Consider the following 53,337-nt stretch of genomic DNA (forward strand, 5'->3'; position numbering starts at 1 on the left):
TCCTGAAGACCGCCTGCGGCTCCTGCACGGAGTACCTGGCGCCGTCGGCGTTCCTGGACGACCTCGCCCGCGGCGGCTTCCACGTCCCCGGCCCGACGTACACGAACATCGTCAGCAAGTACGACGAAGTCGTGACGCCGTACACGAGCGGCATCATGAACGAGCCGGGCGCGACGGACGTCGTGCTGCAGGACTTCTGCGGCTCGGACGCGTCCGGGCACCTGAGCCAGGCGGTCGACCCGAACGTCACGGGCCTGATCCTGCACGCGCTCGACGCGGGCTACACGCCGGCGTGCACGCCGTTCACCCTGCCACTCTGACGCCGGCGCGCCACACCGATTTCGTCAGCGGCACGCCCGGCCGGTAGGCCAGGTGCGTCACCGACGGCGCGTCGAGGACGTGGACGTCCGCCCGGGCTCCCGGGCGCAGGACGCCCACGTCCTCGCGGCGCAACGCCTTCGCGCCGCCCGCCGTCGCCGACCAGACGGCCTCCTCGATCGTCATGCGCATCTGCAGCACGGCCGTCGCGACGCAGAACGCCATCGACGTCGTGTAGGAGCTGCCCGGGTTGGCGTTGCTGGCCAGCGCGACGGTCGCGGCCGCGTCGAGCAGCCGCCGGGCCGGGGCGAGTTCCTGCCGCGTCGACAGATCGCACGCCGGGAGCAGCGTCGCCACCGTGTCCGACGCGGCGAGGGCCTCGACGTCGGCGTCGCTCAGGTAGGTGCAGTGGTCGACGCTCGCCGCGCCCAGCTCCACCGCGAGCCGGACACCGGGGCCTTCGCCGAGCTGGTTGCCGTGCACGCGCAGGCCGAGCCCACGCTCGGCGGCGGCCTTCAGGACCCGCGAAGACTGCGCCTCGTCGAACGCGCCGGTCTCGCAGAAGACGTCCGCCCAGCGCACGCTTCCGGCCACGGCGTCGAGCATCTCGCCGCAGACCAGGTCCACATAGGACTCCGCGTCGGCGCCCGGCGGCACCAGGTGCGCGCCCAGGAACGTGACCTCGTCGGCCACCTCCCCCGCGATCCGTGCGCTGCGGGCCTCGTCCTCGACGGTCAGGCCGTAGCCCGTCTTGGTCTCCAGGCAGGTCGTCCCCTGCCGGGCCGCCTCGCCGACGTGACGGCGCAGGTTCGCGGCCAGCTGCTCGTCGGACGCCTCCCGCGTCGCGCCGACGGTGATCGCGATTCCCCCCGCGGTGTACGGCTTTCCGGCCATCCGGGCCTCGAACTCGGCCGTGCGGTCGCCCGCGAAGACCAGGTGCGTGTGGCTGTCGACCCAGCCGGGCAGCACCGCGCGGCCCTCGACGTCGACGCGCTCGTCGGCGTCCGGTGCACTCACCGCGGGGCCCACCCAGGCGATCTTGCCGTGCTCCATGACCAGGGCCGCGTCGGTCAGCCGCCCCAGCCCGGGGTCGTTCGTCGTGAGTTCGCCGATACCCGTGATCAGGACTGCCACAGTGCCTCGATCTCCTTCGCCAGTACGGTTTCCGGACGTTCGATGAGCTGGTGTTCGCCGTCGCGCACGATCACGCGGCCCGCGACGACGACGTGCCGGACGTCGGCTCCCGACGCCGCGAACACGACACCGGACGGCTCGATCCCGGCCGTCCGCACCGAGTCCAGGCCGACGGTGACGAGGTCCGCACCCATACCCGTCTCGAGGCGCCCGACCTCGGGCCAGCCGACGGCCGCGTGGTCGGTGCCGGCCTCGAGGAGTTCCTCGGCGGTGAAGCGGCCGCGCTCCTCGCTGGCCAGCCGGTCGTCCAGTTCGAGCGCACGGGTCTCCTCGAACGCGTCGACGACGGCGTTGGAGTCGCTGCCGATGCTCAACCGGCACCCGGCGTCACGCAGGGCCCGGGCCGGGCCGATGCCGTCGCCGAGGTCGCGTTCGGTGGTCGGGCAGAAGCACGCCCGCGCGACGCTCAGCCGGTCGATGTCCGACGCCGTCAGGTGCGTGGCGTGCACGGCGACCAGGCGCTCGGTCAGCACCCCGCGTTCGTGCAGCAGTTCGGTCGGGGTGACGCCGTACGCGTTCAGGCACTGTTCGTTCTCGGCGCGCTGTTCCGAAAGGTGGATGTGCACCACGCGCGCACTGTCCACTTCGGATAATTGCTCGGCCGGAACCGCCCGCACCGAGTGGATCGCCGCGCCGACCCTCGACAGCTCATCCTCTTTCAGCGCGGCCACGCGCGAAGCCCACGCGGCGGCCGAGCCGTCGGAGAACCGCCGCTGGACCTCGTCCGGCTCGACGCCGATGCCGCCCGCGAGGTAGCAGGTGTCGAGGAGCGTCAGCCGGATCCCGGCGTCGGCCGCCGCCTGCCGCAGCGCCTCCCCCATCGCGTTCGGGTCGGCGTACAGCTTCCCGCCCGGCGCGTGGTGCAGGTAGTGGAACTCCCCCACGCTCGTGTACCCGCCGAGGACCATCTCGGCGTAGACCCCGCGCGCCAGCCGGTAGTACGCATCCGGGTCGAGCCGCGACGCAAGCGCGTACATCCGCTCCCGCCACGTCCAGAACGTGCCGCGCTCGTGGTGCGTCCGGCCGCGCAACGCCCGGTGGAAGGCGTGGGAATGCCCGTTCGCGAACCCGGGCAGTGTCAGTCCATTCAGGACAACGCCACTTCGGGGCGCGCCCGGGGTCACCGACGTGATCCGGCCGCCGGACACCTCGATCCGCACCCCGCGCGCGATCCCGCCGGGCAACCACGCCTGCTCGCACCAGAAAACTGTCGGTGCCGGACGATAGGCTGGAAACGGGGGGCGCCCCCGCGGGCCGGAGGTCATCGCGCCAGCCGTTCCAGCACCGTGGTCAGCGCGGCGGCGCCGGCTTCGACGTCGTCGGCCTCGGCGAACTCCTCGGGCGAGTGGCTGATGCCGGTCGGGTTGCGCACGTACAGCATCCCCGACGGGACGAACCCCGCGAGGATGGCCGCGTCGTGCCCGGCGCCGGTCGGCAGCTCCGGCGGCTTGCCAAGCCAGCCCCCGAGGTCACGGCGGAAAGCATCGTCGAACACGACATCGTCCGAATAGGACTCCCGGGTCACCGTGACCCGGCAGCCTTCTTCCTCTGCCGCGGCTTCGGCGGCCCGCACGATGTCCGAGACCAGCTCCGGAGTCGCCGTGCCGGGCACCCGCGCGTCGAGCCAGAGGTCCACAGTGGACGCGATGACGTTCGTGCCGCCGGGCGTCGGCACCAGGCGGCCGACGGTCGCCCGCGCGTCCGGCACCGCCCGGGCCAGCCGCCGGACGGCGGTGACCGTCGCGGCGGCGGGCAGCATCGGGTCGGCGCGGTCGGCGATCAGCGTCGCGCCGGCGTGGTTCCCCTGCCCCTCGAAGGAAAACCGCCACCTCCCGTGCGCGATCACCGTGCTGCCGACGGCCACCGGCGCACCGAGGTCGATCAGCCCGTGCCCCTGCTCGACGTGCAGTTCGAGGAACCGGCCGATCAGCCCGAGCCGTTCGGGGTCGGGCCCGACCAGCTCCGGGTCGAAGCCGGACTTGCCGGCGGCCTCGGCGAACGTCACGCCGTCGGCGTCCCGCAACCCGCGGGCCCGGTCGGCGTCGATCGTGCCGGTGAGCAGCCGCGAACCGAGGCACGGGACGCCGAACCGGCCGCCCTCCTCCTCGGCGAACACGACAACGGCGAACGGCTTGCCAGGTCGGAAACCCTTCTCCCGCAACGCTTCCACCGAGGCGAGGGCACTGACGACGCCGAGCGGGCCGTCGAACGCGCCACCGCCGGGCACCGAGTCGAGGTGGCTGCCGGTGACGACGGCGTCCGGGCCCGGCGCGCCCCACCAGGCCCAGATGTTGCCGTTGTGGTCGGTGTCGACGTCCAGGCCGAGGCCGAGCGCGCGCTCGCCGAACCACGCGCGCAGGTCGTTCTCGGGCGCGTCGAAGGCGTGGCGCGAATAACCACCGCGCTTCGGGTCGCGCCCGACGTCGCCGATCTCGGCCAGCAGCCGGGAAGCCGTCACGCCTGGTCCCGCATCGGGACGCGCACGCCACGCTCGTCGGCGACGTCGTTCGCGCGGTCGTACCCGGCGTCGACGTGCCGGATGACGCCCATGCCCGGGTCGTTGGTGAGCACGCGCTCCAGCTTCTGCGCGGCCAGCTCGGTCCCGTCGGCCACGCTGACCTGGCCCGCGTGGATGGACCGGCCCATGCCGACGCCGCCGCCGTGGTGGATCGACACCCAGCTGGCGCCGGAGGAGGTGTTGACCAGCGCGTTGAGCAGCGGCCAGTCGGCGATCGCGTCGGAGCCGTCGGCCATCGCCTCGGTCTCGCGGTACGGCGAGGCGACGCTGCCGGAGTCGAGGTGGTCGCGGCCGATCACGACCGGGGCCTTCAGCTCGCCACTGGCCACCATCTCGTTGAACCGCAGGCCGGCCAGGTGCCGCTCGCCGTAGCCGAGCCAGCAGATCCGGGCGGGCAGGCCCTGGAACGCGACGCGCTCGCCGGCCAGCTTGATCCAGCGCGCGAGGGATTCGTTCTCGGGGAACAGGTCCAGCATCGCGCGGTCGGTCGCGGCGATGTCCTCGGGGTCGCCGGAGAGCGCGGCCCAGCGGAACGGGCCGTTGCCCTCGCAGAACAGCGGGCGGATGTAGGCGGGGACGAAGCCGGGGAAGTCGAACGCGCGCTCACAACCGCCGAGCTTGGCCTCGCCGCGCAGCGAGTTGCCGTAGTCGAAGACTTCGGCGCCGCGATCCATGAAGCCCAGCATGGCCTCGACGTGCTCGGCCATCGACTCGCGCGAGCGGTCGGTGAACTCGTCGGGCTTCTTGGCCGCGTAGTCGTGCCAGTCCTCGACGCTGATGCCCTTGGGCAGGTACGAAAGCGGGTCGTGCGCCGACGTCTGGTCGGTGACGATGTCGACCTCGACGCCGCGGCGCAGCAGCTCCGGCAGGATCTCGGCGGCGTTGCCGACGACGCCGACCGACAGCGGCCGCTTCTCCTGCTTCGCGCGGGTGACGCGGGCGATCGCGTGGTCGAGGTTGCCGGCGACCTCGTCGAGGTAGCGGGTCTCGACGCGGCGCTGCGCACGCTGGGCGTCGCACTCGATGACCAGCGCGACGCCGTCGTTCATCGTGACGGCCAGCGGCTGCGCGCCGCCCATCCCGCCGAGGCCGGCGGTCACGGTGAGCGTCCCCCGCAGGCTGCCGCCGAACTTCTTCTTGGCGACCGCGGCGAACGTCTCGTACGTGCCCTGCAGGATGCCCTGGGTGCCGATGTAGATCCACGAACCGGCGGTCATCTGGCCGTACATCGTGAGGCCCTGCGCCTCGAGCCGGCGGAACTCGGGCCAGGTCGCCCAGTCGCCGACGAGGTTCGAGTTGGCGATGAGCACCCGCGGCGCCCACTCGTGCGTGCGGAACACGCCGACCGGCTTGCCGGACTGGACGAGCAGCGTCTCGTCGGTGTCCAAAGTGGTCAGTTCGCGGGTGATCGCGTCGAAGCTGGCCCAGTTGCGGGCGGCCTTGCCGGTGCCGCCGTAGACGACCAGGTCCTCGGGCCGCTCGGCGACGTCGGGGTCGAGGTTGTTGTGGAACATGCGCAGCGCGGCTTCGGTCTGCCACGACTTGGCGGTGAGCTGGGTGCCGCGGGCGGCACGGACGACGCGGGACATCAGACCTCCAGACGGGCGGCGTCGAGGACGGCGCCGGAGCGGACGAGTTCTTCGGCGGCCGCGATCTCGGGCGCCAGGTGGCGGTCGGGGCCGGGGCCCGCGACCTTCGTGCGGAGCAGGTCGCGCACCGCGCCGGTGACCGGCGACGGCTCGAGCGGCGCGCGGAAGTCGAGCGCCCGGGCCGCCGTCAGCAGCTCGATGGCGAGGACCGTGGTCAGGCCGTCGACGGCCTTGCGCAGCTTCCGCGCGGCCGACCAGCCCATGGAGACGTGGTCCTCCTGCATCGCGCTGCTCGGGATGGAGTCGACGGACGCGGGCACGGCGAGCCGCTTCAGCTCGCTGACCACGGCGGCCTGCGTGTACTGGGCGATCATGTGGCCGGAGTCGACGCCGGGGTCGTCGGCGAGGAACGGCGGCAGGCCGTGCGAGCGCGCCTTGTCGAGCATCCGGTCGGTGCGGCGCTCGGCGATGCTGGCGACGTCGGCGACCGGGATGGCCAGGAAGTCCAGCACGTACGCGACGGGCGCGCCGTGGAAGTTGCCGTTGGACTCGACGCGGCCGTCGGCCAGCACGACGGGGTTGTCCACAGCGGACCGGAGTTCGCGGTCGCCGACCAGCTCGGCGTGGGCGAGGCTGTCGCGCGCGGCGCCGTGGACCTGCGGGGCGCACCGCAGCGAGTAGGCGTCCTGGACGCGGTTGCAGTCCGGCCCGCGGTGGCTCTCCACGATCTTCGACCCTTGCAACGCCTGCCACATCCGCGCGGCGGACGTCGCCTGGCCGGGGTGCGGCCGCAGCGCCTGCAGGTCGGCGGCGAAGGCACGGTCGGTGCCGAGCAGCGCCTCGACGCTCATCGCCGCGGTGATGTCCGCGATGTCGAACAGCCGGTGCAGGTCCGCGGCGGCGAGCAGGAGCATGCCGAGCATGCCGTCGGTGCCGTTGGTGAGGGCGAGCCCTTCCTTCTCGGCGAGGACGACCGGCTCGATACCGGCGTGCTTCAAGGCTTGCTCGGCTTTGACCACTTCGCCGCGGTACTCGACTTCGCCTTCACCCATGAGCGCGAGCGCGACGGCGGCCAGCGGCGCGAGGTCGCCGGAGCAGCCGAGCGAGCCGTACTCGTGGACGATCGGCGTGATCCCGGCGTTGAGCAGGGCCGCAAGCGCTTGCGCGGTGCCCGGGCGGACGCCGGTGTAGCCGCTGGCGAGGGTCCGCAGCCGCAGCAGCATGAGCCCGCGGACGACCTCGGTCTCGACGGCCGGCCCGGCCCCCGCGGCGTGCGAGCGGATCAGGCTGCGCTGCAGCGCGGTCCGGCTCTCGACGGGGATGTGACGGGTCGCGAGCGCGCCGAAGCCGGTCGAGACGCCGTAGGTGGGCGTGACGGCGTGGGCGAGGTCCTCGATGTGCTGGCGGGTCGCGGCGAGGTTCTTCTCGGCGGCGTCCGCGAGCGCGACCGGCGCGTGGCCGCGGACGACGTCGACGACCTGGGCGGCGGTCAGGGGTTCCGGGCCCAGGAGCACTTTTTCCGGCATGCGCCCATTGGACAACGTCCTTCCCGCTGGTGGGATCGCCCATGGAGTGGTTCTGTCTGGTATCCCAGACGTAGCCTGGTGCCATGGGTGACAGCAGCGAAGTCCCGGCGCTGCGCCGCGGCCTGGCGGTGCTGCGCCTGCTGGCGACGCGCCCGGGCCCGGTCACGGCAGCGGCGATCGCGCGCGAAGCGGGTCTCCCCCGCTCGACGACGTACCACCTGCTCAACGAGCTGGAAGCGGCCGGTTTCGTCGTCCACCTGCCCGCGGAACGCCGCTACGGCCTGGGCATCGCGGCGTTCGAACTGGGCTCGGCGTACCTGCGTCACGACCCCCTGGAACGGCTGGCCGGGCCGCTGCTGCGCAAGCTGGTCGACCGCGTGGGCCACACCGCGCACCTGGGCGTCCTGCACGGCAACGAGTCGCTGTACCTGATCAAGGAACGCCCGGCCCGCCCGGAAACCCTGGTCACGGAGGTGGGCGTCCGCCTCCCGGGCCAGCTGACGGCGTCCGGCCGGGCGATCCTGCGCCACCTGCCCGCGCCGCACGTCCGGGCGCTGTTCCCGTCGGCATCGGCGTTCGTCCTCCGCACCGGCCGCGGCCCACGCACCCTGGCCGAGCTGCGCCGCACGTTGACGGCGGAGCGCCGCCTGGGCTGGTCGGTCGAGGACGGCCACGTCACGGAGGGCTTCGCGTCGGTGGCCGCCCCGGTCTTCGACCACGGCGCCCGCCCCCTGGCGGCGATCAGCGTGACCCTCCGCCACCACTGCGCGGCGGACCCCTGCGAAGAGACGTGGCCCCAGCTGGCCACGGAAGTAGCGACGACGGCGGCCGAGCTGACCAGCCGCATCGGCGGCCACCCGGGCTGACGCACTGGTGCGATCGGGGCAACTGTCACCGAACGGCTCGATTCCACTCCGCTGGGTTATTACCGTTGCTGACAGCGGTATCGAGGGGCACCGGCGAGTGGGGGCGCGAGGGGAAGGCGCCGGCGGATGAGCGACGCACGGGTGACGAGGGTGGGGTTCGGCGCGGTGCTGGCCGTCGCCGAGTTCCGGGCGATGTGGGCGGCCGAACTGCTGTCCATCTGCGGTGACCAGCTGGCCCGCGTCGCGCTCGCCGTGCTCGTCTACCAGCGGACTTCTTCGGCGGCCCTCACCGGCCTGACCTACGCCCTGACGTACGTGCCCTCACTGCTCGGCGGCATCCTCCTGGCCGGCGCGGGCGACCGGTGGCCGCGCCGGGACGTGATGGTCGCGGCCGACGTGGCCCGCGCCGCGCTGGTCGGTGTGATCGCGATCCCCGGCGTCCCGTTGTGGGTGTTGTGCGCGCTGGTCGCGGTCCTGACCGCGCTGGGCGGGCCGTTCAAGGCGGCGCAGCAGGCGCTGCTGCCGACGGTGCTCGAAGGCGAGCGCTACCTGGTCGGGATGGCGTTGCGGAACGTGACGATCCAGGGCGCGCAGCTGGCCGGGTTCGCCGGCGGCGGGCTGCTGATCGCGGCGCTCGCGCCGTCCGCGGCGCTGGCCTTGGACGCCGTGACGTTCGTGCTTTCCGCGGTGTTCCTGCTCGCCGGGGTCCGGCGCCGCGCGGCGGTCGCGCAGGCGGTCCGGCCTGCGTGGCTGTCGACGACCGGGGCCGGGATCCGGCTGATCTGGCGCGACCCGGCACTGCGGACGCTGGTCGCGCTCAACTGGCTCGCCGGGTTCTACGTCGTGCCGGAGGCGCTGGCCGCGCCGTACGCGGCCGGGATCGGCGCGGGCGCGACGCTCGTCGGGCTGTTCATGGCCGCGGACCCGGCCGGCAGCGTGCTGGGTGGGGTCGTCTTCGGCAAGTGGATCCCGGAACGCGCGCAGGTCCGCGTGCTCGGGGTGCTGGGGATCGCGGCGGGGCTGCCGCTGATCGTGTTCGTCTTCCGGCCGGGGCTGGTGCCGTCGGTGCTGCTGCTGGCGACGTCAGGGCTGCTGGCGACGGGCTACAACATCCAGGGCACGGTGTCGTTCATGCGCCGGGTGCCGGACGAGCACCGCGCGCAGTGCGCCGGCGTGAACTCGGCGGGCCTGATCACGGTGCAGGGCGTCGGCGCGGCCGCGGCGGGCGGGCTGGCCGATCTGGTGGGCCCGGCGCACACCATCGCCGTGGCCGGGGCGGCGGGTGCCGCGGTGGCCGTGCCGATCGCGAGGGCGTGGCGCCGGGTCGGGCTGGAGGAACGATGACCTCAGTTGTCGCGTCCGCACATGGCGCGCCTCCCTTCGCCACCTCGGGCCGTACCGGCTCCGTCACCGGCCGGACACCATGAGTATGCGGACCGGCGCCGGAGACCCGCGCGCTGTATCACGCTTTCGTGACGCCGTTGTGGCACCACGGCGCTGGGCCCTGTGGCGCCAGAGTCCGCGGGTGATTGTGTACTGCCTCCTGACGGAGGCGACGGCGGCGGCCCTCACTTGGCGCCCCTACCCGGTCTCGGTGGACCGCCGCACGCTGCTGATCCTCGCGGTGCTGCTGGTCCTGGGCGTGGTCCAGTCGGAGATGGGCCGCCGGGTGGAGCGGATCCGCCGCCGGGTGTCGGGCACCCCGCACATCAACATGACGTCGGTCTGGACGTTCGCGGGCGTGCTGTTGCTGCCGCCGGTGCTGCTGGCGGTGCTGGTCTGCGGCCTCTACACGCACTTGGCGCTGCGCAGCTGGTACCGCCTGCAGCGCGTGCCGGCGTCGAGGACGGTGAGCAACGCGGCGATCATCCTGCTCTCCTGCTACGCGGCCCAGGCGGTCCTGCGGTTTTCGGGCGCCCCGGACGTCCGCGCGGCCCTCACCGGCAGCTGGGCGGGAACGTTCGCGATCGCGGGCGCGGGTGTGACGTTCTTCGTGGTCAACGCCCTGCTGGTGCTCCCGGCCCGCCGCGAGATCGGCCGTACCCCGGAGGCCCTGTTCGGCACCTGGGCGGACAACGGCCTGGAGGTGGCCACGCTCTGCCTGGGCGCGCTGAACGCGCTGGCCCTGGCCACGCTGCCGGGCCTGATGGTGCTGGTGTTCCCGCCGTTGCTGCTGTTGCACCGGACGGTGCTGGTGAAGCAGCTGGAAGTCGCGGCCCACCGAGACGAGAAAACGGGCCTCTACAACACGAGCGGCTGGCACGCACTGGCGGAGCGAACGCTGGCGATGTCGGCCCGCCAGCACTCGACGTTCGGTCTGCTGATGCTGGACCTGGACCACTTCAAGCAGGTGAACGACACGTACGGCCACCTGGCCGGCGACGCGGTGCTGAAGGCAGTGGCCCAGTCGATCATCTCGGCGGTCCGAGGCCGCGGCGACGCGGTGGGCCGCTTCGGCGGCGAAGAGTTCGTAGTGCTGCTGCCGGGAATCGCCCTGCCGGACATAGGCGCGGTGGCAGAGCGGATCCGCGGAACGATCAGCGCCCTGACGGTCCCGGTAGGACAGTTGTCGATCACCGGCCTGTCGACATCGATAGGCATAGCGGTCTACCCGACAGCGGGAACGGCGTTGCAGCGCCTGCTGGACGCGGCGGACACCGCGCTCTACCACGCAAAAGCAACGGGCCGGAACAAGGTGGTCCACGTAGCGGACCTGGTCTGAGGGTTCAGGCGGTCTTGTGCCGCCGCCCGGCATCAAGCCCCAGCATGGCAAGCAACTCAGCGCACTCATTAACATTCGAGGAGTGACAGGCCACGGTGATAACGGCCCGATCATTCTGCTCGGCCAGCCGTTCCGCCTCCTCAGCCCGCATAACCCCCATGCGGCTGTCTTCATCATTGGCGGTGGAGCTGCCACTGTGCCGGGCCCAGGTCATCTGGCCACCTACTTCCGGCCCCACGGGTGCAGAGCCATGGTCGGGCCATCAGCATGACACTCACACAAAATTCACCCACAAGTGGGGCCAATCACAAGCCCAAACCTGTGGTAGCCGGGCTGGCTTGGTTGGGCTGATCGGGCTGGCTGGGCTGGCTGGGCTGGCTGGGCTGGCTGGGCTGGGAGGTGCGGACCTGGCAGCAACGCACGGGGAGTCGGCTGGCCGAGTGCACAGGCGCAGCGCAGAGCAGAGGAAGGGAAGGAACCAGCACGGCTCGGCGGGAGCGCAGCGACCGAGCGCGGCCCCACGAGGGGGGCAAGGGGCGAAGCCCCAAAGGCAGGGTCCGGGGCGAAGCCCCCGGAGAAAGGGGCGAAGCCCCGACCAAGCAGGGGCAGGGGCGAAGCCCCGACCAAGCAGGGCCCAGGGGCGAAGCCCCGGAGCGGGGGTCCAGGGGGCGAAGCCCGCCTGGCGGGGGCTCGGGGGTCCGACCCCCGAACAAACACCCGAGAACGAAGAGAAGGCCCAGCCCCGAAGGGGCGTAGGCCTTCTCGAAGTGGAGGTGCCGGGAATTGAACCCGGGTCCTCTGGCGTATCAACAGGGCTTCTCCGTGCGCAGTCCGCTACGTCTCTGCTTGGCTCCCTCGGTCACGCGAACAAGCCGAGGTGACGAGCCCAGCCACTGTTTGCTTCACGACAGTTCCCCGTGGCCGGGACTGCCGCTGAGCCTCCTAGCTGATGCCGGTACCCGGGCCGGAGGCGAACCCGGGCCGACAGAGACGCACTCGCTTAGGCAGCGAGGGCGTACTCGCGCTGACTGGAGTCGGCGCTTATTTGGTTGCGATGACGCTTAACGGTGGTCTCTCGCCTGCACCGGCACGCTTCTCCTGAATCAACGTCCAAAGTCGAAACCGTTCACCCCCTTGGTGGGAACACAACCTGACCATCATACCTCGCCGCGCGACCGCTTTCCGTGGGGTAGGGCTGGCCCTACCGTGGGGATGCCCGCGCGCACCATGTCCTGAACTGGCGGAATGGTCGAACCTGGACTCCGGCAGAAGGGAGCCCGGTGATGGGTAGCGAGAGGCGTGATCCGCCGTTCGGTGGTTCGGTGGTGTTCCTGCTGATGAACCTGCCGCTGGGGGTGCTGGCGTTCGCGCTGCTGACGACGTTCACGGCGGCGGGGCTGGGGACGGCGGTCGTGTGGGTGGGGGTGGGCCTGCTCGCCGTGCTCGTGCTGGCGGTGCGGGGGGCCGCCAGGCTGGAGCGCGCGCGGGTCTACGCCCTGCTGGACCGGTATGTCGATCTGCCGTACCTGCCGTTGCCCGAGGGGCAGAAGGCGCGGTGGAAGGGCCGGCTGAAGGACCCGGCGACGTGGCGGGACATGGCGTACTTCTTCGTGCTGTTCCCGCTGGGCGTCGTCGAGTTCGTGCTGGTGACGACGTTCTGGTCGACGAGCCTGGCGCTGGCGGGGCTGCCGGTCTACTTCCGGTGGCTGCCGGACGGCGCGTACTACTTCCCGGCCTACGACGTGCGGTGGCTGACCGTGGATTCGACGGTGGAAGCGCTACCGTGGGCAGCGCTGGGGGTGTTGTTCATCGCGTTGTCGGTGGCGCTGACGAAGGCGCTGGCCGGGGTGCACGCCCGCGTGGCGAACGCGCTGCTGGGGACGACCGTGGCCCAGCGTCGTCGGATGGAGCGCTGGTGGGAAGACGCGGACGCGAAGAACCTGGTGGCGGGATGAGCGGCGAGCAGCTGCCGGAGCACCCGCGGCCGCACCCGGCTCGCACGATCGTGTACATGATCGTGAGCTTCGTCTTCCGGCTGGTGCAGTTCGTGCTGATCGTCACCGGGATCGCGGTCGGGGTCGGGACGGCGGTGGTGTGGGTCGGGTTCCCGATCCTGCTGGCGACGACGAGCTTCATCCGCTGGTCGGGTGACCGCGAGCGGGCGTGGCTGGGCGCGATGCTGCGGGTGCCGTTGCCGCCGGTGGAGCGGCGCCCGTACGACGGCCTGCCGTTGCTGCGCCGGTGGATGACGCGGCTGAGCGACCCGACGACGTGGCGTGACCTGGCGTACCTGATGGCGGCGTTCCCGCTGGCGTGCGCGGAGCTGGCGATCGCGATCGCGTCGATCGTGCTGCTGCCGATGGCGATCTGGGTGACGCCGTGGCTGGGCTGGCTGCACGGTGAGCTGGGTGTCGCGCTGCTGGGCCCGAACCGCACGAAACGGCTCGAGCAGAAGGCCGAGCGGCTGCAGGCTTCGCGGGCGCGGGGTGTCGACGCGGCGGAGGCGGAGCGGCGCCGCATCGAGCGTGACCTGCACGACGGCGCGCAGCAGCGGCTGGTCGCGGTCGCGATGAGCCTCGGGCGGGCGAAGTCGAAGTTCGACCAGGACCCGGAGGCGGTGCGGGAGCTGATCGACGAGGCGCACTCGGACGCCAAGCTCGCCGTGTCGGAGCTGCGTGACCTGGCGCGCGGGATCTACCCGGCGGTGCTCGGCGACCGCGGGCTGGACGCGGCGCTGTCGGCGCAGGCGGCGAAGTCGCCGATCCCGGTCGACGTGCGGGTGGACGTCGAGCCGCGCCCGCCGGCCGCGGTGGAGACGACGGCGTACTTCATCGTCGGCGAGACGCTGACGAACATCGCGAAGCACTCCGGAGCGTCCGAAGCAGCCGTCAAGGTGTGGCGGACCGACGACCACGTCGTCGTCGAGATCACCGACAACGGCCACGGCGGCGCCGAGGTGCGCCCCGGCGGCGGGCTGGCCGGCCTGGCCGACCGCGCCGCGACGATCGACGGTGTGATCACCGTGGTCAGCCCGGTGGGCGGGCCGACCGTAATCCGGGCTGACCTCCCCTGCCAATGGTGAATAAGCTGGCTCCCGTTCAACCACGAACCTGGGGGCCGGATGCGGGTAGTCATCGCCGAGGACGCCGTCCTGCTGCGGGCGGGGGTCACGCGCCTGCTCGCCGACGAGGGCATCGAGACGGCGGCGGCCGTCGACAACGGGGACGACCTCCTCGGCGCGGTGAAGGAACACCGCCCGGATCTGGCGATCGTCGACGTGCGGATGCCCCCGACGTTCACCGACGAGGGCCTGCGCGCGGCCTTGGCGGCCCGTAAGGAGATCCCGGGCCTGCCCGTGCTGGTGCTCTCGCAGTACGTCGAGGAGTCGTATGCGGTGGAACTGCTCTCCGGCGGCGCCGGCGGGGTCGGCTACCTGCTGAAGGAGCGCGTCGCGGACGTCGCGGAGTTCCTGGACGCGGTCCGCCGGGTGGCGGGCGGTGGCACGGCGATCGACCCGGACGTCATCGCCCAGCTGATGGCCCGCGGCCGCCGCAACCCGCTCGACGCGCTGACCGCCCGCGAGTCCGAGGTCCTCGGGCTGATGGCCCAAGGCCTTTCGAACACGGCGATCGCGAACTCGCTCGTCGTTTCGCACGGCGCGGTCGAAAAGCACATCGGCAACATCTTCTCGAAGCTCGGCCTCGAAGCGAGCGCTGAGGAACACCGCCGCGTCCGCGCGGTGCTGACCTACTTGGGGCGCTGAGGTTTCCGGGCCAGCAGGTACGCCTGAGGCGTTTTCTCCGGCTCCTGCGGCTCTCTGACCAACCGCGCTTCCAGCGCCAAACCGGCGTCCTCGAACAGGTCCGCGACGAAGTCCGGCGGCAAGCGGTACGCGTCCAGGGAAACCTCGTGGCCGTAGCCCTGGGAGACGTGGCGGCGTTCGTCGCCGACCTGGAACGCCGTCAGCAGGCGGCCCCCCGGGGCCAGGACCCGCGCCAGTTCCGCCACCACCGGACGCAGTTCCTCCGGCGGGGTGTGGATCAGCGAGTACCACGCCAGCGCACCCGCCAGGGTGCCGTCTTCCAGCGCCAGCGCGTGCAGCGAACCGACTTCGAAGCGTAGCGACGGGTGCGCCCGGCGGGCCGCGGCGACCATGCTCGGGGAAAGATCCACGCCGAACACGTCCAGCCCGAGCGACGCCAGGTGACCCGTCAGCCGGCCCGGCCCGCAGCCCAGGTCGCCGACCGGGCCCGCACCGCCCACCAGCTCGGCGAACGTGCCCAGTACGGCCCGGTCCCACGGGTTCGCGGCCAGCGCGTCCCGCTGCGTTTCGGCGTAGGCATCGGCGACGGTGTCGTACGCGGTCCGGGTGCTGGTCAGGTACGCGGGTTCGGTCACGAACCGGAACACTATCCACGGACGGTGACCGCAAGTCCCGTAGGGTGGACGTAGGGTCACCCGTTCCGCGGGCGGCACCTCGCACACCGCTCACCTACCATGGGCGGACCCGTCGGAAAGGAGCGCGCAGATGTCCGACGAAACCCGCTGCGTCCGCTTCTTCGGCGGCCCGCTCGACGGCCGCGTCCAGGAACTCGGCGACGCCGAACCCGTGCCCGGCACGGTGATCCGGCACATCCACCTGCACGGCGGCCCGAAGATCGAGACCCGCTACGAGCTCGGCCTCACCGAGGACGGCTGGGAGTACCGCGTCGCCGCGACGCGGCACGAACCCGAGCCGGACAACCTGAGGTAGGGAGAACCCCCGCATCGCCCGGGGGTGAACAGGACCCCGAAGACGCCGGTCAGCACCGCTGTTCCCGCAGGTCGGACCGACCAGGCTGAACAGCATGCAAACGAGCCGGGACCGCTTCCTCGACGTCGTCCGGGCGGGGGCCATCCTCGCCGTCATCGGCCAGCACTGGGTCATGCCGGTGCTGTCCTACTCCGATGGCCACCTCGCCACCGGGAACGCCCTCGCGACGCCGGGCTGGTGGGTCGTGACCTGGCTGTCCCAGGAGATGCCTCCTTAGTGTCACAAAAGCCGTGACCTGCGGAAAGGGCCCTTTAAGCACACACTAGCGGGCCCGTCGCACTACCGGAAGACGGACCCGCAAGGGCCCTCTCCCGGGAGCATGATCATGACGAAACCGAACACGGCCGAACCCCAGACCGAGCCGTGGCGAACCGAACTGCAGACGGCCGTCGCCGACGCCATCCGGCAGACCCTCGACCTCGGCTACGACCCCGCCCGCATCGCCGCCGAGCTCGACGAGCGCCTCCTCCTCGCCGGCGAACCGTGCCCCATCGAGTGCGCCTGCGGGCCGCGGACCGTGCCGTGGCCGCGCGAGCCGATCACCGTCACGTGCGAGACCTGCGGCGCCAAGCACGCGATCGCACCGCTCATGGACAACTACCGCAGCGCGAGCGCCCACGGCGAAAAGATGTTCCAGGCGATGCGCGGAAAGCAGGACCAGCTCGCCGAGATCCGCGCCGTGCTGGACGACTGGCGGGATCCCGACCAGGTGCTGGAGGACATCCGCGCCATCCTCGACCGCCCCTCCGAGCCGGTCATGTCGCGTGTCCGAAAGGGCCTCGGGCAGATCGCCGACGTGCTGGACACCACCCCGGCCGACGTCGCCGCCCAGCTGCGCGCCGTCACCAGCGCGACGCCGGAGACCGCGCAGTGAACGTCCGGCCGGTCGTCGACGCTGCGTCCGCGGTCCGCCGGACGCAGCGCCCCGACCCGCAGGACGTCGCCGCGCAGGTCGCACGGATCGTCACGCACTGCACCGTCGACGGCTCGCCGGACTGGGCCGAGCAGGCCGCCGCGAGACTGCCGCGTGAAGTTCTCGGGCAGCTCTTGACCGGCGCTCGGGCGCTCGTCGCGACGCTGGAAAAGATCTGCCTGTGCGCGGACTTCGGCGAATGCCGCGGCAACTGCCCGGCGTGCGCCGAGCTGAGCCCGTGGTCGGCGTGCCGCTCGGGCGTGGCTCGACCGGCGGGGTGGTGAGTGATGATCGAGCAGCTGCACACCCTGATCTCGCCGTGCTGGTGTCTCCCGGCCGCGCCGTGGGGCCCGGGCAGCCACGTCGACGAGGACGGCACCCAGCAGGTGTTTCCCGCCGAGCTGACCGACGAGTGGTTCGCGCGGACCGTCGAGGCCTACCACGCGCGCAACTCGGGCCACTGCCGCGAGCAGAACTCGTACTCGATCGCGATCGACCTCGGCTACGCCGGCCACGACCGGCGGAAGGTGTGGGACATCCGCGAGCGCTACGTCCGCAACCTCGGATCCGTCGGAGTGCAGCCGCCGCTGCCGGCTGCGCCGGTGCACACCCGGACGCCGTGCTCCGCGCCGGACTGCGACTGCGACTACGTGTGCGAGATCCGAGGTGTGCTGTGACCGCCATCGCCGAGCGAGCGATGACCAGCGACGTCACCCCGCACACCGCCCGCCGCATCGCCGTCCGCCCCGGCCAGCGCGAGTACTGGCGCTCGTCGTGGTGCCCGCACCTCGCGCTCGACCGCAACCAGGCCATCACCGCGATGACCGTCGCCGAGCTGCTCACGCCGCCGGCCGTCGGGCACCCCGGGTTGCTGAAGGCCTTGACCGACGAGCTCGGCGTGACCGTCGAGGAGGCGGTCGCCGCGGTCGACGCGCCGCCGCACGTCCTCGACACCCGGTTCCACACGCTGTCGCTGTCGTGCTGGTGCGAGCCGGTCTCGGCGATCGACGGGCACCGTAACCCAGACGGCAGCGAGCCGGAGTTCGCCGCGAGCGACACGGACACGGTCGACGGTGCCGGCCGCCTGCTCGAGGTGGTGCCGCGATGATCACGGACAGCCAGCTCGACTCCCACCTGCGTGGCATGTCCGAGCGCATGCAGACCACGCTCGACCAGCACGCCGACACCGAGGCCGGCTTGCGCGCGCTGCTCCGCCAGGCCGAGCACGCTACGACCATCGACGAGCAGGACCTGGTCGAGTCGGTGCCCGCGGTCGCGGCGCGGAAGCCGGTCAGCCGGCTCGCCATGTTCCGGGCCTGGTTCGTGGTGTTCGCCGCGCTCTCGCTCTACCTGGTCTGGGTGATCGGGGTCGAGTACCGGGTGCGGCTGCACGAGCCGGCGTTCGTGCTGCCGAACCTCGGCGTGCTGCTGGCCTGGTGGGGCGTGTTCGTCAAGACCTGCGTCGCCTGGTCCCGCGTGCGGGCGGAGGCGGTCCCGTGATCCCCGCACCAGCCGGCGCCGGAAGTGGGGTACCGAGTAACACGGCTCGTGATCGACACGACCCTGCGGGCATGAAGCCACGCACCGTCATCGCGATCGCCTGCGCCGTGGTCGCCGTCGTCGCGCTGATCTTCCTCAGCGTCACCGTGACCGCGACCGCAGCCGGTGGCCGGACCGTCTCGTGCGGGACCGGCTTCACGACCGACATGAGCCGCGCCGTCAGCGACTCGAACGTCAATTCGCTGGCCGGCAGCGACGCGAGCTATTCCGGGTTCCAGGCGGCGTGCGACAGCGCGCTGTCGGCGCGCCGCGGGTTCGGGTGGGGTGCGCTCGGCTTGGCCGTGCTCGTGGGCGCCGGCGCGTTGGCGGTCCGGCGGTCGGCGCCGGCCGGGCCGCCGCCGGCCGCGGCCGCGTAGCAGTCCGGGCCCGGTCCGAACGGGCCCGGACGGGCGAGGTTCCGCCGCGGGTTCGAGGCGGCGGGACCTCGTCGTATCCTGTGCTCGACGATGTGTGTTTATGTTCGTCGTGGACCGGTGAGGTGGCCGAGATGACCGACGATGATGCCTTGCCCGTCGGCAAGCGGATCAAGAAGTACCGCGAGCGCGCCGGCATGTCCCGCCCCGTACTCGCCGGTCTACTCGGCAAGTCCACCGAATGGCTCAAGGCCGTCGAGTCCCTCCGCCTCCAGACTCCACGACTCCCGATGCTGCTACGCATCGCGCAAGCACTCGAGCTCGACGACCTCGCCGATCTGACGGGCAACGGGCACGCCGTTCCGGTCACCGTCTATGCCGGCCAACGACACGCGGCCCTCTCCGCCGTACAGGCCGCGCTGACCGAGTACAGGATCTCGGCGTCGCCGTCGTCCATCTCCTTGCCGCACCTCGCCGAGCGGCTGCGCACAGCGTGGATGGTCCGGCACTCGTCGCCGGATCACCGGACGCAGCTCGGTGCTTTGCTCCCTGGCCTCATCAGCGACGCGCAAAACGCAGCGCGGGGGCTCACCGGCCCAGAGCGGCGCGAGGCGCGCCGGGTGCTCTCCGGCGTGTACCAGCTGGCCGACTTCTTCGTCGCCTACCAGCCGTCTCCCGAACTGGTCTGGATGGTCGCCGACCGCGCGTTGACCGAGGCACAGGAAGCCGACGACCCGTACGCGATCGCCGGCGGCGCGTGGGCGATGGTCCAGGCCCTGCGCGACGCGGGCCGCTGGGACGAAGCGGTTTCCCTGGCGACCGACGCGCAACACCAGCTGCTGCCCTACCTCGACCGTGCCCCGGTCGACTGGCGAGGCATGGCAGGCGCGCTCGACGCGGAGATCGCCTACGTGCACGCCCGGCGCGGACGCCACGGTGAGGCGTGGGCGCACTGGGAGGCTGCGCAGCGCGTGGCCGACGGGCTCGGCCCCGACTACCGCCATACACAGAGCTCGTTTTCCCAAAGCGTCATGCGCGCGCACGCGGTGACTCTCGGTGTCGAGCTCCGCCGGGTCGGCGAAGCACGACGAGCTGTCGAATCGCTGGATCCGGTCCTGATCCCCTCGTTGGCTCGGCGGAGCCGGCACCTGATCGAAGTCGCCCGGGTACACGCGCTCGAGGACGACCAAGCCGCGGTGCTGGCCACGCTCGACCGCGCGCAGCGCGTGGCCGGAGAGACGATCAGCTACAACGGCTTCGCCCGAGACATGATCGTCGACCTGCGCAACCGCCCACCGGCCGGCGAGCGGGCCGCGGTTCGGGACCTCAGCAACCGGGTGGGGTTGGTCGCCTAACGCTGATCGGGTGAGGGTACAAACCGTACCCGTCGCCCGTTTGCCCAGCTCTAGCGTCTGTGCAATGTCAGCAAGCGGCGAGCAACGGGGCAGGTCATGAGCTTGATGGGATGGCGAGACGAACATATTGCGGACGCGGAGTTGACCACCGGGAAGTTCGTGAAGGTCGTCACCGGGAAGACCCGCGACCCCCGAAACCCGGCCGGCGAAGTCGGCGCGCTCGGCATCCCCGGCGGCCCCACGCTCGTCCTGCGCAACGACGGCCGGATCAGCAACGGGCCGGAGATCATCAGCAACATGCGGCAGACGCTGGCCGAGCTGCTCGGCGACGAACGCCGAGGCGGCGTGTGATGACCGCCGACACCACGATCCGCACCCGCATCACTATCGCCGGCGCCGACTTCTACCCGCGGCGCGATGTCCGCGACGACGAGATCCACTGGTGCTACGGGCCCCGCTTGCGACCGGAGATCCCCAGCGCCCTCTACCTCTGCCAGGAGTTCGGCGGCGGCGGCGTGAACCTGAGGGACCTCACGGTCGAACTCGACGGCGGGACGCCGTGCCCGAACTGCAACCGCCGGGCGCCGCTGCCGACGACCGGGACCGGGGGCGCGCCGTGACCGCGCCGCCGATCGCCCCGTCGCGTGGCGAATGGATGGTCACCGCACCCGGCTCCGGGCAGCAGCTGCAGCACTACGTCCCACCCGGCGCGAAGACCTCGCGCTACATCGACGGCTACGCCTACGTCGCCCCGTGCACCGGGCACCCCCTGTGCATCCCGGCCGACGCCCGCTATCGCAGCGGGATGCCGTTCTGCCCGGCCTGCGTGAACCTCTCCCCCACTGCGTCCCGGCCCAAGCGTTGACCCTCCCGTCCGCTTGAGCCGGGCACGCCGCGCGATCTTTCGGCGGCTCGCGCGGCACGCCTGCCGGACTCGCCGCCCTCACGTCCTCCTTGGCGAGTCCGGCAGGTTCCAAGCTCCGCCCGCCCCACCGTCCCCCGACGGCGAAACCCATCCCTGTCCATTGGTCTGCAGGGTCGCCACGGGGCGGGCGGACCCCACCGTCCCGGCGCGCTCTCTGCCTCGAGCACGCCAGGATCCCGCAACCGCGGGCCGTTCGGTGGGCGGCATCCGCACACACCCTGCCGCCCACCGAACGGGAACACAAGAAAGGAGCCCACCCAGCATGAGGCCCAAACCCACCCTGCTGCGCTGGTGGATCGTCGACAGCGCGGACCCCGAAGACGGCGAGCCCCCCAAGCGCGACCCGGACGAGGACTGATCACCATGGCGTGGCGATACGAAACCGACGACGAGCTCGAGGACCGCGCAGCGCAAGGCCGCGCGGACGACGCCGCGGCGGAAGAGGAACCCGAGGACGACTAACTGCCTCACGCCGGCCGCGCCACACCCCGCCCACGCCAGGAACGGGTGTTATCCCCAGGGCAGCGGCGGCATCCCCCGCGCACCGATAACGGAAGTCGGTGCGCAGCACGGCCCCCGATCCAAGGGATCGGGGGCCGTGCCCATGTCCAGCGAAGCGGCGCCTCAGCCGGCGCTCCGGCGCGTCGCGACCGACGGCAGCAAAGACGCCGTCGCCGAGTCGCCGGACGCCTTGGCGACGAGGCCCTTGAGCGTGGCCAGCGCGGCCGCGAACGCGGCGCCGGTCAGCCAGCCCCGCCAGTCCGCCGGGATGACACCGGTCCAGCTGGCGACGAGCGTCCCGGCGAAGGCCTCGACGAACGTCGAGCCGACGCGCTCGGCCAGGTCCCGCACGAACACCCCGGCGCGGGTCAGGAACGTGGCCTCAGGCATCGGTCGCCTCCGTGATGTCCACGTAGTAGTCCTTGCCGAGCGCCAGCTGGTCGGCGATCCCGCCCTTGAGGCTCAGCGTCAGGTTCCCGGACGGGGTGTACCGGGCCCATTCCTCGTTCTCGGGTCCACCGACGGCGAGGAACTGCACCTGCACCTGCCGGTTCTCGCCGACGCCCGTCTCGATCTTCTGAGTCGGGCACATCTTCGCGCGCAGCGCCATGATCGTTCTCCTTTCCGTTGGGCTCGGCCGCCTCGGTCAGGCGGCCGGCTTCGTGCCGAGCCGGGACGCGATCCGGTCGACGATCGCGTCCGCCTGGGCCGTGTTGTCCTGCCCGACGACGTCGAGCACCGCCTCCTTGACGTCGACGAGGAACGCGTCGTTCGCCTTGGCGACGGCCTCCTCGACGTGCTTCGCGAGCTGTTCCTCGTCGACGTCCACACCGGTCGCGGCCTTCGCGACCATCGACAGGATCGGAGGCATCCGGTCGCCGTCCGGGCCGGTGATGTAGTTGCTGTAGAAGAACGTCGCGCCGTAGAGGTTCCCGGCCATCTCGTTCAGCGTCTTCATCTGCGTGGGCGCCTTGCCGGTGGTCGGGTCTTTCGGGCCGACCTCGATCGGCACGGGCTTCACCGCGTCGAGGATCGAGCGCAGCATCGTGTCCTGCTCGGGGGTCATGTCGTCGGTTCCTTCCGTGAGCAAGTGGTTGTTCGTGTAGGACTCGTCGAGGTCGACCAGCCCGGACGAGCCGGGCAGGAACCCGCCGCTCGTGTACTGGTGCACGTCGTAGCGGCCGACGTACCGGGCCGACCCGGCCGCCTCCGGGCGGGCGCCGTACCGGGCGATCACGATCACCAGGCCCGGCACGTCCCACTGGTCCGGCCGCAGCGCGGCCGCCCACGACGAGCTCATGTAGACGGCCGGCCGGAACCCGGCCGCCGCGACCCGGCGGCAGAACGCGATCGCGAAGGCCTTCGCCGCGGCGTCGGGCTTGAACGGCGCCTCGAGGTCCAGCATCGGGACGACCGTGGTGGCTCCGAGCCGCCGGACCTCGCCGAGCAGCACGTCGGCCTGCTGCTCCGGAGCGGGCGACGGCTGCGCGTAGTGGTAGCCGCCGACCGGAATGCCGCGCGACTTCGCGCCGGCCACGTGGGTGTCCGGCCGGTAGACCACCTTCCCGTCGGTCTTGGTGTACGGGGCGCCGCCGTCGGAGACCTTGACCCACGCGAAGGCGATGTCGCTCACCTGGTCCCAGCGGAGACCGCGCTGGTAGAACGGGTGGACGTCGGTACCTCGTGCCATCAGTTACCTCCGAGGGGTAGGGGCGGGTCGGTGCTCGGCGGTGGCTCCGAGCTGTTCCGGTCGATGCAGGCCTTGCCCGAGTAGGTCTTGCCGTCCTTGCCGGTGATGACCGCGTCGACGAGTTCGTAGCCGTCCGGGCACGTCGGGCCCGGCTGACCGCGTTCACCAGTCGCGCCGCGGCATTGGCTGGGCTCGGCGAGGCACGGCGGCGAGTCGCCCTTTTCGCCCTTCGGCCCGCGGCATGGCTCGTCCGGCTGCCCGCAGTACGAGGCGACAAGCGCCTTGTAGTCCGGGGTCGGCGCGTCGCGGCCATCGTGCGGCGTCGGGATCTTCGCGACGACCGCGTCGACGATTAGGTCGAAATTCGGGCTCGCGCCTTCGGGCCCACGGCACGGATGCTCCGGCGCCGCGCAGAACTCGACGACGGCCGTCTTGGCCGCCTGGCGCAGCTGCGCCGGCGTCACCGACGCCTGGGCGATCGGTGTCTGCCCCTGCACCTCAGCGGCCTTGACGCACGCGCCGTTCGGGCCGAGCTCGGCGGCCGCGGCTCCGCCCTTCGCGCACACGTCGGTCACCAACTCGCCGAGCGACTTCGCCTGCGTCTGCACGGCGGCCGCGTCCTGCTTGATGACGATCGGGCTGATCGTCGACCAGGCCGCCGCGGCGAGCGCGACCACGGACAGGATGAACGCGACGATCGCGGTCCGGCTACGCATCTACGTCACCGCCCTTACGCCGCTTGAGCTTCGCGAGGTCCTCCTCGGCCTTGCGTCTCTTGGCGGTCTCCTCGTCGAGCAGCTTGCGTTCGGAGTGCAGCTGTTTCGCGAGCGCGTCCGCGCGGCGCTCGGCCCGGATCCACAAGCGCTGCAGGACGATGAGGACGATGAGGAACAACGTCGACGGACCAGCGGACGGAAGCAGGGAAGCGAAGTCACCCACCGTCACCCCTTTCGTGCTTTGTGGACGGTCATCAGATGTTCGTTCCGACGCTGCCGGTGTCGGTCCCGCAGTCCTCGATCAGGAGCTCCGTCGGCCAGCCCGCGTCCGCGTACGTCCCGGATGTGCCGGCGCCGGTGACGATGTAGACCGACAGCAGCACCGAGAACGCGAGGTCCGACCCGGGGGTGAAGAACCCGATGTTCTCGTACGGCACCACCACACTGGTCGCCAATGTGCCGATCGCGATGTCCTTCAGGATCGCGTTCGACCCCGTCGGTGTTGAGCCGTCGGTGGTGTAGGTGATCAGGGAGCGGACCCGGCCGGTGTTCGTGCTGAAGATGCCGCCCTTCACCGTCACCCGGTACAGCCGCCCGGACTTCACCGCGATGTCGTCGAGGCGGCACACGCCCTGCGATGTTCCGACGGTCGTCGCGGTCGTGGTCGTCGACGACGTAGTGCGGCGGTGCCGGGCGACGAGCGCGGTTTCGAGCGTATTGAGCTTGTCCGCTGTGAGCTTCTCACCGGCCAAAATGGACACGAGATCTCCTCCCTTCTACCAGCCTGCTCGGGGAGCGCGTGCGAGCTCGACGGTGGTACCGAACGTTTGGGCCTTGACGATGCTGTTGACCGAGCGCGTGATCGTGAACTTCTGGACGCCGCCGAAGACGAGGTCGTCGACGTACCAGATCTGCGCCGCGGCCGGAGTCCCGGTCAGCAGCGGCGCCGCCCGCATCTGCGCCGCACCCGCGGGCGCGGTGTAGGTGCTGCTGTATTGGGTCCACGTTGCGGCGCTGCCGGACTGGAAGGCCGATTGCGTCGAAATGTAGACCCCTGCGGCGGTATAGAAGTTGATCGACAGCGAGAACTTGCTGGTGTGCGACGAGGTGAACCACGCCCACCCCGACAGCGTGATCGGCGCGCCCTCGACACACGGGATCGCCTCCGACAGCCACGCGCTCGTGACCGATACCCCGTCCGGCACGAACCGGCCGGAGAACGTGCCGGAGTGCTTCTGCGTCGAGGACTGCGTTCCGGTGCCGCCGCCGAACGTCCACGGCGACACCCCGGTCTCGAATCCCGGGTTGGCGAGCAGCGCGTTGGAGATCGCGGTCACCGACATTTCTTCGCCGCCGACCATGAGCGGGATCGGCATCTGCGCCGGGTCCGTCGTCCACACAGGACCGTCGGTGGTGGCGACGTACATGATCGTGGCGTTGTTGGTGATGTCCGCGGCGATCGCCGAGATGCCGTCCGCGCGGGCGTCCGTGCTGTCGGCCACGCCGATCGTCCATGCCGACCCTGGCGTGCAGTTGAACACGATGTCCCACTCGAAGTTCCCGAGGGTTTCGGTGTAGCCCTGCACGAGCAGGTCGATGTTCTCCGGCGGCAGCCAGGCCGGCGGGTTCGAGATCTGGATCCGGTCCCCGATGTCCACCGGCTTGAGCGTGCTGATGAGCGAGCCGTTCTTCCGCGCGAGATTGACGTGCACCTTCGGGAAGCGGGCCTCGTCGATCGTGCCGAGGTGCCGGCGCCACCCGGCCTGGTCGCCGAGCTGAGTGTCGGCGGCCATGTTGATCGTGAGGCCTTCGTCGTAGCGGCCGACGCCGTCGGGTGGGGCGAGGACTGACAGCGGCCCGGTTTCTTCGATGGCGCGGAAAGAGCTGCCGTCCTTGCGGGTGACGGTGACGTCGTTGCGGAGCGCTTCGTCGTCCTCGGTGGGTTCGGGCGGGGATCCGAGGTCGGTGTGGTAGTTGAGGACGACGGGAGTCTGGTTGTAGAAGGATTCCCGTGCGCGGTAGTGGATCGCGGGAAAGTCGCGGCGTTCGCCGAGCGCGCCGAGGTCGGCGTCGGCGGCTTCCTTGACAAGGTCAAAATAGCCGGAGAGGCCTTGCACGCCGAGCTCTTCGGAGAGGGCGCCGCCGCCCTTGGCGGTCGCGGCCTGTCCGTTTTCGGCGGACAGCCGCAGTACTCGGTCGGTGGTCGCTTCGCCTTTCCACCCGGCGAGTGTCGAGCCGATGATGTCGTAGATCGCGTTGGTGTTCCGGTCGATCACCGCTGCGTGGCCCATCGCGGTGTCGCCGAGCTGGCCGCCGATGCCGACCGCCATCGACGTGGCGTGCCCGAACGTGTATCCGGCCAGGGTCAAGCTGGCGACGTTGAGAACCCCCGACGCGACGTCGTAGCGCATCGTCTGCCACTCGATGTCCGGGCCGCGCTGCTGCAGCCAGATGCCGACCAGGGCAGGTTTTCCGTTGACGGCGTACGCCGCGTTTGCCGACAGGTAGACGTCGTTATGTGCGCTGTCGCGCATCCGGATCCGCATCGAGCCATCGGGGTTGAGCTCGAGGATCGCTTCCCCGAGCGTCCCGGAGGTTCGGATGTTCAGCACCTGAACGGAGGTCGCCACGCCGGCGACCGGGACGGACAGCAGCGACCAGATCCGGAGTTCGCCGGTGTCCTCTCCGCCGGGGACGCCTCCTTCGAACCAGCCGTTGTTCATCTTCGGCAGCGCGGCGGAGCAGGCGAAGTCGGTGTTGGCGGCGAATTCGGCCTTGCTGACGTTCGTGTACGCGCCGAGCGGTGCGCCGCCGATGCCGGAGGCGACTTGCTGGGAGTCGCGGGCGTCCTCGCAGGGGTAGTAGGCGATGACGCGTGCCTGGGAATCGGCGGTCATCGAGCGGAACATCGGCGACCGGAGTGGCGCCTGGCCCTGGCCGAGGCGGCGCAGCGGGCCCGATACCTCGATGGGAACCCACACATCTCTGCCGGTCACGTCCCAGCGGGGAGGCCACGCCGACACTTCGCCCGCGAATCGTGTGGAGTCGTTGGAGAACTCGGCGTTCCCGTTGATCGTCCATACGAGGCCGGTGCCGTCAGTGATCGACCTGACGCCGGTGTCGTAGGCCGTGAAGTCGGGGTTGGCGACGACCGTGCCGCCGATGCCGTTGCGCAGCTCGAACTTGTGGACGTCTCCGGCGAGGTGGTTCGACGCCGAGGAGATCATGCCGCCGCCGATGACGAGGTCCGCGCTGCTGTTGAACAGCGAGGTGGTGCCCGCGGTGACGACCGGTGCGCCGAGCTGGGTCCAGCTGCCACCGATGGAGGACGAGGTGTAGAAGGTGACCGTGTTCCCGCTGGCGCCGTTGTTGACGTCGAGGACCGCGCGGACGGCCAGGCGGCCGGTGCCCTCGGGCACGGCGACCGTCGACTTGGCCGACAGCTGTGTGGAGATCGTGCCGTCGGTGGACCAGAAGAACAGGAGGTAGCCGCCGACGGCGAGGAGCAGGTCCCAGGAGCGCTGATCGGCGGCGACGCTGGTCCATTTCGTTGCGATCGCCTTATTGAGAGCGGGGCGCCAGGTGGTCGGGGTGATCTCGGCGCGGATGTCGATGTCGCCGGTGATGTCGACGACGGCCGCGTCCGGTGTGGACGCCGTGCCGGACGGTGCGCCGGGCAGCACCAGGGCCGACGCCGTCTTCGTCCCCTGCCGGACGCGTAGCTTCGTGTTCCGGCCGATCTTCCCGTACAGCGACGACCGCGGGTTTCGCGGCGAGTACTTCCCGAGCCGGTTGTTCAGCTGCAGTGTGCACGTGGTGAAGGCGTCGGACTCCTCGTTTTCGCGGCCGCGCTTGATCTCGATCATGCCGCGCCGGTACACGTCCGAGGTGATGTTCGACCAGGCGCCGTCGACGAACAGCTCGACGCTGAGGTCCAACGGGGTCTGCGGGAACGCCATCGGTCATCCCCTCCCGAACACCGTTTGGACGTTGCCGCCGCGGACCCGCACGTACTTCCGGATCAGCTGCGCCAACAGCTCGTCCAGCGCATTGCCCGACGACACGACCTCCAACGTCACCGTGCCCCCGCCACTACGCCCCCGATAGCCCGAGGACGACCGCGGCGCGCTCGAGGACGGTGCGCTGGCCGGCGGGGCGTCGACCCATCCGCCGTAGGTGCGCAGCTGGTCCTGCAGGATCTGCGGCAGCGACCCGATCCCGCTCGCGGTCGCCTGCGCCCGCAGCTTCGCGTACCCCTGCTCCGTGAGCATCGGATGCGGGCCCTTCGGCGCCGGGCCATAGAACGACGACGGCACCCAACTGCCGTCCTCCGCCTGGATCAGCCCGCCCGAGGCAAACCCCTTGAACGTGCCCTGCCGGATCGCCTCGAGGATCGGCAGCGTCCGCGGCGTCACGCGGTTCGCAGGCTCGACGTACTCCCCCGTCGACACACCGGCCGGCCCGGTCGCCGACAGTGCGAGGATCGAGTCCGACGTCCCGGTGCCGGGCCCGCTGAGCAGACCGCCGGGGCGGATGTCCATGATGCCGCCGCCCGCGAACTTCCGGAGCGGGGCGTTGCCGACGAACCCGCCTCCGGCGACGGCCCGCCGCGGCCCGGTCAGGGACACGGGGTTGACGCCGGACATCTTCGTCTGCACGTAGACCGTGGCCACGTACCTTCGGTTGACGAACCCCTGAACCTCGTTCTCGGCAGGGCGGGTGTCCGCGCCGACGATGATGTACGCCACGGTGCCGTCGGCGTTCCGCTTGGCCTCGAGCGTCCGGTCGCGCGCGGCCTGGTTGAACGCGTCGATCGTCATGTAGGTGTGCTGGCCGTTGGCGTACTGCACCGCGACCATGATCTTGCCGGTGACGGGGTCTTTGTTGCCGTCCAACGTGATCACGCCGGTTGAGCCGTCGGCGTACTGCACCGTGGTGTTGATCTGGCCCGTGGCCTTGTTCGTGTCGGCGGAGATCGGGACTGCGCCCTTCGTGGCCGCCGCGATGTCCGGCAGCGCGTTGATGGCGTCCTGGGCCTGCTTCGTGTCCGCGGTGATGCGGGTGGTGATCTCCTGCGGCATCAGCCCGTACTTGTCGGCCAGCCCCTGAGCCTCCTGCTTCGTGAGGCCCATTTTCTCGGCGATCGACACGAATCGGTCCCGCTGGGTCGCCAGCCCGTCGTTGACCTTTTTGACCGCCTGGTCGAACGGCATGCCCTTGCGGACCATCTCGTCGATCGACCCGCCAGCCTTCGCGAACGAGGACTGCAGCCCGGTCGCGAGGTCCTGCAGCTGCGACCCGTTCGCCGTGAACGTGTTCACCGAACCGTCGGCGTTGAGCAGCGCCTTGCCGAACCCGTCGGCCTTGTCGATGCCCTTCTTGAGGTTCTGCTCCATCGTGCGCAGCGCGTCGTTGCCGCTCTGAATGGACTCCTCGAAGGATGCGTTGCGGCCCTCGAGGATGTTGAGCACGTCGACCAGCGCCGAGAGCCGCTCTTCGCTACCAGATGCCGCGTCTCGCAGGCCCTCCGTTGCGGCCTCGAGGGCGTTCATCGGCTTCACGCCGCCCTGCGCCGCGATCCCGTAGGCCTCGTTCGACTTGGCGGCATTCGCGAACTCGCCACTGCTGCTGTCGATGATGTCCGCGAGCTGCTTCGCGGCGAACCCGGTGTCGTCCATGGCCAGCATCAGGCCGCCGGCTCCGGTGCGGAGCCGGTTGACCGGGCCGAGGTAGTCGTCGAGCTTCGCCAGGTGCGAGTGCTCGTCCACCGTCTGCCGCAGCTGCGTGCTCAGCTTCTTGGCCGCATCGGTGTTGCCGAGGTAGCCGTCGGTCAGCAGCTGCACGCCCTGGGGGCCGGCGAGCTTCTGGGTGTCGGCGAGGAGGTTGCGGGTGCCGTCGTGCAGCACGAAGTTCTGCAGCTTGTCGGCGGCCTTCGCGCGCACCGACTCGGTGATCGCGCCCTTCGATTCGCGTAGGGCCGCGGCGAGGTCCCGCTCACGGGCGGCCTGGGCCGAGGCGTCGGCTGCCGCGTCCTGGTGCTGCTGGCCGAGGATCATCAGCCCGGTTGCCAGCCCGGCCACCGCCAGCGTCGTCGGGGAGATCGCCGCCGCGCCGAGCGCACCGACCGCTGTGCCAGCCTTGGCCGCGAACTTGTCGATGCCGGACAGTTCGTTGCCCGCGGCCTTGACCTTGTCCTTGATGCCGGTGAACTGGGCGCCCAGGTCGAGGCCGAATTTGTTCCCGATCATCGCTGCGGCCGTCATCGCGCCGCCGAACTGGCCGACGCCCTCGGGCAGCGCGTTGAGGATCGTGAGCACGCCGTGCAGCGTCGCGATCGTGCCGCCGGCGGCCGAGCCGAATCCGGTGAAGAAGCCGATAGCTGCCGAGCCGTGGGAGGTCAGGTCCAGGAGCGCGCCCGTGGTTTGGTCGAGGACGACGTGCAGCTGCATAAGCGGCCCGGAGCTGCCGTTCGCGAGGTTTGCGAACAGCGTCCCGGCTCGGGCCTCGACCATCCGCAGTGTGCCCGCGAAAATCGTCATACCCTGGCCGGCGCCCGCGCTGCCCTGCGAGGCGTTCGCGAAGAACTCGCTGAGGCCCTTGCCGGCCTCGCCGGACAGGACACGCACGCCGAGCAGCGCGGGATGGCTCGCCTTGAGCCCGGTGACGAGTCCGGGCATCGCGCCCTCGGCGAGGTCCGTGACCGCGCCGGTGAGGGTCTCGACCTCGGGGACGGTCGCCCGGAACGCCGACTGCGCCAGCGGCCGCAGCCGGTCCCACGAGACCTGCAGCTGGCCGGCCGCCCCGGCGAGCGGCCCGGCCATGACGCCGGCCATCTTCTCGCTGTCGGCGATCACGTTGTTCGACAGGTCGTTGAACGCGCCTTGGACCTTTTCGTTGTTGCGGAGGATCAGCGCGGACACGCCGACCACCGCGGCGCCCGGCAGAGCCAGGGCGGTAGCCGCGCCCACGGCACCGATCGCCGCGGCCGCGGGCAGCCCGACCGAGAGGCCGCTGAACAGCTTGACGTCGAACACCTTGTTCGCCCGCGACGCCACCCGGGACATCTCGCCGTCGACGGCCTGGCCGCCGCGGCGCGCGCCGCCCTTGACGCCCTCCTCGATGCCGTGCCCGGCCGCGTCGCCGATCTGCTCGCCGACCGCGGCGATCTTCGCCTGCGCGCTGTTGAGCTCCCGCTCGATGGCGCTCGTGGCCTTGGTGGTGCCGCGCTTGCTGGCGGCGATCAGCTTGTCCCCGAACGCGTCGCCGGAGTCCTTCCCCACCTTCTCCGCTACGGGAACGACGTCGGGGCCCAGCTGGCCGGAGAAACTGCCCGAGAAGGACTTCGCGGCCTCCTGGCCAGCCTTCTGCGCGGCGGCGATCGACGTCTTCGTGAGCTTGCCGGAGAAGCTGCCCTCGAATTCATCGGCCGCATCGCTGCCGGCCTTCCTGACCTTCTCGCGGGTGGTCTTCGCGAACTCGTCGCCCGCAGCCGCGCCGGCCTTTCTCGCCTTCGCTGTCTGGGCCTGCTGGAATTTCCTGCCGTCGGGGTCTTCCCAGTGGACGCGGATGCGGACGTCGTTTCCCACCTAGCTCGCCTCCTCCCTGTACGCGTACGTTTCAAGCTCGAGCACTTCGATCAACCGGTCGTCGGCGTCGAGCACCGCGGTAGGCAGCACGTGGAACCGTTCGGCCTGCCGCAGCACCCAGTCGTTGAACTTCAGGCGGTGAGGCTTTGCATCGACAGCGAGCTTTCGAGCTCCCTCATCGCCTCGTCGCTCGGCGGTGCGGACGAGCTCTCGCCACTCGTCGACGGCTGCTCTAAAGGGGCCGGTGGGCGCCCCGCGTCCACCCAGGCGTTGAGCATCGCGTTGACGACGTTGTCCTGCGTGCCGAGCAGCGCCTCGACGGTGAACGGCAAGGTCTTGCCCTCGTCGTCTTCGAGGTTCCACTCGACCAGGGCGCGCACGAACACTTCCAGCTGTTCGCGCCATCCGACGGCTTTGTCGAAGTCGGCGCGGATCTGGATCGACCCGTGGCGGATGCGAACCACCAGGCCTTCGAATTGGGGGTCCTCGAATTCGAGCCGGTAGACCGTTGGGTTGGCGTTGAAGCCCATCGCGTTGTCCTTTCTGGACTCAGGCCCAGGTCGGGACGGCGCCGTCGGCGAGCATGAACGGCGCGTCCCAGGTCAGTTCGCCGGAGGCCGAGCGCTTGAGGCTGTAGCCGGTGAGGACGCACTCGTTCGCGAGGGACACGCCGCCCACGCCGAGCGAGATCGTGCGGTTGACGCTCGTCGAGGGAACGGTCTTGAGGACGTCGTGCGACTTGGTCGCGGCCGCGTTGAACACGCCGGTCGCCGTGCCCGTGAAGTCGGCGAGCAGCAGCAGCTCCTCCTTGGCCGACTTGTCCAGACCGGTGACGTCCTGTGTGGCGCGCGGCGTGTCAAAGTCCAGGTTGGTGGTGTCGTTGCGGATGTCCCGGGCCGTGCCGCCGGAGTCGTCGACACTGAAGGTGGTCCACCCGAGACCGGACTGCTTCGCCATTGTGGTGCTCCTATCCGTTGATCAGCCGCGCGACGCGGTCCTGGTTGGTGCAGAAATCGTCGACCCACGCATCGGGCCCGGAGTGCAGAACGGGGTCGGATCCCGTGCTGTGCACGAGATACAGCTCGGGACGCTGGATCGGCATGTAGTGGCCGTGCCGCGGCCGGCCGTCGTGCCGGACGACGTTGAAGCACTCTTGCCCGGGGGCGTACATGAACACCGTGAGCCCGGCCTCGTTGCGGGTCTCGCGGTGCCGGCGTTCCCTGTCGGCGCGCAGGTGCGCGGCCTGCGCCTGGCCGAGGTCAGTGGATTCGTCGACGATGACGGTGAATCCCTCGCGGTACCGGCTGCAATCGGACTCGGCGCAGCTCGCGACCCGGTAGTGCGTGTCCAGCGGCGCCGCGATCCGGTAGCGGGAGCGTCCCGCGATTCCTTGCAGTGGCATAGCCGGTTCTCCCGTCTAGAAGGTGGTCGCGACGTCGTTGCGGATGGCGGCGACGGCGAAGACTGCGTTGGTGAACACACCGGTCGTCGTGACCCGCAGGTACCGCTCGACCGTCTGGTTGCTCGCGGTCGCGATGCGCTGCGACGTGATGCCCGTGGCCGCGGTGAACCCGCCGCCGACGACGTCCGTCCAGGCGTCGCCGACGCCGTTGTCGCTGGACTCCTGGATTTTGACCGTGATCGAGGTTCCGGTGACGGAGAACACGTGCAGGTAGAACTGAGCGCCGAACGTCGACGGACCGGTTCCGGACGACCCGAGTCCCATGTCGACGCCGGTGCCGCTCGTGCCCGCGGTGTCGGTGCGCTTCCCGGCCGTGAGGCCTACGCCCCATTCGAGGCCGTATCCGTTGGCGAGCGCGGAAATGTCGAACGTGAACTCGCCCGACGATGCGCGCTTCCCGGCGTAGCCGAGCTGCTTCGAGATCAGGCTCGCGACCGGGCCGCCGAGGGCCGTACCGCGGCAGTAGCTCACGAGCTGGTCGGCGGTCGGCAGCGCCGAGAGCACCTTGTGCGCGGCGTCGCGGGCACCGCCGCCGGCGATCGTCTCGGGGTTGAAGAACGCCGTGTAGTCGATGCCGCCGTCGCGCACACCGAGGATCCGTTCCTTGGCGGACTTGTCGATCCCGGTGGTGTCGATCTCGGCCTGCGTACCCTCGACCTTGCCGAGCTGCTGCGTATCCCCGGACAGGTCGTAGCCCGAGATGAACAGGGCGTCGCCGAGCCCACTTGCCTTTGCCACGTCAGGCCTCCTGGTCCCACACGTCGTTGAGGATGATCGGGACGACGACGTCCATCGCCCGGTATTGCTGGCCGCCCTTGGTGATGTAGCCCGACCGGGCCGACAGCGGGACGCCATGCGCGCCGAGCAGGTCGACGAACCGGGCGTTGCCGTCGACCTCGAAGTCCGCGTGCACCGAACCCATGAAGGCTCCGGCGGCTTGGACGATGCGGGGGTCGATGCCGTCCTGCGGGTCGCCGTGCATGTCGGTGGTGATCCGGACGCGCACGGCGAGCCTGACCGAGGTCGCGGCCATCCCGGACGAGGCAGGGTCGATGGTGTCGGTGAACACCTCGGCGTGCACGCCCTGCCCGGGCGCGTCGATGATCTCGTGCCCGTTGACCTTCTCGAACAGTCCGCTCGCCTGGGCGTGCGACATGAGCGCGTTCTGGTAGATGGCGTAGTCGATTCCGGGCGCGGTCATGCGTTCAGCCTTTCCACGCAACGGTCGACGATCGGCACGAGCAGATTCGGCACCTTGGCGTCGAGGGTTTGCGCGGCACGGCGGAACGACGCATAGCCCTTGAACCGTGTGGTCCTGTTCCGGGATCCGGTGCCCTCAAGCCACGGGCCGTAGATGATCCCGCGGTCGTGCACGATCTGGTCGTCGCCTGACCGCTCCGACGTGATTTGCGTTTCGTAGTACGGGGTCGGGTGCCGGATCGAGGTGTCGAGGTTCAGGTGGACGTCGGCGAGGCCTTGGCCGCCGACGCGGTCGAGGGCTTCGTCTTCCATGGCCTGGCGCGCCGTGTGGTTGCGGTCATCGAAGAACGGCCCGGAGATGATCACGTCGGCCACGTCACACCGCCCTGGTCCGGGCTTTGCGCCCGTGCTCGGTGTAGACGCGGTCCCGGAGGTCGTCGATCGTCAGCGTCACCGAGCGGGCCGACTCGCCCGAGCGGGTCTGCGTGGCGTAGCCGGCCTGCTCGCAGCCGAGGGTCACGAGCGCCTCGGCGACGGCGAGGTTCTCGACCAGGGCGGGCGGAACCCACCGCAGGATCGGCGCCGCGGCGTCGTGGGTGGCCGTGGTCGTTCCGAGCACGCCGCGCTCGACGATCAGCGTCCGCGGCGCGTACACGGTGGACCCGGTGTGCGTGGCGAGGACGGTCCCGTCCCATGCGCGTTTCACGATGAGGTCGTTGCCGGCCACGTCGATGATGAGCATGCGTTCGGCGTCGAGCAGCACGATCTCGCCGGGCGTGTACGCCGTGCCGTCGGTGACGGTGACCGTGGTGGCGTTGGCCTGTGCGGCGAGCGTGTTCTGCACGGTCTGGCCGGTGCTGAGCATGCGCTTGTCGGTGACGGCCATCCGCTCGTCGTCGATCCGGAGCAGGGAGCCGACCCCGAGCACGCTCGAGTCGGTCACCGTGACCGCCGTCGCCGAGGAGTCGAGCGGGGCCACCAGGGCGCCGGAGACGGACTCGTCGACCGGGGCGCCCGCGTAGACCCCGGTGATCGCGACGGCCTGCTGGTGGGTGTCGCCGGAGGACAGTGCGCTCGAGCTGGCCAGGCTGATCTCGACCCGCGTGTACGGGGGGCCGCTGTTGGGGTAGAGCAGGACGTCGGCGGTCGGGATGGTCACGCCGCCGGCGGTCATCGCCTCGAGGGAGGCGAGCTCGTTCGCGTCGAGGCGCACGACGTAGGAGCGGGCGCGCTGGCGGGACGGCCAGTCGAACCGGAGGGTCTTGCGGTCGGGGTAGAACGTGCGATGGGTGAGGCCGCGGATCGAGGTGGTGGCAGCGTAGAGCGCCTGGTCGACCTGTGCGTCGTTGCGCACGGTCTGCGCGCTGTCGAGCGCGCGCTTGACGCGTTCCCGCGTCGCGTAGGCGATGGCTGCCATTCCTGGTCCCTTGCTGTCTTGGCCGTGCCGGCCGGTGGCCGACAGGGATTGGCGGTGTATTCAGTTGTCCGGGTGGGGCTCAGACGAACGCGGCGTTCTCCTTCCACCCGTCGAACCGGCAGAAGAGGTCGCCGTCCAGGCCCTCGACGAGCGGTTCGCCGTCGTGGGGGCAGGCGAGCCGCGGGCGCTCGCGCTCGTCGGCGGCGAGCTGCGCGGCCTCGCGGTAGATGTCCAGGAGCCCGTACCAAGATCCGGTCTTGGCGGACTGCGTGATGACGGTCGGGGCGTGTGCGTGGCCGGTCCCGCTCGCCCGGCCGGCGTGGGCGTCGGCGGTGTCGTCGGCAGCCGAGGCGGTGGGCTGCCGGGCGGTGCCGGTGCCGGCTGCGTGCCCGGCGTGCGCGGTGACCGCGGCCGCTGGGCTGTAGGCGGCGCCGGCGGCCGCGGCCCGCCCGGCGGCGACGGCTCCCGTGAGGACGGTCGCGTCAGCGGCAGCGCCGGTGCCGGTGGCTTGCCCGGCGCCTGCGGCGGTGGCCGGGGTGGGTGCGTTGGCCGCGCCGGTGCCCGCCGGGATCCCGGCGGCCGCGGCGACGCTGCCGGCCGGGCCGGAGCTCGCGCCGGGCCCCGCGGCGGCGCCTGCGCGGCCGCCGAGCGTGGGGGTTGGTGCGGCCGCGGAGCCGGCCCCGATTCCGGCTCCTGCGGCCGCGGACACGGCAGCACTCGGACTGCTGGCCGTGCCTGTCCCTGTGGCCTGCCCCGCCGCGGCGGAGACCTTCGCGGCGGGTGCTGAGGCCGCGCCGGTGCCGGCTGCGTGTCCGGCGTTGGCGCTGGTGCCCGCGGTGACGTCGGCCGCGGCGAAGTCGTCGTAGCGCACGGTCGAGCTGGCGGCGCAGCGCATGCCGGTGTTCTTGCCGGTGACGATGCCGGTGTCGGTCACCGAGGCGCGTTCGACGCCGTTGACGTAGGCCTTGATCGTGGAGCCGACGGCCTGGATCTTCGCGACGTCGCCGTTGCTGGCCGCCACGGCATAGGTGGCCAGGGAGGTGAACGAGCCGGAGACGTTGCGGAACAGGTCCCACGACGTGCCGTCGTTGCGCCAGAGGTAGCCGTTGCCGAATACGCTGTCGCCGCGGCACCAGACGCCGCAGGAAACGGCCGCGGCGACGGCGATGGTGGCCTGCGCGGAGTTGTCGTCGGTGGCCATCGCGGTGCCGCAGGTGATGATGCCGGTTCCGCCGGTCGCCGGGGCGGCGAGCCGGTTCGAGCTGATCGACCAGTCCTCGGCGACCTCGACCCACCCGTTGCCCACCGTGGAGGAGTCGGCCCGGTTGAAATCGTCGGTGAAGCTCGTCATGGCCGATCACCTCCCTTCCGAAGTGGACAGACCGCAGTGGCGCTAGAGGGTGAGCGAGAGAATCCCGGATGCGTTCCACACCACGGTGAAAGTCCCGGCGGTGACGGCCTGCGCGCCGCCGAAGCTGTGGTAGCTGATGCCCTGGTCCGCGACCGGGGTGGTGAGCGTGTCGTCGTACACGAGGCAGCCGCGCACGTCGGACAGCGTCGCGGCGGAGCCGTTCGCGACGTCGGCTGCGTCGAGCGTGTACACGTTCGACGAGAACTGCGAGGTGACCGACGCGAGCGCCAGGCCGCCGGCCGACCAGCCGCCGTTGGTCACCTCGTTGCCGGTCGTCCAGACGCCGGTGTTGTAGCCGGTGCTGCCTGCGGCCGCGGTCTGGCTCGGGGTGGTGGTGTCGTTGAACAGTGCCGCCTTCAGGCTGTCCGAGTTCAGGTCGAACGACGCCGTCCGGTTCAGCGCGTCCGTCACGAACGCCGGGAAGATCTTGCTGTTGGTGCCGAAGGTCATCGCGGGCTCCTAGTACGCGGCGAGGCTGGCGCGGGCGGTCGGGGCGAAGACGGTCACGTCCTGCCCCTCGTCCCGGACGGTCGTGACGTTCATGACGGGGCGGCCCTCGTGCAGCTGCACGAGCTCGTCGCCGATGTAGTCCTCCCGCTCGCGCAGCCGGTGCTCGGCGCGCACGCCGGCAGGCACCATCGGCGCGATCAGTCCGCGCAGCCCGGTGCACTGGTGCATCTCGGTGTGCGGCCGGGCTTCGCGGGTGACGGCCGTGGCGTCGCAGCTGGGGCAGGCCCAGCGGCGTTCCGGCGGCGCGAGCAGGGGGACGTTCATCAGACGCTCGTGGCCGTACCCGAGCCGGCGGCGTGGCCGGCGTTCGCGGTCGTGCTGCTCGAGCTGTCGGCGCTGCTGCTGTCGGAGGTCGCAGCCTCGGCCTCGGCCTTGGCGGCGTCGGCCTCGACCAGACGGGCGACGAGCTCGTCCTTGAGTCCGGCGGTGGGCAGCTTGCGGCGGCCGAGCAGACCCTTGAGCTCCGGCACGGTCAGCTCGTTGTACTTCGCGGCGGGGTCCTCGTCCTCGCTGCCGTCGCTCTTCGCGTCGTCGTCCTTGCCGCCGGCGCCGTCGGTCGCGGGCGACTCGTCACCGGTCGCGTCCGCGCCGTCGTCCGTGGCGTCCTCCGTGGCGTCCTCGGTGACGGCCTCCTCGGTCGTCTCCTGCGGCTGCTCGGTCTCCTCGGCCGCGTTCGACGGCCCGCCCTCGCGAGTGATCTTCGGCATGTTCGGCTTCTCCTCGAATTCCGTCCCGTGACACCGAGGGCAGCTCGTCAGCTTCAGCCGGTACGCCGTCCCGCATCCCTTGCATGCCCACGGCCCCACGGGCGCCTCCCGGTGATTCGTTGAACCGCAATGCGGACACCTGGGAGCGCCGACGCTGTACGCGGTCGTGCAGTCCTCGCAGTACCAAAGCACCTGACGTTCCCCTTCTCTGTCCTTTGTGGAAGCCCGGACGCACCCCCGTCGAGCCGGATCCCTTGTGCGTCTCCCGTTGGTGCGTCCGGACGTCTGTTCGTGCTGCTACGCCGCGACGAGCGTCGCGCCGTCCTCGAGCGGCACCCACGTGCAGATCCACGTGATGCCGCCGTCGGCGCCGGTGGCGGTGACCTGCTGGATCACACCCGGGGCGACGACGACCGTCTGCGCGGCGCCGAGGTAGTCCGCCGACACCTTGGAGATCGACCCGAGCGGAACGGCCCCGATGCCCACGACCGGCGCCGCGGTCGGCGCACCGGAGATGGTGATCAGGTCACCAGCCGGGGTGTCGGTGGTGCCGAGGTCCGTCGCGGCGCACAGGTCGACGCTCGTGCCGAGCGTCGGGTTGGCCTGCAGCTTGATCGTGTTCGCGACCGTGATCGAGGTCGTCACCTTGCCGACGATTGCCGTGACGGCGACGAGGCCACCGGCGATGACGAACAGGTCCTTGGTCTCGACCGCCAGCGGGCTGTAGGCCTTCGAGACCGGCTTGCCGAGCACCGAGTTGGTGAACGACGCGTAGGGGTTGAGAACGCTCATGCTCTCGTCTGTCCTTTCCGGACCGGTCCGTCAGGCCGACAGCGCGGCGAGGTTGGCGGGCTTGCGCTGCACGACGAGGTCGTGAACGATCGCCTGCACCAGGCCGGCGGCACCGGCGCTGCACTTGATGTAGGTCTTGTCGTCCGGCAGCGCCTTCGGGTCGACGTGAATCGCGACCGCGCCGGAGGCGATCGTCACGGCGTTCGACGCGGCCTGCGTGGACTCGGCCCACGCCGCCGTGCCGTTGGTGGCCGAGTTGGTCACCTTGCGCGTGATGATGTTGCCCGGCGAGCCGTACGACCCGGCGAAGCTGTCGGCGACCGTCAAGGTGAACGTGTCGTTCCCGGTGCAGATGAACGTAATGCCGCTGCAGTTCTTGAGGCTGATCGCGACACCGGCGGCGATGGGGACGACGTTGAACTTGAAGCCCAGGCCTTCCATTGTGGAGCCTTCCTCGTAGGGGGTGAGTGCTACTTCGGAGCGAGGGCCCGGCGGGGGTTGAGTGCCGCCGGGCCCCGGCCACGTCTAGACGCGGGGCGGCCAGGCCCACACGTTCTGGCGGTTCGGGTCCCACTCGGCCGGCGGTTCGTCGACGAGGACGCACGACGTGCGCCACTCCGGCGACTCCGACGAGTCGGCGAGAACACGGACGTTGACCGTGGTCTCGTTGAACACCCGGACGATGACGGCAGGCGCCAGGTGCGAGCCGTTGTTCCGCACCGGCGCCATCGGCACCAGCACGAGACGGCCGAGGCTGGGCACCTGCTTGCTCATCGCGCCTGCAGCTTCACGAACGGCGACAGGGTGGCGCCGTTGTTCTTCGGCGTGATCGCGGACTCCAGCCACGGCCGACCGTCCACACGGGACACAATGCGGTACGCGGTCTGGTCGTTCGCGAACTTGTAGTGCGGGCTCGACAGCGCCGACATCACCTGCCGGTCGCCGATGAGGTAGAAGCCGAAGTCGACGAAGTTGATGTCGCCGAGGTCGCCGACCGGGGAGGCCTTCTCCGTGAAGATGACCGGCCGGCCGAGGATCGTCATCGGCGGGCCCTCGACACCGTTGTTGAGCCAGATCGCCGAGCCGCCGGTCCCGACGGACAGCGCCATCGTGGCCAGCTCCGGGAACGTGTCGATCGAGGCGACCCACACCGCCCGGCCGAGCGAGCTCGGCAGCATCCGGGCGTACATTTTGACGATGTTCTCCCAGACGATCGTGTCGGCGGTCTGCGCGCCTTCCTTGGCCACGGTGACCGCGGCGTTGGCGTTGAACACGCCGAGCGGCTCGCCGACGCCGGAGCCGTTGAGGAACGCGTCGTCCTCGTAGAACCCGAGCGCCTCCGGGAAGATCTGGTCGAGGAACGCCTGGAACGAGCCGACGCTGTCGGAGATCAGCTCGTTCGGGACTTCCGTGTAGGCCGTCAGCTTCTTGGCGTCCAGCACGATCCGGCCGAACGACGCGGCCGACTGGGTGAGGGTCGCGCCTTCCTCGGTCCAGTAGCCGACGATGCCGCCGTACACACTGGACACGTTGGACGTCGAGTCGATGGCCGGGAACGGAACCCGCAGCGTCTCCATGGGGATGACGCGGGCCCGCGGCCGCACGATGCTCGTCTCGAGCGAGACGCGCAGCAGTTCGCTGCGGAGGGTCTCCGGGATGAGGAACCCGCCCTCGGACGGGACGGTCGAGGAGAACGCGTTGCGGACCTTCGAGAGCTTGGCCTGCAGGTCCGCGGTGCGGTTGCTGTTGTGCCAGATCGTGCGGAAGTAGTCCGCCGAACCCTCGAAGTCCTTGTCGAGCACGGCGCCCATGGCGCGCGGGTTGTACAGGTTGTCCGCCGCGCGGGCACCGCCGCGCTGAACGACTGCGCGCGGGGAGAGGTTCGGCCGGTCGATGCCCGGCGCGCCCTCGAACTCGTCGTTGCGCAGCATGTCGTGCAGGACCGCGTTCACCTGGTCGCGCACCTGGGTGGCGATGGAGAGGTCGCGGTTGTGGATGCTGCGCGCGTAGTTCGTGATGAACTGCCCGAACAGGTTCTTGTCCGCGAAGATCTTCTGCATCTTCGAGGAGTCGCCGAGGCACTCCTCGAGCGCCGCGTGCGAGTCCGGGATGGTGATGGTGTCGCCGTCGGCCGGCGCCGGTGCGGCCCGGTTGAACACCTTGCCGACGTCGCGCGGGTCGATGCCCGCACGCTCGAGCATCGCGAGCTGCATGCGCGACTGCTCGATCGCGCGGCGCCCCCGGACGGTGCTGGGACCCTTCATAGTTGTGCCTCCCTGAGGGCGTTGACGAACAGGCTTCGGTCGATGGCGGGGAAATCCGGCTCGGCGACCGCCGGGCCGGGGATCGTGGGCACCGGCGGCGGGGCCGATGCGTTGTTGGCCGCGAGCTGCATCGCGCCGCGGAACAGCCCGGCGAACACCGCCTGCGGGTCCGGTTCGGACGGTTCCTCGGCGACCGGGGCCGGCGTGGGCGGCTCCGGTGGCGGCTCGGGCCGCAGCGGTTCCGGGACGGCGGGCGCGTCCTCGGCGATGAGGTCCATCGCGCCGCGCAGCACGAGCGCCCACGGGTCCTCGGCGATCTCGGGCTCCGGTTCGCGCGGGGGCACGGCCGGCTCGGACGAGACGGCGGCGGGCCGGTTGAGGGCGGGTTCGGCAGGCGCGTCCCCGGCTACTCCCGCCATGACGTCGCGGAAGTAGCCCGGGTCAAAACCCGGCATCGGGTCCAGGGAGGCCGCGAAGGCGCCGCGCAGCAGCTCGGGGTCGAACTCGACGACGGGCGGCATCACCGGCGGTGGCGGCGGCGCGGGCTCGGGCTCCGGCTCGACGACGGTCGGCGGCTCGGTGACCGGCGCCTCGGGCTCGGCCGGTTCGTCGGCGGGCTCGTCCTCGACCGGCTCCGGCTCGGGCAGCTGGGGCGCGGCCGGGACCGCGGGCGGCTCGGCCAGCGCAGCCGGAGCAACCGGCGCGGTGGCGGCCGGGCGGGCCGTCGACGCGGCGCGGGCCCGGGTGTCCTGTCCGTCGCTTGCGGGCTCGTACACCTGGTCGGCCAGGCCCGCACCGACGGCGTCGGCGCCGGACATGTACCAGGTCTCGGCGCGCATCGCCTTGCGCCACGACGCCTTGGTGCCGCCGCAGCGGACCGAGTAGATGTCCGCGATGTTGTCCGAGGACGCCTCGAGCAGCGTCGCCATCTCGGTCATCTCGGCGGCGTTGCCCGCGCAGAACCCGATCGCGTCGTGGATCATCATCGACGCGTTCCGGGCGATGTAGCGGGTTTGGCCGGCCATCGCGATGAACGAGGCCGCGCTCGCGGCGAGCCCGTCGATGTAGACGGTCACGGTGCCCGGGTAGGCGAGCAGCGCGTTGTAAATGGCGATCGCGTCGAACACGTCGCCGCCCGGGCTGTTGATGCGGACGTCGAGGTATTCGACGTCGAGGTACTGCAGGTCCGACACGAACTGCGAGGCGGTCACGCCGAACCACCCGATCTCGTCGTAGATCAGGACCTCGGCGCGGTTCGGGCCGCCGACGTAGTTGGTGATCCGGTACCAGGACTTCCCGGTCGTGACCGCCGGCGTGCCGGCGACCGGCCGGCCCGGGCGCTCCGGAGCAGCCGCCCGCACGGGTGCGGGCGGGGCAACCGCGGGCGCGGTGTTGAAGAACCGGGCCCGGTTGTTGAAGCCGGACCGGTTGACGACCCGGCCGCGGGCATGACGACGGCTCATTTGCGTGCCCCCTTGGTGGTCTTGGGGCGCCACACCCCGGTGACGGTGCCGCGGCAACGCCAGCGGCCGAGACAGTCGACGTAGCCACTCGTCGGGTAGAGGCGGCGCAGCGGCTCGAGGTCGTCGGTGTTGCAGATCCACCGGCCGTGGATCTCGCGGCACGGCCGGCAGGTGTTGCGGTCCATCTGCTCGCTCGCGTAGAGCGCGCCCTGCGGGCCCGCGGCGAAGGTGTCGACGCGAGCGCGGTTCTGCGCGTCGGTGAGCGCCGAGCCGAGCTCGGCCTGCGCACCGGACTGGGACATCTCCTGCAGGAACTTCTCGACGGCGTCGGCCACCGCGTCGGCGTCCGGCTCGGGCCCGGCGACGCGGGCGGCCTCGTGGCCGGCGGCGAGCGCGACGCGGGCGGCCTCGAACTCGACCGCCTGGCGCGCGGCGTCCTCGAGCTCGCTCGCGTCGGGGACGGTGTGCGGGAGGGTGACGCCTTGGTCGGCGCCCTCGTCGACGGCGTGCGTCGCCGCGGTGTCGGCGAGGTCGACCATCGCGTCGGTCAGCGCGGTGACCGCGTCGTCGGTGGTGATCGTGAGCGACAGCAGGCCGGCGAGCTCGCCGCTGGTGATGACGGTGCGGATCTGCTCGACGAGCTCGTGGATCCAGGCGACGAACAGCTCGGCGCCCCACAGGCCGAGCAGCGCGGCGAGCGCGGACTCCCATGCGGCCTGGACCGGGGAGAGGTCGACGGCGTCGACGGTGGCCGGGTCGTAGGCGGGGATGCCGTCGGGAGGGTTCTCGAGCGGCGGCGCGTTGCGGACCTGGTGCTGGTGTCCGGTGTGGACGTGCGCGCGCACCTGGTCGGTGATGTGGTCGGCGAGGCGGACGTTGCCGGTACCGTCGATCTGGATCGTCACCGCGGCCGTGGGCGCCGGCGGGGTCTGCTGGGGCTGCCCGCCCGGGGGCGTCCCGCCGGTCGGGAGCGCGGGGGCGGCCGGGGTGGGCAGGCCCTTCCACACGAGCGCGTCGGGCAGGTCGAGGGCCTCCTTGACGGACTCGCCATCGAACCCGGCCTCGACGTAGAGCTTGGCCGACGTCGCCTTGGACTCGCGAGTCTTGTTCTCGGCTTCCTCGTCCTCGGGGATCGGGCTCTCGTAGTCGAACTCGAAGCCCTGCCCGGAGGTCCCGAACAGCGGCAGGAACTGGCCGTTCCACAGGCCTTTCCACCGGTCCAGGCGCGGGACGAGGATGTTCTCGCCGTGCACGGCCTTGGCTGCCAGGGCGACCGCGCGGTTGACGTCGTCGGCGATGCCGACCGCCGTCTTGGAGATGCCGAACGCGTTCATCAGGACGTCGCGGGAGACGTTGCGCAGTTCGGCGAACTGCATGTCACGCATCGTGAAGGTGCGGTTGACCCACTTGCCCTGTTCGATGATCGCGACGCGGTGGGCGTTGGCGACGCCCTTGTGCTGGTCGTCCCAGCGGTCGGACATCTCGTCGAACTCGTCGTCCGAGAGCCGCTTGTCGACCTCGATGATCCCGCCGGGCTCGGCCGAGTTCTTGAAGAAATTCCGGTTCCACTCGGCGGAATAGCGCGACGAGTCGAGGTCGGTGAGCACTGACTGCACCGGGCCCATCCCGCGGAACGGGTCGAGCGGGTTCGGCATCCGTTGCCGCACAACCTCTTTCAGGCTGTAGTGCTGCTCGCGGCCGTTCGGGTCGGTGTAGATGTACTCCGAGATGAACTGGTCGTCGTCGGGCACCGGCGCCATGAAGTCCGGGCGCACCGGCCACAGCTCGAGCGGGAGCGCGAAGTTGCCGGCATAGGCGACAATCGCCCACTGCTCGCCGGTGAGCTCGACGTGCTGCTGCGACGCCTCGAAGAACTCCTGCCGCGACATGAACTTGTTCGGCTGGTTGAACACCGTGAGGGCCGGGTGGTCGGTGACCTCGACCCGGTCTTCCTTGAGGCCCGACGGGGCCTTGCGGTAGAGGTGCCACTCGGTGCGTGCGATCGCCGTGGAGATCGCGGTGACGATCGCGAAGAGGATCCCGACCGACCCCATGGCGGCCATCTGCGCCTCGGCGCCGGTGGGCTGCTTCCACGGGATCTTGACCCGGCCGTTGCTGGCGTAGGCCGGGGCTTTGTTGAGGATCGAACCGAGGAGGCTACGCATCGTCGGCCAGCCATTCGGCGACGAACGCGAGGACGCCGGTAACGGCCAGGCCGAGGGTGATGTTGATCGGGGTGGCGGCGATCGTGAAGGCGCTGCCGGCGAGGCAGCCGAGACCGCCGGTCTGCAGTGTGCCGCGCATGACGGAACGGCGGCGGGGCCGCAGCCATTTCCCGATCTTGGTCAGCACGCCGCCAAGATAGCTGCACATCTGCACAGATAGACAGATATGAATACGGCACGTGGCGCGCACTCCGCACGACACGACACGTCAGCGGCACTACGACCTGCAGGCCGCGCCGCAAAGTTCACTCACCAAAGGGACAGGCCCGACAGGCCGGAAACGGCGCGCAACACCCGTCCGCCTGCTAGCGTCCCGCCAGCGCCGTAGAGCAGTTGGTAGCTCAGCAGGCTCATAACCTGCAGGTCGCCGGTTCGAATCCGGTCGGCGCCACCAGCCCGGAAACGCCCGGCCAGCCCCCACCACGTGGGCCGGCCGGGCTCTCTCCAGGGCCGGAGAGACGCCAGAATCGCACAAGATCCACCGGCGCCGCGGTCAGGCCTCCTCGCGCTGCCGGCGCCTCCGGCCACCGTTCCCGCCGAGCTGCCGCACCCGCGGCCGCGCGCCGAGGTCAACCTCCGCCACGACGTACCGCATCGTGTCGCAGCCGTCGTCGTCCTCCTTCAGCGGCTGCTCGCCCTTCTTCTTGCCCGCACCGAGATCCCAGATATATCCCGGAACTTCCTCCGCCAGGCACGTCGGCTTGGCCGCGTCGACGAGCGCCTGGTCCCGCTCAACCAGGCTGTCGCGCAGCACGAACAACCGCGGCTTCCCGTCGTGACCGGCCGGCCGCATTCGCGCCGCCGTCGCCTGAATCCCGTCGCTGACGGTCTTCTTGGCCGGGACCGTCGACATGCCGAGGTGGCGCTCGAGCGTGGCACGGTCCTCGGCGTCGTGGTCGCAGATGATCGCCCGCGGCTTCGGCTCCGTCCACGTGCCGTCCGCCTTGCGCACCTGCGCGAGGATCGTCTTCGCGTGGTCCTCGACCAGGCGCCCGGTCATCTGGATCTCGCGATAGAGGTAGAGCCGCCCCTCCGGGTCCTCGGCCCAGAACTGGCAGACGAACGGGTGCACGTACCCGAAGTCGATCGACCACCAGCGGGTCCAGGTGTCGGGGATCTTGAAGCGGTCGAGCAGGTTCCCCGCGTGCCACTGCTCGTAGATGATGCCCTCAGCAGATACCCACAACCCGTTGCGCAGCCGCAGTTTCCGGACGCCGGTGAGGGCGTCGAGCTTCGCGATGTACGACTTGCCCTTCGGGGTCATGGTCCCGTCTTCGTTGAAGTAGACGGGGTTCTCCTCGTGCGTGGAGTTGTACATCCGGGTCGTGCCGGAGTCGCAGCGCTGCTTGAGCCAATGCGTTGCGGTGTCAGGGTTTGTGTCCGCGATGAGCTGCTGGAAGCTGACTTTTCCGTTGCGCAGCCGGGTGGTGCACGCCTCCCAGTCGGTTTTCGTGAGCTCGATCGCTTCCTGCACGTAGATCACGTCGTACTCCGACGACATGATCTTCGTCGGCTTGTCCATACCACCGACGTTGAGGACGGAACCGTTGCCGTAGTGGTAGCCCGCGGATTCCTGCTGCGACCCGCCGTACCACTGCACGTGGCCGGCGGCGATCGCTTCCTTGGCCACGTGCTCGCGGTAGGTGACGAGCCCGGTCGAGGTCATCGACACCTGCGTCTTGCGGACCATCAGCCCGCGCATGCCGTCGTTAAGCGTCGCCATCAGGTGCAGCTTTTCCAGGCACGCGCGCGACTTCCCGGTGCCGGCCGGGCCCGACAGCAGCACCTCGTCGCTGCGGTCGTGCATGAGCTCGAGCGCCGTCCCCCGCGGGGTGTAGGAGTGCTCGAGCTCGACGACCGGCGCAGTCATCGCCGGGTCTTCGGCGGCGGGATGTGCGCGGTCGCGCGGGCGATCTGCTCGCCGAACGCCCGCATCGCGGTGCGGCCGATCGTCATCGGCGGCAGCAACCTGCTGGCGGGCCCGCCTGGTCCGCAGGCCTGCGAGATGGTGACGCTGTGAAACCACGGCGCGACGCCGTCGGGCGCCGGGCCGCGGTCGCGTGGCGTTCCGTTCATGGTCGAATTCTCGCCCACCATCGACGCCACGGCTTGGGACGCGTGTCCGGCGTGGCGGGACAGACGTCCACATGCACCTCGAGCCCACGGCCGCCGTACGTCGCATCGAGACGCGGGCCGACCGACGCGACGATCGCGGCGAGCTCGCTCGCGGTGACCGGCCGATCGACCGAGATGATCCCGCCGGGCTGCCGGCCGCTCGGGGACGGCGCGATCCAGCACGAGCCGTCGCTGCCGTGGTGCCACCCGTCGTGGCCGGTGTCGCGGGTGCAGCACACCGGCGGCCCGTCGCCGACCAGGAACGGCCGCGGGTGCCCGCACGTCTTCGGCAGCACCACGACCCGCGAGACCCCGGGCCGCGCGTGTACGGCTCGCCAGCGGTCGCCGAACTCGGCCAGGTCCCGCGAGGAGATGCGCCGGCCGAGCCGCAGCCCACCGGCCGCCCGGTGCAGGCCGAGCGCGCGGGCAGTCCCCCGCCGGATCGGAACCCGGCGAGGGACTGCCCTGCGTTCCACGCTCACGAGGCCGCCCACGCGGCCTCGTACGCGTCGATCAGCCACTCGTCCGCGCGCACCCGGTTCGGCTTGTACGGCAGCTCCGACGTCCCGATCAGGGTCTCGATCCGGGCCTCGAGGTCGGCCGCGGCGTCGATCGCTTCCTGCTGGGTGTGCTTGCCCTGCCGCAGGTCCCGGATCCACGTGCGCCACGGCTCCGGCATCGGCAGCGTGATCCGCCCGGTCTCGAGCAGCTCGACGCCCTGCACGCCGAGGCGCACCATGTGCCCGGCGAACTTCGTGTCGAACCCGTACTGCTCGACCAGCGCCGGCCGGGACACGCGCTTGGCGACGGTGCCCTCGACCATGCGGGTGCGCTGCGACCGCAGGTAGCCGACGAACCGGTGCCCGGCCGACCGCGAGATGATCCACTCCGGGTGCGCCCGCAGGTGCCGCCCGAGCTCGGTCTCCGAGACGACCTCGTCGTCCGATACGAACAGCGGCACCAGCACCGACGGGTTCCCGTCGAGGGCGAGCCGGAGCCACTTCCGCAGCGAGTACACGACGAGGTCGAGGTCGCCCGGCTGCGACGGGGCGTTGTCGTCGCCGGTCCGCTCGGCCGCGGTCCGGTACATGTACTGGTCGAACCGGCGCATGCCGATCACGTACTCGCGCGGCTCGACGCACATCCCCATCTCGTCGCGGTCGTCGGTGCCGGCGATCGCGAGCCCGTGCACGCCGGACCCGACCTGTGTGCGCAGGATGGTGTGCTTCTCGGCGATGGCCGCGGCCTCCGGGCCTCCGTGTGCCATGCCGGTCACCCCGCGCGGCGACGGCGGACGAGGACGACCAGGCCGATGCCGAGGAGCAGCAGCAGCGCGCCGCCGCCGACGAGCAGGGCGGGCTCGACGCTCGCGCCGGTCGAGGCGAGCGACTGCTGCCGGACGTCGGTCACGACCGGGACGTCGGTCGGCGCGGCCGAGGTGTGCGTCGGGCCGGTGAGGACCTCGCAGGCGACGCCGTCGCCGTCGGAGTCCAGCCCGACCCGGTACCCGGGGCTAGCGCTGAACAGCGGCGCCTTACCGGCCGCCCGGACCTCGGCGCAGTCCTCGTAGTAGACCTCGGCCGGCTTGTCGGGGGTCGTGGTCGGCGGCGTGCTGGTCGGCGGGACGGTCGTGGTCGGCGGGGTCTCGACGCTCTTCGCGAAGGTGTACGTGTCGTCGGCGACCGTCAGGGACCTGAGGACGCCGTCGCCCTTGACGCCGGAGCCGAGCGAGAACCCGACCGCGGTCACCTTCGCACCGGGCAGCCCGGCGGACCACTGCGCGAGCGTGGCCGAGTGCGCCGAGCCGCCGCCGCTGGTCTGGTAGGTGATCGTCAGGGCGTCGCAGCCGAAGGTCGCGCAGTAGCCGTCGGACATCCACCACTGATCGCCGTACACGGACTCGCCGACCAGGATGCCGGTCTTGCCGCCCGCGGTGACGACCAGCTGCACGCCGGGGGGCGGGGTGCTGCCGGTCCAGGACACTGACCCGGCGTCGACGTCGTCGAGGTCGAGGTCCGCGGGGTAGTAGAGCGCGACCTTGGCCTGGCTGGTGGCGTCGTCGGTCCAGACGTGCAGCCCGCCGGGGGTGAACTCGTAGTGGCCGGCGGTGCGGACGTCGTTGAGGGCCGCGACGGTGGCGGTGTTCTCGGTGATGGTCTGCGCGGCGTGGGCCGGGGCGGTGCCGGTGAGCAGCGCCAGCAGCAGCGCTCCGGCGAGGACGGCGAATCTCTTCACGGTGGTCACTTTCTTGATGTTGAAGGGGAAAGGGGTGGGAGGCGACCGGGAACACTGCGAGCCTTTCGGTACGCGCCCAACCAGCCCGGCGCGCTATTCCCGGTTCTTCTGTGGCTGTCCGCGCCTCCCGGCCTGGCAGTCGGTCAGAACGGCCAGGTGGCGCTGTGCGCGGCCTCGAGCAGCGGGATGAGCCCGAAGGCCTTGTCGGTCAGGCCGCCGAAGGTGTGCCGGTTCCGGTTGCCGGACGGGCCGTGGCCGTGCTGGTACCCGGCGAGGTTCCAGGTGTAGAGCGGCGTGTTGGCCGGGACGACGTCGGACGGGTTGCCGCCGTAGGCGACCTGCTCGTCGGTCAGGATGATCACGCGGTCGTGGTAGCCGGGCCGGAGGTGCCGCTGCACCGCGGCCGCGGTCGCCGTGCCACCCATGTTGTGGGCGAAGTGCGTCCGGACGGCGTGCAGCACGGCCTCGTCGGGGCCGAGCTTGACCGGGCGCGAGTCGTTGCCGTACCGGATGAGGTCGGCGTGCTCGGCGCGCTTGGCCAGCGCCACGCCGAAGATCGCCGCGGTCTCCCACCGCTGCAGCTCGGACTTCCCCGACACGCGGTCCCACATCGAGGAGGACAGGTCGACCAAGATCAGCGACCAGCCGGGCAGCTGCGGGACGTTCGCCAGTGAGTGGCCGAGCGCCTGCTCGAGCGGCCACGCCCACCGCAGCGAGCCCTCGACCGCCTTGTACGCGGACAGGAACCGCATCGGCAGCTGCCGCGAGTTGCGGACTTCCTCGACCCTGCTGAGGATGTTCGCGACCCGCTCCGCCACGTCGTCGGGGACGCCGGCCTGGTCCAGGTTCCTGAGGTTACGGAGCGTCGCCATGTAGCCCATCGACGGCAGCAGCGCCGACCAGAGGCGCGCCTTGTCGACCTTCGGCCCGGCGAGGGACAGCGCGGCCTCCCACGTCATGCCGGCCGCGCGGAGGTTCTTCTCGTCGAGCAGCCGGTCCGGAAACTCGCCGACGATGCTGCGCAGCCACGCGTTCGTGCGCAGCACGTTGAGCTCGAACGGGATCGACTCGGCGTGGCCGTGGCGGACGTCGAGCAGGTACTTGAACAACACGCCCTGACGGCGGCCGTCGCCGCTCGTCGGGTCCGAGTCCGGCTTCGGCGACGGGTGGGTGAGCTCGAGGACGTCGGCCATGCGGAAGCCGCGGGCGTCGCTGTCCCACTTGAGGACGGCGCGCTCGGTGTATAGGCGGCGGACGGCGTCGGCGACTCCGCGCTTGATCGGCTTGGGGATCGCGCGGCCGTAGACCGCGGTCCAGTACGCGAGGAGCTCGCCGGGCTCGTCGGCGCGCTGCAGCACGGACGCGACGACCTGGCGCGCGGTGGGCTGCGCTTCGCTCTCGATGTGGCCTGTGGCGAGGCGGGCCCGCGCGTACTCGGCCGCGCCGACGAGGGCCGCGGTGCGCATGTTCGCCTCGGTGCGCAGCCACGTGAGGAACCGGGCCGTCCACTGCGGGTCCTCGGCGGTGACGCGGCGGACCAGCTCGGCGTAGCGCAGGTCGCGGTTCTCGGCGGACTCGTAGAAGGTCCGCTCGCCGACCATGTTGGTGACGGCCAGGAGGAACAGCTCGGACCGGGCGTCGCGGGCGTGGCCGGCGCCGCCCTGGTGGTTGATGGCCGTCGGGGTGGTCTCGGTGATGATCGGCGAGGATGTCGCCGGGCGGACGGTGGTGGTGTTGAACTTCGCCATTCTCAACCCTCTGTCGAGGGGAGGCGCGACGTGTGTGCAGGCCCGAGATCAGGAGATCGGTGGCGGTGTCAACGCGACCATTGCTCTGCCATCTGAGCTACCTCCCGGCCCGCGCCGGAAGAACGGGACTCGAACCCGTGACCCACGGTTTGAAAGGAAGTATCCGTCACCTTCGCACCGGGCCGTTACACACGTTGTGCCTCCCGAGTTCTACTGCTCGTCGCGCGGCTGTTGCTCGTCGGGATGCGGGTCCGGATGGGGGTGAGGCCCGCGCATTCGAGGAACGAGGCTGCGCATTACGCACCGGGAGGTGCAGCTTGGCGGCTTCCCGAGATCGACCCCAGGGGGAGCGAGGTGTGGAGGACACAGCGTTTGGCGGGCTCGATCCCGCCCGTTCCCCACCGAGGGGGGAGGGAGTGGGGAACGCTATTCCGAAGTAGCTGTAGCCATTCGCACCGGGAAGTCCATGAAGTTGTGGGCGGGGCGGTTCGTCCGGCCGAGCCGCCGACTTGTGGTCGGCAACCCGAAGGGCTCGGCCGGACGGACCCTTTCCCCTTGCAGTGCATGCCCGAGGTCGAGATCGACGGCGGTGACAGAGCGTGCTAGCCGTTACACTAAAGATCCACTCGTGTGAATCCCCGGAGTCGAACCGGTCTGCCTCATTAACAGTGAGAAGTAACCGCTTGTCTTCGCACCGGGCATACTTTGTTATTTTGTTGTGGGCTCGTGAAGCTGGTTGGCCCGAGTTCAAGATCGGTGACGGAAACGTACGTGCTCTGCCGATTGAGCTACCGCACACTCTCATGTGCAGACGGGATTCGAACCCGCAACCCCGCGATCCAGAATCGAAGTAGCCGTTACCTACGCACCGGGCGCAATGTGAAGTTGGGGCACTTCCGAGATCTTCGATTGCCCGCGGAATAGTTTCGTGGAGGGAAGTATCCGAGGGACTTCGCACCGGTTGTGCGAACACAAGCTAACACGGCTGACACCGGGTTGTCACGCGGGTTGGGAATTCGGTGTGTCGCGTTCCCGATTCCCGATCTTCAATTTGTGAGTTTATGTTCGTTTATTCTTCGGTCAAGATCAAATACGGAGGAGGCACTCAGTCGCGTACCCCACCACGAAACCCATCTGAATAGCCAACTCCGACGCCTCGCCATAGCTGCCGGCCTCGACCCGCACCAGCACATAGTGGTCGACGAGCACGCCCGACTCGGACCACAGGACATCGCGCGCTGCGCCCGACGGCTTGGTGCGCAAGCCGTCGTGCGTCGTCACGCCGACGTCGAACTCCCAGACGCTCACGCGTGCCCGCGGCGCTCGCGCTCGAGCCGCCACAACTCGGCGCGGCGCGCCTTCCACCGGACCTTCTCGTCGGCGATCGCGCGCGCGAGCGGGCCCGGCACCTCCTCGACGACGTAGTCCTCCCGCGGCCGGTGCAGCGCATGCTCGAGCGCCCAGTCTTTCTCGACCGCGTCCTCGGCCCAGTAGGGCTCCGGGTTGGTGGCCATCGTGGCGCGCAGCTCGTCGCGGATGGCGATCCGCCAGACGGTCGACTCGTCGGTCACGGGCGCTGCTCCAGGCTCGCCCGGCCGCCGTGTTCGCGGTCTTCGGCCAGGGCCTCGTCCCACGTCTTCACGAACTGGAAGTAGACCGCGCGCGCATCGTCGGCGAGCACGCGCTCGAGGATCCGCTCGGTGCGCTGCGTCACCCGCTCGACCGCGTCGTCCACGAAGAACTTAATGACCTCTTCGGGCGTGGCGTCCCACGCGACAATGGTGTCGGTGTAGGTCGAGAAGATCGCCAGCTTGCCGTCAGGCTGCTTGATCACCTGGTAGGTCATGATCCCCTCCGTCCAAGATCATCTCTGCCGACCTCGCTCAAGATCAACCCCGATCAAGATCATCCGGCTCGGCCGGCGTCCAGCGACCCTCGTACTCCTGCAGGCGCCGCCGGCGCTGATCCCGGTGCTCCGTCTCGAACTTGTCGATGGTCTCGTGAACCTCGCGCATGAAGTCCGCGGGCACGTACTCACGCGCGACGTGCTCGGTGATCTCGCGGACGGCCTGCAGCGCGACCTCCTCGAGGGCGGGGGTGCCGCGCGGCGTGTGCATGAGCTCGCGCGAGACGAGGCGCGTGTACGTGTACGCGCCCGGCTTGCCGTCGAGGGTGCGGATGGTCACGGTGATCTCGGTGGCGTCGGTGCGTCGCAGGGCGTCGCGTTCCGTCGTTTCAAGATCGACTCGGGTCACTTCTTTCAAGATCGACTCGGGTCACTTCTTTCAAGATCGACTAGCGGTCAGTCCTGCGCCACCTTCGCGGCGCCGGTCTCCCGCTTCTCGCGCTGCTCCTTACGGAGCACGCCGATGTGCTCACGGGTGTACCCCGAGCGGCGCGCGACCTCGGCCGGCAGGCCGTACGCCGGCCGACTGCCGTCCGCGGGGAACATGTCGAGGATGGCCTCGACGAGCTCGACGCGCGCCTCGTCGGCCTTCTTGGCGAGCTCGTCGTGGCGCTCACGCAGGGCCTCGAGGCGGTTGAGCTTGCGTTCGGTCTCCTTGTCGTACATGGGGGTTGACCGTACAGGCCGTAAGCCTGCCTTGCAACCCCCTTGACAACCGTAAGGGCGCCTCACTAGTG

Annotated in this window: 62 protein-coding genes, 1 tRNA gene, 1 other RNA gene and 1 pseudogene (1 of these 65 running past the window's edge); 20 read left to right on the forward strand and 45 right to left on the reverse strand. The window is 70.6% G+C overall.

Features of this window, described 5'->3' with window-relative positions:
- A protein-coding gene (locus ACYVLJ_RS30980) for an esterase/lipase family protein (RefSeq protein ID WP_460441326.1) crosses the window boundary here: on the forward strand, window positions 1–320 show its 3' portion. The gene continues 547 nt to the left of window position 1, outside the view; the window shows 320 of its 867 coding nt (coding positions 548–867); its start codon lies beyond the left edge, outside the window; its stop codon occupies window positions 318–320.
- Here ACYVLJ_RS30980 and hutI read toward each other — a convergent pair.
- The 5 genes from hutI to hutH are packed head-to-tail and all read right to left on the reverse strand — an operon-like array spanning window position 304 to window position 7,145.
- Window positions 304–1,452, reverse strand: a complete 1,149-nt coding sequence (gene hutI / locus ACYVLJ_RS30985) for an amidohydrolase family protein (protein ID WP_460441327.1) — start codon at window positions 1,450–1,452, stop codon at window positions 304–306. The two genes, ACYVLJ_RS30980 and hutI, sit on opposite strands and share 17 nt — an antisense overlap.
- Window positions 1,440–2,777, reverse strand: coding sequence for a formimidoylglutamate deiminase (locus ACYVLJ_RS30990; protein ID WP_460441328.1), 1,338 nt, complete (start codon window positions 2,775–2,777; stop codon window positions 1,440–1,442). The genes hutI and ACYVLJ_RS30990 overlap by 13 nt, the downstream gene beginning before the upstream one ends.
- Window positions 2,774–3,970: a Zn-dependent hydrolase gene (locus ACYVLJ_RS30995; RefSeq protein ID WP_460441329.1), complete on the reverse strand. Its 1,197-nt coding sequence runs from the start codon at window positions 3,968–3,970 to the stop codon at window positions 2,774–2,776. The genes ACYVLJ_RS30990 and ACYVLJ_RS30995 overlap by 4 nt, the downstream gene beginning before the upstream one ends.
- On the reverse strand, window positions 3,967–5,619 hold the full coding sequence (gene hutU, locus ACYVLJ_RS31000) for a urocanate hydratase (RefSeq protein ID WP_451982177.1): 1,653 nt from the start codon (window positions 5,617–5,619) through the stop codon (window positions 3,967–3,969). The genes ACYVLJ_RS30995 and hutU overlap by 4 nt, the downstream gene beginning before the upstream one ends.
- A complete protein-coding gene (gene hutH, locus ACYVLJ_RS31005) occupies window positions 5,619–7,145 on the reverse strand; it encodes a histidine ammonia-lyase (RefSeq protein WP_460441330.1) in 1,527 nt (508 codons plus the stop codon). The genes hutU and hutH overlap by 1 nt, the downstream gene beginning before the upstream one ends.
- 83 nt (window positions 7,146–7,228) lie before the next feature.
- Here hutH and ACYVLJ_RS31010 point away from each other — a divergent pair, with 83 nt between their 5' ends.
- The 3 genes from ACYVLJ_RS31010 to ACYVLJ_RS31020 all read left to right on the forward strand — a co-directional run bounded on the left by ACYVLJ_RS31010 (window position 7,229) and on the right by ACYVLJ_RS31020 (window position 10,733).
- Window positions 7,229–8,011 (forward strand): IclR family transcriptional regulator, encoded by a 783-nt coding sequence (locus tag ACYVLJ_RS31010; protein ID WP_460441331.1) that lies wholly within the window; start codon window positions 7,229–7,231, stop codon window positions 8,009–8,011.
- Window positions 8,012–8,137: 126 nt separating this feature from the next.
- Window positions 8,138–9,355: an MFS transporter gene (locus ACYVLJ_RS31015; protein WP_460441332.1), complete on the forward strand. Its 1,218-nt coding sequence runs from the start codon at window positions 8,138–8,140 to the stop codon at window positions 9,353–9,355.
- A 139-nt stretch (window positions 9,356–9,494) separates the two neighbouring features.
- The gene (locus ACYVLJ_RS31020; RefSeq protein ID WP_460441333.1) at window positions 9,495–10,733 is read left to right on the forward strand and encodes a GGDEF domain-containing protein; all 1,239 of its coding nucleotides are present in this window, start codon (window positions 9,495–9,497) and stop codon (window positions 10,731–10,733) included.
- Between the two features lie 4 nt (window positions 10,734–10,737).
- On the opposite strand, the gene ACYVLJ_RS31025 is transcribed toward ACYVLJ_RS31020, so the two are convergent.
- Together ACYVLJ_RS31025 and ssrA are read right to left on the reverse strand one after the other, a co-directional pair.
- Window positions 10,738–10,947: a hypothetical protein gene (locus tag ACYVLJ_RS31025; RefSeq protein ID WP_451982193.1), complete on the reverse strand. Its 210-nt coding sequence runs from the start codon at window positions 10,945–10,947 to the stop codon at window positions 10,738–10,740.
- 551 nt (window positions 10,948–11,498) lie between these two features.
- Window positions 11,499–11,867, reverse strand: a transfer-messenger RNA (tmRNA) gene (ssrA, locus tag ACYVLJ_RS31030).
- A gap of 149 nt (window positions 11,868–12,016) precedes the next feature.
- On the opposite strand from ssrA, the gene ACYVLJ_RS31035 reads away from it, so the two are divergent.
- From ACYVLJ_RS31035 to ACYVLJ_RS31045, 3 genes are read left to right on the forward strand one after another with little or no spacing between them, the layout of a single operon-like run.
- A complete protein-coding gene (locus ACYVLJ_RS31035) occupies window positions 12,017–12,688 on the forward strand; it encodes a sensor domain-containing protein (RefSeq protein ID WP_460441334.1) in 672 nt (223 codons plus the stop codon).
- Window positions 12,685–13,815 (forward strand): sensor histidine kinase, encoded by a 1,131-nt coding sequence (locus tag ACYVLJ_RS31040; RefSeq protein WP_451982199.1) that lies wholly within the window; start codon window positions 12,685–12,687, stop codon window positions 13,813–13,815. Before ACYVLJ_RS31035 ends, ACYVLJ_RS31040 begins: the two co-directional genes overlap by 4 nt.
- Before the next feature lie 39 nt (window positions 13,816–13,854).
- Entirely contained in the window at window positions 13,855–14,496 is a 642-nt protein-coding gene (locus ACYVLJ_RS31045; RefSeq protein WP_451982202.1) for a response regulator transcription factor, read from the forward strand.
- On the opposite strand, the gene ACYVLJ_RS31050 is transcribed toward ACYVLJ_RS31045, so the two are convergent.
- Window positions 14,481–15,131, reverse strand: a complete 651-nt coding sequence (locus ACYVLJ_RS31050) for a class I SAM-dependent DNA methyltransferase (protein ID WP_460441335.1) — start codon at window positions 15,129–15,131, stop codon at window positions 14,481–14,483. The genes ACYVLJ_RS31045 and ACYVLJ_RS31050 overlap by 16 nt on opposite strands.
- Before the next feature lie 130 nt (window positions 15,132–15,261).
- Here ACYVLJ_RS31050 and ACYVLJ_RS31055 point away from each other — a divergent pair, with 130 nt between their 5' ends.
- From ACYVLJ_RS31055 to ACYVLJ_RS31110, 12 genes and pseudogenes are all read left to right on the forward strand, one after another.
- The gene (locus tag ACYVLJ_RS31055; protein ID WP_451982208.1) at window positions 15,262–15,486 is read left to right on the forward strand and encodes a hypothetical protein; all 225 of its coding nucleotides are present in this window, start codon (window positions 15,262–15,264) and stop codon (window positions 15,484–15,486) included.
- A gap of 94 nt (window positions 15,487–15,580) precedes the next feature.
- Window positions 15,581–15,757: pseudogene (locus ACYVLJ_RS31060) on the forward strand (acyltransferase family protein); the annotation flags it as partial.
- Window positions 15,758–15,871: 114 nt separating this feature from the next.
- Entirely contained in the window at window positions 15,872–16,420 is a 549-nt protein-coding gene (locus tag ACYVLJ_RS31065) for a hypothetical protein (RefSeq protein WP_460441336.1), read from the forward strand.
- Window positions 16,417–16,743 (forward strand): hypothetical protein, encoded by a 327-nt coding sequence (locus tag ACYVLJ_RS31070; protein ID WP_460441337.1) that lies wholly within the window; start codon window positions 16,417–16,419, stop codon window positions 16,741–16,743. The genes ACYVLJ_RS31065 and ACYVLJ_RS31070 overlap by 4 nt, the downstream gene beginning before the upstream one ends.
- A 3-nt stretch (window positions 16,744–16,746) precedes the next feature.
- Window positions 16,747–17,136 carry a hypothetical protein gene (locus ACYVLJ_RS31075; protein WP_460441338.1) on the forward strand — a complete coding sequence of 130 codons (390 nt, stop codon included), beginning with the start codon at window positions 16,747–16,749 and terminating at the stop codon, window positions 17,134–17,136.
- Entirely contained in the window at window positions 17,133–17,567 is a 435-nt protein-coding gene (locus ACYVLJ_RS31080; protein WP_460441339.1) for a hypothetical protein, read from the forward strand. The genes ACYVLJ_RS31075 and ACYVLJ_RS31080 overlap by 4 nt, the downstream gene beginning before the upstream one ends.
- Window positions 17,564–17,959 carry a hypothetical protein gene (locus ACYVLJ_RS31085; protein WP_460441340.1) on the forward strand — a complete coding sequence of 132 codons (396 nt, stop codon included), beginning with the start codon at window positions 17,564–17,566 and terminating at the stop codon, window positions 17,957–17,959. The genes ACYVLJ_RS31080 and ACYVLJ_RS31085 overlap by 4 nt, the downstream gene beginning before the upstream one ends.
- Window positions 17,960–18,030: 71 nt before the next feature.
- Window positions 18,031–18,375: a hypothetical protein gene (locus tag ACYVLJ_RS31090; protein ID WP_460441341.1), complete on the forward strand. Its 345-nt coding sequence runs from the start codon at window positions 18,031–18,033 to the stop codon at window positions 18,373–18,375.
- A gap of 131 nt (window positions 18,376–18,506) precedes the next feature.
- Window positions 18,507–19,727 (forward strand): helix-turn-helix domain-containing protein, encoded by a 1,221-nt coding sequence (locus ACYVLJ_RS31095; protein WP_460441342.1) that lies wholly within the window; start codon window positions 18,507–18,509, stop codon window positions 19,725–19,727.
- Between the two features lie 96 nt (window positions 19,728–19,823).
- Window positions 19,824–20,078: a hypothetical protein gene (locus ACYVLJ_RS31100; protein WP_460441343.1), complete on the forward strand. Its 255-nt coding sequence runs from the start codon at window positions 19,824–19,826 to the stop codon at window positions 20,076–20,078.
- A complete protein-coding gene (locus ACYVLJ_RS31105) occupies window positions 20,078–20,347 on the forward strand; it encodes a hypothetical protein (protein ID WP_460441344.1) in 270 nt (89 codons plus the stop codon). Before ACYVLJ_RS31100 ends, ACYVLJ_RS31105 begins: the two co-directional genes overlap by 1 nt.
- A 35-nt stretch (window positions 20,348–20,382) precedes the next feature.
- The gene (locus ACYVLJ_RS31110) at window positions 20,383–20,592 is read left to right on the forward strand and encodes a hypothetical protein (protein ID WP_460441345.1); all 210 of its coding nucleotides are present in this window, start codon (window positions 20,383–20,385) and stop codon (window positions 20,590–20,592) included.
- A 684-nt stretch (window positions 20,593–21,276) separates the two neighbouring features.
- Here the strand turns inward: ACYVLJ_RS31110 and ACYVLJ_RS31115 are convergent.
- The 26 genes from ACYVLJ_RS31115 to ACYVLJ_RS31240 form a co-directional block, all read right to left on the reverse strand.
- Window positions 21,277–21,543 carry a holin gene (locus ACYVLJ_RS31115; RefSeq protein ID WP_460441346.1) on the reverse strand — a complete coding sequence of 89 codons (267 nt, stop codon included), beginning with the start codon at window positions 21,541–21,543 and terminating at the stop codon, window positions 21,277–21,279.
- Window positions 21,536–21,763 carry a hypothetical protein gene (locus ACYVLJ_RS31120; RefSeq protein WP_460441347.1) on the reverse strand — a complete coding sequence of 76 codons (228 nt, stop codon included), beginning with the start codon at window positions 21,761–21,763 and terminating at the stop codon, window positions 21,536–21,538. Before ACYVLJ_RS31120 ends, ACYVLJ_RS31115 begins: the two co-directional genes overlap by 8 nt.
- Window positions 21,764–21,799: 36 nt before the next feature.
- Window positions 21,800–22,843: a glycoside hydrolase family 25 protein gene (locus tag ACYVLJ_RS31125; protein WP_460441348.1), complete on the reverse strand. Its 1,044-nt coding sequence runs from the start codon at window positions 22,841–22,843 to the stop codon at window positions 21,800–21,802.
- Window positions 22,843–23,559, reverse strand: a complete 717-nt coding sequence (locus ACYVLJ_RS31130) for a hypothetical protein (RefSeq protein WP_460441349.1) — start codon at window positions 23,557–23,559, stop codon at window positions 22,843–22,845. Before ACYVLJ_RS31130 ends, ACYVLJ_RS31125 begins: the two co-directional genes overlap by 1 nt.
- Window positions 23,552–23,782 (reverse strand): hypothetical protein, encoded by a 231-nt coding sequence (locus tag ACYVLJ_RS31135; RefSeq protein ID WP_460441350.1) that lies wholly within the window; start codon window positions 23,780–23,782, stop codon window positions 23,552–23,554. The genes ACYVLJ_RS31130 and ACYVLJ_RS31135 overlap by 8 nt, the downstream gene beginning before the upstream one ends.
- A gap of 31 nt (window positions 23,783–23,813) precedes the next feature.
- Window positions 23,814–24,320 (reverse strand): hypothetical protein, encoded by a 507-nt coding sequence (locus ACYVLJ_RS31140; protein ID WP_460441351.1) that lies wholly within the window; start codon window positions 24,318–24,320, stop codon window positions 23,814–23,816.
- 15 nt (window positions 24,321–24,335) lie between these two features.
- A complete protein-coding gene (locus ACYVLJ_RS31145) occupies window positions 24,336–27,518 on the reverse strand; it encodes a carbohydrate binding domain-containing protein (RefSeq protein WP_460441352.1) in 3,183 nt (1,060 codons plus the stop codon).
- A gap of 3 nt (window positions 27,519–27,521) precedes the next feature.
- Window positions 27,522–31,145 carry a hypothetical protein gene (locus ACYVLJ_RS31150; protein WP_460441353.1) on the reverse strand — a complete coding sequence of 1,208 codons (3,624 nt, stop codon included), beginning with the start codon at window positions 31,143–31,145 and terminating at the stop codon, window positions 27,522–27,524.
- A 131-nt stretch (window positions 31,146–31,276) separates the two neighbouring features.
- Window positions 31,277–31,675, reverse strand: coding sequence for a hypothetical protein (locus ACYVLJ_RS31155; protein ID WP_460441354.1), 399 nt, complete (start codon window positions 31,673–31,675; stop codon window positions 31,277–31,279).
- A gap of 19 nt (window positions 31,676–31,694) precedes the next feature.
- Window positions 31,695–32,102: a hypothetical protein gene (locus ACYVLJ_RS31160; protein WP_460441355.1), complete on the reverse strand. Its 408-nt coding sequence runs from the start codon at window positions 32,100–32,102 to the stop codon at window positions 31,695–31,697.
- Between the two features lie 10 nt (window positions 32,103–32,112).
- A complete protein-coding gene (locus ACYVLJ_RS31165) occupies window positions 32,113–32,547 on the reverse strand; it encodes a hypothetical protein (RefSeq protein ID WP_460441356.1) in 435 nt (144 codons plus the stop codon).
- A 15-nt stretch (window positions 32,548–32,562) separates the two neighbouring features.
- The gene (locus ACYVLJ_RS31170) at window positions 32,563–33,345 is read right to left on the reverse strand and encodes a hypothetical protein (RefSeq protein ID WP_460441357.1); all 783 of its coding nucleotides are present in this window, start codon (window positions 33,343–33,345) and stop codon (window positions 32,563–32,565) included.
- A 1-nt stretch (window position 33,346) separates the two neighbouring features.
- Window positions 33,347–33,808: a hypothetical protein gene (locus tag ACYVLJ_RS31175; protein WP_460441358.1), complete on the reverse strand. Its 462-nt coding sequence runs from the start codon at window positions 33,806–33,808 to the stop codon at window positions 33,347–33,349.
- The gene (locus ACYVLJ_RS31180) at window positions 33,805–34,182 is read right to left on the reverse strand and encodes a hypothetical protein (RefSeq protein WP_460441359.1); all 378 of its coding nucleotides are present in this window, start codon (window positions 34,180–34,182) and stop codon (window positions 33,805–33,807) included. Before ACYVLJ_RS31180 ends, ACYVLJ_RS31175 begins: the two co-directional genes overlap by 4 nt.
- A 1-nt stretch (window position 34,183) precedes the next feature.
- The gene (locus ACYVLJ_RS31185) at window positions 34,184–35,224 is read right to left on the reverse strand and encodes a hypothetical protein (RefSeq protein WP_460441360.1); all 1,041 of its coding nucleotides are present in this window, start codon (window positions 35,222–35,224) and stop codon (window positions 34,184–34,186) included.
- Between the two features lie 79 nt (window positions 35,225–35,303).
- Window positions 35,304–36,575, reverse strand: a complete 1,272-nt coding sequence (locus ACYVLJ_RS31190; RefSeq protein ID WP_460441361.1) for a hypothetical protein — start codon at window positions 36,573–36,575, stop codon at window positions 35,304–35,306.
- 42 nt (window positions 36,576–36,617) lie between these two features.
- Window positions 36,618–37,085 carry a hypothetical protein gene (locus tag ACYVLJ_RS31195; protein ID WP_460441362.1) on the reverse strand — a complete coding sequence of 156 codons (468 nt, stop codon included), beginning with the start codon at window positions 37,083–37,085 and terminating at the stop codon, window positions 36,618–36,620.
- Between the two features lie 9 nt (window positions 37,086–37,094).
- Window positions 37,095–37,409 (reverse strand): hypothetical protein, encoded by a 315-nt coding sequence (locus ACYVLJ_RS31200; RefSeq protein WP_460441363.1) that lies wholly within the window; start codon window positions 37,407–37,409, stop codon window positions 37,095–37,097.
- Window positions 37,409–37,852 carry an SAP domain-containing protein gene (locus tag ACYVLJ_RS31205; protein ID WP_460441364.1) on the reverse strand — a complete coding sequence of 148 codons (444 nt, stop codon included), beginning with the start codon at window positions 37,850–37,852 and terminating at the stop codon, window positions 37,409–37,411. The genes ACYVLJ_RS31200 and ACYVLJ_RS31205 overlap by 1 nt, the downstream gene beginning before the upstream one ends.
- Window positions 37,853–38,149: 297 nt before the next feature.
- Entirely contained in the window at window positions 38,150–38,644 is a 495-nt protein-coding gene (locus ACYVLJ_RS31210) for a hypothetical protein (RefSeq protein ID WP_460441365.1), read from the reverse strand.
- 30 nt (window positions 38,645–38,674) lie between these two features.
- Entirely contained in the window at window positions 38,675–39,085 is a 411-nt protein-coding gene (locus ACYVLJ_RS31215; RefSeq protein WP_460441366.1) for a hypothetical protein, read from the reverse strand.
- An 84-nt stretch (window positions 39,086–39,169) separates the two neighbouring features.
- Window positions 39,170–39,418: a hypothetical protein gene (locus tag ACYVLJ_RS31220; RefSeq protein WP_460441367.1), complete on the reverse strand. Its 249-nt coding sequence runs from the start codon at window positions 39,416–39,418 to the stop codon at window positions 39,170–39,172.
- Window positions 39,415–40,908 carry a phage major capsid protein gene (locus ACYVLJ_RS31225; RefSeq protein WP_460441368.1) on the reverse strand — a complete coding sequence of 498 codons (1,494 nt, stop codon included), beginning with the start codon at window positions 40,906–40,908 and terminating at the stop codon, window positions 39,415–39,417. Before ACYVLJ_RS31225 ends, ACYVLJ_RS31220 begins: the two co-directional genes overlap by 4 nt.
- A complete protein-coding gene (locus ACYVLJ_RS31230; RefSeq protein WP_460441369.1) occupies window positions 40,905–42,371 on the reverse strand; it encodes a Clp protease ClpP in 1,467 nt (488 codons plus the stop codon). The genes ACYVLJ_RS31225 and ACYVLJ_RS31230 overlap by 4 nt, the downstream gene beginning before the upstream one ends.
- Complete coding sequence (locus ACYVLJ_RS31235; RefSeq protein WP_460441370.1) at window positions 42,368–44,536, reverse strand: phage portal protein; 2,169 nt, start codon at window positions 44,534–44,536, stop codon at window positions 42,368–42,370. The genes ACYVLJ_RS31230 and ACYVLJ_RS31235 overlap by 4 nt, the downstream gene beginning before the upstream one ends.
- On the reverse strand, window positions 44,529–44,723 hold the full coding sequence (locus ACYVLJ_RS31240) for a hypothetical protein (protein WP_460441371.1): 195 nt from the start codon (window positions 44,721–44,723) through the stop codon (window positions 44,529–44,531). The genes ACYVLJ_RS31235 and ACYVLJ_RS31240 overlap by 8 nt, the downstream gene beginning before the upstream one ends.
- Before the next feature lie 191 nt (window positions 44,724–44,914).
- On the opposite strand from ACYVLJ_RS31240, the gene ACYVLJ_RS31245 reads away from it, so the two are divergent.
- Window positions 44,915–44,990: transfer RNA gene (locus ACYVLJ_RS31245), tRNA-Met, on the forward strand.
- A 99-nt stretch (window positions 44,991–45,089) separates the two neighbouring features.
- On the opposite strand, the gene ACYVLJ_RS31250 is transcribed toward ACYVLJ_RS31245, so the two are convergent.
- The 11 genes from ACYVLJ_RS31250 to ACYVLJ_RS31300 form a co-directional block, all read right to left on the reverse strand.
- Window positions 45,090–46,466, reverse strand: coding sequence for a phage terminase large subunit (locus ACYVLJ_RS31250; protein WP_460441372.1), 1,377 nt, complete (start codon window positions 46,464–46,466; stop codon window positions 45,090–45,092).
- Window positions 46,463–46,672, reverse strand: coding sequence for a hypothetical protein (locus ACYVLJ_RS31255; RefSeq protein ID WP_460441373.1), 210 nt, complete (start codon window positions 46,670–46,672; stop codon window positions 46,463–46,465). Before ACYVLJ_RS31255 ends, ACYVLJ_RS31250 begins: the two co-directional genes overlap by 4 nt.
- On the reverse strand, window positions 46,669–47,187 hold the full coding sequence (locus tag ACYVLJ_RS31260; RefSeq protein WP_460441374.1) for a hypothetical protein: 519 nt from the start codon (window positions 47,185–47,187) through the stop codon (window positions 46,669–46,671). The genes ACYVLJ_RS31255 and ACYVLJ_RS31260 overlap by 4 nt, the downstream gene beginning before the upstream one ends.
- Window positions 47,188–47,189: 2 nt before the next feature.
- On the reverse strand, window positions 47,190–47,978 hold the full coding sequence (locus ACYVLJ_RS31265; RefSeq protein WP_460441375.1) for a nucleotidyltransferase domain-containing protein: 789 nt from the start codon (window positions 47,976–47,978) through the stop codon (window positions 47,190–47,192).
- A gap of 5 nt (window positions 47,979–47,983) precedes the next feature.
- Window positions 47,984–48,946, reverse strand: coding sequence for an excalibur calcium-binding domain-containing protein (locus ACYVLJ_RS31270; RefSeq protein ID WP_460441376.1), 963 nt, complete (start codon window positions 48,944–48,946; stop codon window positions 47,984–47,986).
- Between the two features lie 143 nt (window positions 48,947–49,089).
- The gene (locus ACYVLJ_RS31275) at window positions 49,090–50,694 is read right to left on the reverse strand and encodes a TROVE domain-containing protein (protein ID WP_460441377.1); all 1,605 of its coding nucleotides are present in this window, start codon (window positions 50,692–50,694) and stop codon (window positions 49,090–49,092) included.
- A 1,086-nt stretch (window positions 50,695–51,780) separates the two neighbouring features.
- Window positions 51,781–52,002 (reverse strand): hypothetical protein, encoded by a 222-nt coding sequence (locus tag ACYVLJ_RS31280; RefSeq protein WP_460441378.1) that lies wholly within the window; start codon window positions 52,000–52,002, stop codon window positions 51,781–51,783.
- Window positions 51,999–52,265, reverse strand: a complete 267-nt coding sequence (locus tag ACYVLJ_RS31285; protein ID WP_460441379.1) for a hypothetical protein — start codon at window positions 52,263–52,265, stop codon at window positions 51,999–52,001. Before ACYVLJ_RS31285 ends, ACYVLJ_RS31280 begins: the two co-directional genes overlap by 4 nt.
- Window positions 52,262–52,540 carry a hypothetical protein gene (locus ACYVLJ_RS31290; RefSeq protein WP_460441380.1) on the reverse strand — a complete coding sequence of 93 codons (279 nt, stop codon included), beginning with the start codon at window positions 52,538–52,540 and terminating at the stop codon, window positions 52,262–52,264. Before ACYVLJ_RS31290 ends, ACYVLJ_RS31285 begins: the two co-directional genes overlap by 4 nt.
- Before the next feature lie 43 nt (window positions 52,541–52,583).
- Window positions 52,584–52,949, reverse strand: a complete 366-nt coding sequence (locus ACYVLJ_RS31295) for a hypothetical protein (RefSeq protein ID WP_460441381.1) — start codon at window positions 52,947–52,949, stop codon at window positions 52,584–52,586.
- Window positions 52,950–52,996: 47 nt separating this feature from the next.
- Window positions 52,997–53,266 (reverse strand): hypothetical protein, encoded by a 270-nt coding sequence (locus ACYVLJ_RS31300; RefSeq protein WP_460441382.1) that lies wholly within the window; start codon window positions 53,264–53,266, stop codon window positions 52,997–52,999.
- Between the last annotated feature and the right edge of the window lie 71 nt (window positions 53,267–53,337).

The organism is Amycolatopsis stemonae (assembly GCF_054781455.1).

Bases quoted from the DNA above. Each gene is read 5' to 3' on its own strand.
- ACYVLJ_RS31190 (WP_460441361.1), bottom strand. From the start codon at position 36,575: ATGACGAGCTTCACCGACGATTTCAACCGGGCCGACTCCTCCACGGTG.
- ACYVLJ_RS31085 (WP_460441340.1), top strand. From the start codon at position 17,564: ATGATCACGGACAGCCAGCTCGACTCCCACCTGCGTGGCATGTCCGAG.
- ACYVLJ_RS31175 (WP_460441358.1), bottom strand. From the start codon at position 33,808: ATGACCGCGCCCGGAATCGACTACGCCATCTACCAGAACGCGCTCATG.
- ACYVLJ_RS31120 (WP_460441347.1), bottom strand. From the start codon at position 21,763: ATGGCGCTGCGCGCGAAGATGTGCCCGACTCAGAAGATCGAGACGGGC.
- ACYVLJ_RS31215 (WP_460441366.1), bottom strand. From the start codon at position 39,085: ATGGAAGGCCTGGGCTTCAAGTTCAACGTCGTCCCCATCGCCGCCGGT.
- ACYVLJ_RS31200 (WP_460441363.1), bottom strand. From the start codon at position 37,409: ATGAACGTCCCCCTGCTCGCGCCGCCGGAACGCCGCTGGGCCTGCCCC.
- ACYVLJ_RS31275 (WP_460441377.1), bottom strand. From the start codon at position 50,694: ATGGCGAAGTTCAACACCACCACCGTCCGCCCGGCGACATCCTCGCCG.
- ACYVLJ_RS31110 (WP_460441345.1), top strand. From the start codon at position 20,383: ATGGTCACCGCACCCGGCTCCGGGCAGCAGCTGCAGCACTACGTCCCA.
- ACYVLJ_RS31115 (WP_460441346.1), bottom strand. From the start codon at position 21,543: ATGCCTGAGGCCACGTTCCTGACCCGCGCCGGGGTGTTCGTGCGGGAC.
- ACYVLJ_RS31100 (WP_460441343.1), top strand. From the start codon at position 19,824: ATGAGCTTGATGGGATGGCGAGACGAACATATTGCGGACGCGGAGTTG.
- ACYVLJ_RS31165 (WP_460441356.1), bottom strand. From the start codon at position 32,547: ATGCCACTGCAAGGAATCGCGGGACGCTCCCGCTACCGGATCGCGGCG.
- ACYVLJ_RS31255 (WP_460441373.1), bottom strand. From the start codon at position 46,672: ATGAACGGAACGCCACGCGACCGCGGCCCGGCGCCCGACGGCGTCGCG.
- ACYVLJ_RS31205 (WP_460441364.1), bottom strand. From the start codon at position 37,852: ATGCCGAAGATCACTCGCGAGGGCGGGCCGTCGAACGCGGCCGAGGAG.
- ACYVLJ_RS31155 (WP_460441354.1), bottom strand. From the start codon at position 31,675: ATGGGCTTCAACGCCAACCCAACGGTCTACCGGCTCGAATTCGAGGAC.
- ACYVLJ_RS31015 (WP_460441332.1), top strand. From the start codon at position 8,138: ATGAGCGACGCACGGGTGACGAGGGTGGGGTTCGGCGCGGTGCTGGCC.
- ACYVLJ_RS31250 (WP_460441372.1), bottom strand. From the start codon at position 46,466: ATGACTGCGCCGGTCGTCGAGCTCGAGCACTCCTACACCCCGCGGGGG.
- ACYVLJ_RS31225 (WP_460441368.1), bottom strand. From the start codon at position 40,908: ATGAAGGGTCCCAGCACCGTCCGGGGGCGCCGCGCGATCGAGCAGTCG.
- ACYVLJ_RS31035 (WP_460441334.1), top strand. From the start codon at position 12,017: ATGGGTAGCGAGAGGCGTGATCCGCCGTTCGGTGGTTCGGTGGTGTTC.
- ACYVLJ_RS31290 (WP_460441380.1), bottom strand. From the start codon at position 52,540: ATGACCTACCAGGTGATCAAGCAGCCTGACGGCAAGCTGGCGATCTTC.
- ACYVLJ_RS31145 (WP_460441352.1), bottom strand. From the start codon at position 27,518: ATGGCGTTCCCGCAGACCCCGTTGGACCTCAGCGTCGAGCTGTTCGTC.
- hutH (WP_460441330.1), bottom strand. From the start codon at position 7,145: ATGCCGGAAAAAGTGCTCCTGGGCCCGGAACCCCTGACCGCCGCCCAG.
- ACYVLJ_RS31075 (WP_460441338.1), top strand. From the start codon at position 16,747: ATGATCGAGCAGCTGCACACCCTGATCTCGCCGTGCTGGTGTCTCCCG.
- ACYVLJ_RS31265 (WP_460441375.1), bottom strand. From the start codon at position 47,978: ATGGCACACGGAGGCCCGGAGGCCGCGGCCATCGCCGAGAAGCACACC.
- ACYVLJ_RS31105 (WP_460441344.1), top strand. From the start codon at position 20,078: ATGACCGCCGACACCACGATCCGCACCCGCATCACTATCGCCGGCGCC.
- ACYVLJ_RS31185 (WP_460441360.1), bottom strand. From the start codon at position 35,224: ATGGCAGCCATCGCCTACGCGACGCGGGAACGCGTCAAGCGCGCGCTC.
- ACYVLJ_RS31065 (WP_460441336.1), top strand. From the start codon at position 15,872: ATGACGAAACCGAACACGGCCGAACCCCAGACCGAGCCGTGGCGAACC.
- ACYVLJ_RS31210 (WP_460441365.1), bottom strand. From the start codon at position 38,644: ATGAGCGTTCTCAACCCCTACGCGTCGTTCACCAACTCGGTGCTCGGC.
- ACYVLJ_RS31125 (WP_460441348.1), bottom strand. From the start codon at position 22,843: ATGGCACGAGGTACCGACGTCCACCCGTTCTACCAGCGCGGTCTCCGC.
- ACYVLJ_RS31040 (WP_451982199.1), top strand. From the start codon at position 12,685: ATGAGCGGCGAGCAGCTGCCGGAGCACCCGCGGCCGCACCCGGCTCGC.
- ACYVLJ_RS31130 (WP_460441349.1), bottom strand. From the start codon at position 23,559: ATGCGTAGCCGGACCGCGATCGTCGCGTTCATCCTGTCCGTGGTCGCG.
- ACYVLJ_RS31300 (WP_460441382.1), bottom strand. From the start codon at position 53,266: ATGTACGACAAGGAGACCGAACGCAAGCTCAACCGCCTCGAGGCCCTG.
- ACYVLJ_RS31010 (WP_460441331.1), top strand. From the start codon at position 7,229: ATGGGTGACAGCAGCGAAGTCCCGGCGCTGCGCCGCGGCCTGGCGGTG.
- ACYVLJ_RS31220 (WP_460441367.1), bottom strand. From the start codon at position 39,418: ATGAGCAAGCAGGTGCCCAGCCTCGGCCGTCTCGTGCTGGTGCCGATG.
- ACYVLJ_RS31230 (WP_460441369.1), bottom strand. From the start codon at position 42,371: ATGAGCCGTCGTCATGCCCGCGGCCGGGTCGTCAACCGGTCCGGCTTC.
- ACYVLJ_RS31235 (WP_460441370.1), bottom strand. From the start codon at position 44,536: ATGCGTAGCCTCCTCGGTTCGATCCTCAACAAAGCCCCGGCCTACGCC.
- ACYVLJ_RS31195 (WP_460441362.1), bottom strand. From the start codon at position 37,085: ATGACCTTCGGCACCAACAGCAAGATCTTCCCGGCGTTCGTGACGGAC.
- ACYVLJ_RS30990 (WP_460441328.1), bottom strand. From the start codon at position 2,777: ATGACCTCCGGCCCGCGGGGGCGCCCCCCGTTTCCAGCCTATCGTCCG.
- hutU (WP_451982177.1), bottom strand. From the start codon at position 5,619: ATGTCCCGCGTCGTCCGTGCCGCCCGCGGCACCCAGCTCACCGCCAAG.
- ACYVLJ_RS31055 (WP_451982208.1), top strand. From the start codon at position 15,262: ATGTCCGACGAAACCCGCTGCGTCCGCTTCTTCGGCGGCCCGCTCGAC.
- ACYVLJ_RS31160 (WP_460441355.1), bottom strand. From the start codon at position 32,102: ATGGCGAAGCAGTCCGGTCTCGGGTGGACCACCTTCAGTGTCGACGAC.
- ACYVLJ_RS31045 (WP_451982202.1), top strand. From the start codon at position 13,855: ATGCGGGTAGTCATCGCCGAGGACGCCGTCCTGCTGCGGGCGGGGGTC.
- ACYVLJ_RS31095 (WP_460441342.1), top strand. From the start codon at position 18,507: ATGACCGACGATGATGCCTTGCCCGTCGGCAAGCGGATCAAGAAGTAC.
- ACYVLJ_RS31025 (WP_451982193.1), bottom strand. From the start codon at position 10,947: ATGACCTGGGCCCGGCACAGTGGCAGCTCCACCGCCAATGATGAAGAC.
- ACYVLJ_RS31090 (WP_460441341.1), top strand. From the start codon at position 18,031: ATGAAGCCACGCACCGTCATCGCGATCGCCTGCGCCGTGGTCGCCGTC.